57 protein-coding genes and 2 pseudogenes (1 of these 59 cut by a window edge) are annotated in these 55,186 nt (G+C 70.7%); 36 read left to right on the top strand and 23 right to left on the bottom strand.

Annotated elements, in window-relative coordinates; translation table 11 throughout:
- From ACFC09_RS17815 to ACFC09_RS17725, 19 genes are all read left to right on the top strand, one after another.
- Positions 1-553, top strand: partial view of an NDP-sugar synthase gene (locus ACFC09_RS17815; protein ID WP_376528926.1) — the 3' portion only. Its footprint begins 182 nt before the window's first position; the window shows 553 of its 735 coding nt (coding positions 183-735); the start codon falls outside the window, past its left edge; its stop codon occupies positions 551-553.
- Positions 550-1,605, top strand: a complete 1,056-nt coding sequence (locus ACFC09_RS17810) for a hypothetical protein (RefSeq protein WP_376528923.1) — start codon at positions 550-552, stop codon at positions 1,603-1,605. The genes ACFC09_RS17815 and ACFC09_RS17810 overlap by 4 nt, the downstream gene beginning before the upstream one ends.
- Entirely contained in the window at positions 1,590-2,594 is a 1,005-nt protein-coding gene (locus ACFC09_RS17805; protein WP_376528920.1) for a Gfo/Idh/MocA family protein, read from the top strand. The genes ACFC09_RS17810 and ACFC09_RS17805 overlap by 16 nt, the downstream gene beginning before the upstream one ends.
- The gene (locus ACFC09_RS17800; protein ID WP_376528917.1) at positions 2,591-3,196 is read left to right on the top strand and encodes an SIS domain-containing protein; all 606 of its coding nucleotides are present in this window, start codon (positions 2,591-2,593) and stop codon (positions 3,194-3,196) included. The genes ACFC09_RS17805 and ACFC09_RS17800 overlap by 4 nt, the downstream gene beginning before the upstream one ends.
- Before the next feature lie 53 nt (positions 3,197-3,249).
- Positions 3,250-4,209, top strand: a complete 960-nt coding sequence (locus ACFC09_RS17795) for an NAD-dependent epimerase/dehydratase family protein (RefSeq protein WP_376528915.1) — start codon at positions 3,250-3,252, stop codon at positions 4,207-4,209.
- Positions 4,202-5,500, top strand: coding sequence for a UDP binding domain-containing protein (locus ACFC09_RS17790; RefSeq protein WP_376528912.1), 1,299 nt, complete (start codon positions 4,202-4,204; stop codon positions 5,498-5,500). Before ACFC09_RS17795 ends, ACFC09_RS17790 begins: the two co-directional genes overlap by 8 nt.
- Positions 5,488-6,099 (top strand): D-glycero-alpha-D-manno-heptose-1,7-bisphosphate 7-phosphatase, encoded by a 612-nt coding sequence (locus tag ACFC09_RS17785; RefSeq protein ID WP_376528910.1) that lies wholly within the window; start codon positions 5,488-5,490, stop codon positions 6,097-6,099. The genes ACFC09_RS17790 and ACFC09_RS17785 overlap by 13 nt, the downstream gene beginning before the upstream one ends.
- Positions 6,090-7,466, top strand: coding sequence for a glycosyltransferase (locus ACFC09_RS17780; RefSeq protein WP_376528907.1), 1,377 nt, complete (start codon positions 6,090-6,092; stop codon positions 7,464-7,466). The genes ACFC09_RS17785 and ACFC09_RS17780 overlap by 10 nt, the downstream gene beginning before the upstream one ends.
- A gap of 43 nt (positions 7,467-7,509) precedes the next feature.
- A complete protein-coding gene (locus ACFC09_RS17775; RefSeq protein ID WP_376528905.1) occupies positions 7,510-8,439 on the top strand; it encodes an ABC transporter ATP-binding protein in 930 nt (309 codons plus the stop codon).
- Positions 8,440-8,441: 2 nt separating this feature from the next.
- Positions 8,442-9,206: an ABC transporter permease gene (locus ACFC09_RS17770; protein WP_376528902.1), complete on the top strand. Its 765-nt coding sequence runs from the start codon at positions 8,442-8,444 to the stop codon at positions 9,204-9,206.
- 10 nt (positions 9,207-9,216) lie between these two features.
- On the top strand, positions 9,217-10,029 hold the full coding sequence (locus ACFC09_RS17765; protein WP_376528900.1) for an ABC transporter permease: 813 nt from the start codon (positions 9,217-9,219) through the stop codon (positions 10,027-10,029).
- Positions 10,030-10,105: 76 nt separating this feature from the next.
- Positions 10,106-10,582, top strand: a complete 477-nt coding sequence (locus ACFC09_RS17760) for a nucleotidyltransferase domain-containing protein (protein ID WP_376528897.1) — start codon at positions 10,106-10,108, stop codon at positions 10,580-10,582.
- Positions 10,583-10,761: 179 nt separating this feature from the next.
- Positions 10,762-11,274: a methylated-DNA--[protein]-cysteine S-methyltransferase gene (locus ACFC09_RS17755; protein WP_376528895.1), complete on the top strand. Its 513-nt coding sequence runs from the start codon at positions 10,762-10,764 to the stop codon at positions 11,272-11,274.
- Between the two features lie 461 nt (positions 11,275-11,735).
- On the top strand, positions 11,736-12,563 hold the full coding sequence (locus ACFC09_RS17750) for an isocitrate lyase/phosphoenolpyruvate mutase family protein (protein WP_376528893.1): 828 nt from the start codon (positions 11,736-11,738) through the stop codon (positions 12,561-12,563).
- 284 nt (positions 12,564-12,847) lie between these two features.
- Positions 12,848-13,360: a methylated-DNA--[protein]-cysteine S-methyltransferase gene (locus ACFC09_RS17745; RefSeq protein WP_376528890.1), complete on the top strand. Its 513-nt coding sequence runs from the start codon at positions 12,848-12,850 to the stop codon at positions 13,358-13,360.
- Between the two features lie 49 nt (positions 13,361-13,409).
- Complete coding sequence (locus ACFC09_RS17740) at positions 13,410-13,901, top strand: RNA polymerase sigma factor (protein ID WP_376528887.1); 492 nt, start codon at positions 13,410-13,412, stop codon at positions 13,899-13,901.
- The gene (locus ACFC09_RS17735) at positions 13,898-14,557 is read left to right on the top strand and encodes a methylated-DNA--[protein]-cysteine S-methyltransferase (protein ID WP_376528884.1); all 660 of its coding nucleotides are present in this window, start codon (positions 13,898-13,900) and stop codon (positions 14,555-14,557) included. The genes ACFC09_RS17740 and ACFC09_RS17735 overlap by 4 nt, the downstream gene beginning before the upstream one ends.
- Positions 14,554-15,294: a 2OG-Fe(II) oxygenase gene (locus ACFC09_RS17730; RefSeq protein WP_376528882.1), complete on the top strand. Its 741-nt coding sequence runs from the start codon at positions 14,554-14,556 to the stop codon at positions 15,292-15,294. The genes ACFC09_RS17735 and ACFC09_RS17730 overlap by 4 nt, the downstream gene beginning before the upstream one ends.
- Positions 15,291-15,566 (top strand): Ada metal-binding domain-containing protein, encoded by a 276-nt coding sequence (locus ACFC09_RS17725; RefSeq protein ID WP_376528879.1) that lies wholly within the window; start codon positions 15,291-15,293, stop codon positions 15,564-15,566. The genes ACFC09_RS17730 and ACFC09_RS17725 overlap by 4 nt, the downstream gene beginning before the upstream one ends.
- 203 nt (positions 15,567-15,769) lie before the next feature.
- On the opposite strand, the gene ACFC09_RS17720 is transcribed toward ACFC09_RS17725, so the two are convergent.
- A complete protein-coding gene (locus ACFC09_RS17720) occupies positions 15,770-16,555 on the bottom strand; it encodes a helix-turn-helix domain-containing protein (protein ID WP_376528876.1) in 786 nt (261 codons plus the stop codon).
- Between the two features lie 3 nt (positions 16,556-16,558).
- On the opposite strand from ACFC09_RS17720, the gene ACFC09_RS17715 reads away from it, so the two are divergent.
- A complete protein-coding gene (locus ACFC09_RS17715; protein ID WP_376528874.1) occupies positions 16,559-16,927 on the top strand; it encodes a hypothetical protein in 369 nt (122 codons plus the stop codon).
- Between the two features lie 296 nt (positions 16,928-17,223).
- On the opposite strand, the gene ACFC09_RS17710 is transcribed toward ACFC09_RS17715, so the two are convergent.
- Entirely contained in the window at positions 17,224-18,597 is a 1,374-nt protein-coding gene (locus ACFC09_RS17710; RefSeq protein WP_376528871.1) for an NAD(P)-binding domain-containing protein, read from the bottom strand.
- Positions 18,598-19,011: 414 nt separating this feature from the next.
- On the opposite strand from ACFC09_RS17710, the gene ACFC09_RS17705 reads away from it, so the two are divergent.
- Positions 19,012-19,386 carry an ArsR/SmtB family transcription factor gene (locus ACFC09_RS17705; protein ID WP_376528868.1) on the top strand — a complete coding sequence of 125 codons (375 nt, stop codon included), beginning with the start codon at positions 19,012-19,014 and terminating at the stop codon, positions 19,384-19,386.
- A gap of 77 nt (positions 19,387-19,463) precedes the next feature.
- Positions 19,464-19,634, top strand: a pseudogene (locus ACFC09_RS17700) (GNAT family N-acetyltransferase); the annotation flags it as partial.
- Positions 19,635-19,729: 95 nt separating this feature from the next.
- Here the strand turns inward: ACFC09_RS17700 and arsB are convergent.
- Both arsB and ACFC09_RS17690 read right to left on the bottom strand, forming a co-directional pair.
- Entirely contained in the window at positions 19,730-20,821 is a 1,092-nt protein-coding gene (arsB, locus tag ACFC09_RS17695) for an ACR3 family arsenite efflux transporter (RefSeq protein WP_376528866.1), read from the bottom strand.
- Complete coding sequence (locus ACFC09_RS17690; RefSeq protein WP_376528863.1) at positions 20,818-21,126, bottom strand: ArsR/SmtB family transcription factor; 309 nt, start codon at positions 21,124-21,126, stop codon at positions 20,818-20,820. The genes arsB and ACFC09_RS17690 overlap by 4 nt, the downstream gene beginning before the upstream one ends.
- A 73-nt stretch (positions 21,127-21,199) precedes the next feature.
- Between ACFC09_RS17690 and ACFC09_RS17685 the strand changes: the two genes are divergently transcribed.
- Positions 21,200-21,484: a hypothetical protein gene (locus ACFC09_RS17685; RefSeq protein ID WP_376528861.1), complete on the top strand. Its 285-nt coding sequence runs from the start codon at positions 21,200-21,202 to the stop codon at positions 21,482-21,484.
- Positions 21,485-21,529: 45 nt separating this feature from the next.
- The gene (locus tag ACFC09_RS17680) at positions 21,530-21,949 is read left to right on the top strand and encodes an arsenate reductase ArsC (RefSeq protein ID WP_376528859.1); all 420 of its coding nucleotides are present in this window, start codon (positions 21,530-21,532) and stop codon (positions 21,947-21,949) included.
- A gap of 302 nt (positions 21,950-22,251) precedes the next feature.
- On the opposite strand, the gene ACFC09_RS17675 is transcribed toward ACFC09_RS17680, so the two are convergent.
- Together ACFC09_RS17675 and ACFC09_RS17670 are read right to left on the bottom strand one after the other, a co-directional pair.
- Positions 22,252-23,223, bottom strand: a complete 972-nt coding sequence (locus tag ACFC09_RS17675) for a LacI family DNA-binding transcriptional regulator (protein ID WP_376528857.1) — start codon at positions 23,221-23,223, stop codon at positions 22,252-22,254.
- Positions 23,202-23,621: a hypothetical protein gene (locus ACFC09_RS17670; protein ID WP_376528855.1), complete on the bottom strand. Its 420-nt coding sequence runs from the start codon at positions 23,619-23,621 to the stop codon at positions 23,202-23,204. The genes ACFC09_RS17675 and ACFC09_RS17670 overlap by 22 nt, the downstream gene beginning before the upstream one ends.
- Here ACFC09_RS17670 and ACFC09_RS17665 point away from each other — a divergent pair.
- From ACFC09_RS17665 to ACFC09_RS17635, 7 genes are all read left to right on the top strand, one after another.
- Positions 23,620-23,829, top strand: coding sequence for a hypothetical protein (locus ACFC09_RS17665; RefSeq protein WP_376528852.1), 210 nt, complete (start codon positions 23,620-23,622; stop codon positions 23,827-23,829). The genes ACFC09_RS17670 and ACFC09_RS17665 overlap by 2 nt on opposite strands.
- Positions 23,830-23,936: 107 nt before the next feature.
- Positions 23,937-25,508 (top strand): purine-cytosine permease family protein, encoded by a 1,572-nt coding sequence (locus tag ACFC09_RS17660; protein WP_376528850.1) that lies wholly within the window; start codon positions 23,937-23,939, stop codon positions 25,506-25,508.
- Between the two features lie 58 nt (positions 25,509-25,566).
- Positions 25,567-28,377 carry a hypothetical protein gene (locus tag ACFC09_RS17655; protein ID WP_376528847.1) on the top strand — a complete coding sequence of 937 codons (2,811 nt, stop codon included), beginning with the start codon at positions 25,567-25,569 and terminating at the stop codon, positions 28,375-28,377.
- A 515-nt stretch (positions 28,378-28,892) separates the two neighbouring features.
- A complete protein-coding gene (locus tag ACFC09_RS17650) occupies positions 28,893-29,348 on the top strand; it encodes a MarR family winged helix-turn-helix transcriptional regulator (RefSeq protein WP_376528845.1) in 456 nt (151 codons plus the stop codon).
- Between the two features lie 52 nt (positions 29,349-29,400).
- Complete coding sequence (locus ACFC09_RS17645) at positions 29,401-30,417, top strand: ABC transporter ATP-binding protein (protein WP_376528843.1); 1,017 nt, start codon at positions 29,401-29,403, stop codon at positions 30,415-30,417.
- A complete protein-coding gene (locus tag ACFC09_RS17640) occupies positions 30,414-31,253 on the top strand; it encodes an ABC transporter permease (RefSeq protein ID WP_376528840.1) in 840 nt (279 codons plus the stop codon). The genes ACFC09_RS17645 and ACFC09_RS17640 overlap by 4 nt, the downstream gene beginning before the upstream one ends.
- Before the next feature lie 68 nt (positions 31,254-31,321).
- Complete coding sequence (locus ACFC09_RS17635; RefSeq protein WP_376528837.1) at positions 31,322-31,672, top strand: hypothetical protein; 351 nt, start codon at positions 31,322-31,324, stop codon at positions 31,670-31,672.
- A gap of 173 nt (positions 31,673-31,845) precedes the next feature.
- Here ACFC09_RS17635 and ACFC09_RS17630 read toward each other — a convergent pair whose 3' ends face one another.
- On the bottom strand, positions 31,846-32,862 hold the full coding sequence (locus tag ACFC09_RS17630; RefSeq protein ID WP_376528835.1) for an Lrp/AsnC family transcriptional regulator: 1,017 nt from the start codon (positions 32,860-32,862) through the stop codon (positions 31,846-31,848).
- A gap of 110 nt (positions 32,863-32,972) precedes the next feature.
- On the opposite strand from ACFC09_RS17630, the gene ACFC09_RS17625 reads away from it, so the two are divergent.
- Together ACFC09_RS17625 and ACFC09_RS17620 are read left to right on the top strand one after the other, a co-directional pair.
- Positions 32,973-33,248: a hypothetical protein gene (locus tag ACFC09_RS17625; RefSeq protein WP_376528833.1), complete on the top strand. Its 276-nt coding sequence runs from the start codon at positions 32,973-32,975 to the stop codon at positions 33,246-33,248.
- Positions 33,235-34,233 (top strand): LysR family transcriptional regulator, encoded by a 999-nt coding sequence (locus ACFC09_RS17620; RefSeq protein WP_376528830.1) that lies wholly within the window; start codon positions 33,235-33,237, stop codon positions 34,231-34,233. The genes ACFC09_RS17625 and ACFC09_RS17620 overlap by 14 nt, the downstream gene beginning before the upstream one ends.
- Positions 34,234-34,256: 23 nt before the next feature.
- Here the strand turns inward: ACFC09_RS17620 and ACFC09_RS17615 are convergent, their stop codons facing one another.
- The 12 genes from ACFC09_RS17615 to ACFC09_RS17560 form a co-directional block, all read right to left on the bottom strand.
- Entirely contained in the window at positions 34,257-35,519 is a 1,263-nt protein-coding gene (locus ACFC09_RS17615) for an MFS transporter (RefSeq protein WP_376528828.1), read from the bottom strand.
- 13 nt (positions 35,520-35,532) lie between these two features.
- Positions 35,533-36,879, bottom strand: a complete 1,347-nt coding sequence (locus tag ACFC09_RS17610) for a M20/M25/M40 family metallo-hydrolase (RefSeq protein ID WP_376528825.1) — start codon at positions 36,877-36,879, stop codon at positions 35,533-35,535.
- Positions 36,876-37,535 carry a VOC family protein gene (locus ACFC09_RS17605; protein WP_376528823.1) on the bottom strand — a complete coding sequence of 220 codons (660 nt, stop codon included), beginning with the start codon at positions 37,533-37,535 and terminating at the stop codon, positions 36,876-36,878. Before ACFC09_RS17605 ends, ACFC09_RS17610 begins: the two co-directional genes overlap by 4 nt.
- Positions 37,532-39,091 (bottom strand): class I adenylate-forming enzyme family protein, encoded by a 1,560-nt coding sequence (locus tag ACFC09_RS17600; RefSeq protein WP_376528821.1) that lies wholly within the window; start codon positions 39,089-39,091, stop codon positions 37,532-37,534. The genes ACFC09_RS17605 and ACFC09_RS17600 overlap by 4 nt, the downstream gene beginning before the upstream one ends.
- 23 nt (positions 39,092-39,114) lie before the next feature.
- Positions 39,115-39,564 (bottom strand): PaaI family thioesterase, encoded by a 450-nt coding sequence (locus tag ACFC09_RS17595; protein ID WP_376528818.1) that lies wholly within the window; start codon positions 39,562-39,564, stop codon positions 39,115-39,117.
- Positions 39,549-40,565: a zinc-binding dehydrogenase gene (locus ACFC09_RS17590; protein ID WP_376528815.1), complete on the bottom strand. Its 1,017-nt coding sequence runs from the start codon at positions 40,563-40,565 to the stop codon at positions 39,549-39,551. The genes ACFC09_RS17595 and ACFC09_RS17590 overlap by 16 nt, the downstream gene beginning before the upstream one ends.
- Before the next feature lie 491 nt (positions 40,566-41,056).
- Positions 41,057-42,181, bottom strand: coding sequence for an XdhC family protein (locus tag ACFC09_RS17585; protein WP_376528813.1), 1,125 nt, complete (start codon positions 42,179-42,181; stop codon positions 41,057-41,059).
- 184 nt (positions 42,182-42,365) lie between these two features.
- Positions 42,366-43,103, bottom strand: a complete 738-nt coding sequence (locus tag ACFC09_RS17580) for an SDR family NAD(P)-dependent oxidoreductase (RefSeq protein WP_376528810.1) — start codon at positions 43,101-43,103, stop codon at positions 42,366-42,368.
- Positions 43,100-45,403 carry a xanthine dehydrogenase family protein molybdopterin-binding subunit gene (locus tag ACFC09_RS17575; protein WP_376528807.1) on the bottom strand — a complete coding sequence of 768 codons (2,304 nt, stop codon included), beginning with the start codon at positions 45,401-45,403 and terminating at the stop codon, positions 43,100-43,102. Before ACFC09_RS17575 ends, ACFC09_RS17580 begins: the two co-directional genes overlap by 4 nt.
- Positions 45,396-45,899, bottom strand: coding sequence for a (2Fe-2S)-binding protein (locus tag ACFC09_RS17570; RefSeq protein ID WP_376528805.1), 504 nt, complete (start codon positions 45,897-45,899; stop codon positions 45,396-45,398). The genes ACFC09_RS17575 and ACFC09_RS17570 overlap by 8 nt, the downstream gene beginning before the upstream one ends.
- Entirely contained in the window at positions 45,896-46,858 is a 963-nt protein-coding gene (locus ACFC09_RS17565; protein WP_376528802.1) for an FAD binding domain-containing protein, read from the bottom strand. Before ACFC09_RS17565 ends, ACFC09_RS17570 begins: the two co-directional genes overlap by 4 nt.
- A gap of 195 nt (positions 46,859-47,053) precedes the next feature.
- The gene (locus ACFC09_RS17560; RefSeq protein WP_376528800.1) at positions 47,054-48,484 is read right to left on the bottom strand and encodes an MFS transporter; all 1,431 of its coding nucleotides are present in this window, start codon (positions 48,482-48,484) and stop codon (positions 47,054-47,056) included.
- A gap of 85 nt (positions 48,485-48,569) precedes the next feature.
- On the opposite strand from ACFC09_RS17560, the gene ACFC09_RS17555 reads away from it, so the two are divergent.
- Positions 48,570-49,460: a LysR family transcriptional regulator gene (locus ACFC09_RS17555; RefSeq protein ID WP_376528797.1), complete on the top strand. Its 891-nt coding sequence runs from the start codon at positions 48,570-48,572 to the stop codon at positions 49,458-49,460.
- Positions 49,461-49,502: 42 nt separating this feature from the next.
- Here ACFC09_RS17555 and ACFC09_RS17550 read toward each other — a convergent pair.
- Together ACFC09_RS17550 and ACFC09_RS17545 are read right to left on the bottom strand one after the other, a co-directional pair.
- Positions 49,503-49,798 (bottom strand): annotated as a pseudogene (locus ACFC09_RS17550) (YbhB/YbcL family Raf kinase inhibitor-like protein); the annotation flags it as partial.
- Positions 49,799-49,909: 111 nt separating this feature from the next.
- Positions 49,910-50,551 (bottom strand): class I SAM-dependent methyltransferase, encoded by a 642-nt coding sequence (locus tag ACFC09_RS17545; protein WP_376528795.1) that lies wholly within the window; start codon positions 50,549-50,551, stop codon positions 49,910-49,912.
- A gap of 641 nt (positions 50,552-51,192) precedes the next feature.
- On the opposite strand from ACFC09_RS17545, the gene ACFC09_RS17540 reads away from it, so the two are divergent.
- Positions 51,193-53,466, top strand: a complete 2,274-nt coding sequence (locus tag ACFC09_RS17540; protein ID WP_376528792.1) for a SpoIIE family protein phosphatase — start codon at positions 51,193-51,195, stop codon at positions 53,464-53,466.
- A gap of 130 nt (positions 53,467-53,596) precedes the next feature.
- On the opposite strand, the gene ACFC09_RS17535 is transcribed toward ACFC09_RS17540, so the two are convergent.
- Together ACFC09_RS17535 and ACFC09_RS17530 are read right to left on the bottom strand one after the other, a co-directional pair.
- On the bottom strand, positions 53,597-54,094 hold the full coding sequence (locus ACFC09_RS17535) for a hypothetical protein (protein WP_376528790.1): 498 nt from the start codon (positions 54,092-54,094) through the stop codon (positions 53,597-53,599).
- Positions 54,095-54,097: 3 nt separating this feature from the next.
- A complete protein-coding gene (locus ACFC09_RS17530) occupies positions 54,098-54,763 on the bottom strand; it encodes a hypothetical protein (RefSeq protein WP_376528788.1) in 666 nt (221 codons plus the stop codon).
- A gap of 229 nt (positions 54,764-54,992) precedes the next feature.
- On the opposite strand from ACFC09_RS17530, the gene ACFC09_RS17525 reads away from it, so the two are divergent.
- The coding region (locus tag ACFC09_RS17525) for an MqnA/MqnD/SBP family protein (protein WP_376528786.1) at positions 54,993-55,186 on the top strand (194 nt) is incomplete at its 3' end.

Here is a 55,186-nt window from a genome sequence, read left to right as displayed (position 1 = left end):
CGTCGAGGAGTTCGCCGAGCACTGGCACCGGGCCAACGGCCAGGTCTCCCGGGTCCGCGTCGTGGCGGAGCAGGTCGCCGCCGGACCGGTGGCCGCCCTGCGCGCTGCCGCGGACTCTCTCGCACCGCAGTTCCTGCTCCTGCTCGGAGACGTGCTGCCGCCGCCGGGCGAGGACCTGCGGGATCGACTGTCCGCCACCGCGCACGAGACGGGGGCGGACGCCGTGATGCTGACAGCACCGGTGTCGGCGGGGTACGACCCCGGCAACGTGCTGGCCGAAGGAGCACGCGTCACCCGCTACGGCGCGGCAGCGACGGGGGAGCTGATCGACCGGGGCGTCCGGTGGATGCGCGCGGACGTGGTCACCGACGTGGCCGGCGACGACGACGCCCGCTTCTTCGGCACACTCGCCCGGCAGGGCCGGCTGGCCCACCATCGGGTGGACGACAAGATCGTCGAAGTGGGAACCCCGCAACGGTGGTCGATCGCCGACGCCCTCCTCTCCGACCGCGGTGGACCGGCGAGCGGCGACCGGGCGGAGGGCTCCCGATGACGACAGCCGTCTCGACAGCCCCGTTGCGGCTGAGCCTGGCCGGCGGGGGAACCGACCTGCCCGAGTACTACCGCCACGGCCCCACGAACGTCACCGCCGTGGCTCTCGACCGGTTCGTGCACGTGGCCGTGGCCGACACCCCGGAGCAGGCCCTTCGCGCCGTGCCCGCCGCCGTGCACCGGGTCTCGCCCGCCGAGGCCGAACGGCACCCGTACGTCCGCGCGGCCCGCGCGATGCTGGGGCTCGACGGCCCGTCCCACGTGGCGGTCGCCTCCCAGGTGCTCCCCGGATCCGGTCTGGGAGGCTCCGGCGCCTTCACCGTTGCCCTGCTCGACGCGCTCGCCCGGTTCGCCGGCCGCGCCCCCGGCGCCCGGGAGAGCGCCGCACGCGCCTTCCGTCTCGAACGGGAACTCCTCGGACGGTCGGTGGGACAGCAGGACCAGTGGATCGCGGCGCTGGGCGGCGCGGCACGCCTGGATTTCTCCCCCGACGGCACCGTCGACGCCGCCTCGGACCCGGAACTGTTCGACACCGTCGCAGAACTGCTGGCCGGCGGCGGCCTGGTCCTGGCACGGACAGGCGAGGAACGGGACGCGGCCGATGTCCTCGGCAAGGCGCGGCCGATCACCCGCGAGGACCATCGGTCGGCAGTGGAAGCGGCCCGCACCATGGACCGCGCCTACCGGTCGGGGAACCCGCGGCTGATCGGCGCGGCGCTCCGCGCGCACTGGTCCGCGAAGATCCGCCGCAACCCGGCGGCCGACCATGCCGCCTGCCGGCGGGTTCAGGAGGCGACCGGCACGGCAGTACACGGCCTCAAGGTCGTCGGCGCGGGCGGCGGAGGCCACCTGCTGCTGGCCGTCGAGCCGACCGAACGGCGTCGGACACTCGACGTCCTGACCGGTCTCGGCCTCACCCCCCTCCCCGTACGCGCCTGGCCGAGAGGTCTCCAGCAAGGACTGCCCGCCCGTGCGCACACGGGCCGGGACCCGCTCGGGGGCGGGACGGCGGAACGGGAAAGAGGGGAGGCACCGGCATGCGGGTGGGGATGATCGGTTCCGGAGTCCAGGCCCGGCGCAGGGCGGCGGCTCTGCGGCCACAGGACCGACTGGTCGCGGTCGCGGGACCGGACACCGCCTCCGTGCAGGACCTGGCACGTCCGGCCGGCGCCGCGGTACGGCGCGACTGGACGGAGCTGCTGGAGCGGGACGCCGTCGACGCCGTCGTGGTGGCGACGCCTCCGCACGTGCACGAGGACTCGGCCGTGGCGGCACTCGGGCACGGCGTCCACGTGCTGTGCGAGAAGCCGCTCGCCCCGTCGGCCGCCGCGGCCGGCCGGATGATGCGGGCGGCCGCCGCGCACCGGCGGACACTGTGGTGCGGATTCAACCACCGCTTCCACCCCGCCGTGCGCGCGCTGGGAGAGGCGGTCGCCGCCGGCGGACACGGGCGGGCCCTGTCCGCCATCGCGGTGTACGGGCATGCCGTACGACCGGGCTACCACACGGAATGGCGGGCCGACCCGGCCGTCGTCTCCGGCGGCCAGCTGATGGAGCAAGGCATTCATCTGGTCGACCTGGTGAGCACGCTCCTGTGGCCGGTGCGGGACGTCTTCGCCCACCTCCAGTCCTCGTTCGGCCTCCCGGCCGGCCTGGAGGACGACGCACACGTACTGCTCAGATCCGAGCAGGGACAGGTCGCCTTCGTCCGCAGCAGCCTGAGCCAGTGGCGCAACCGCTTCCTGCTGGAGGTGACGCTGGAGGACGCCACCGTCCGCGTCTCGGGACTCGGGGGCTCCTACGGCGATCAGACCCTGACCGTCGAGCCACGGTCGAGCGGCCCCTTCACCGCCCGGGAGACCGTGTTCCGCGGCCCGGACCCGACCTGGCGCGAGGAGTGGGAGGCGTTCTGCCGGGCGACCCAGGAGCGGACCCTCCGGACTCCCGACGAGAGCGGCCCGCGCTCCCTGGCCATCGTGGAAGCCGCCTACCGATCCGCCCGCAGCGGCACGTGGGCCGATGTGACAACGGAGGAACAGTGAGCAGCACGATCCTGCGCGACCAGGCCCTGGACCTGGTGAACGGCCTCGACCTCGACGCCGTACGGGGCGCCTGCGCCCTGCTGGACGAAGTACGCAACAGGCACGGTGTCGTACTCACCGCGGGCAACGGCGGCTCCAGCTCCACCGCATCCCACTTCGCGGCTGATCTGGCCAAGTTCACCCGGCAGCCCCGACAACCCTCGTTCCGCGCCCTGTCACTCACCGACAACGTGGCCTGCCACACGGCGTGGACCAACGACGACGACCCCTCGCTCGCCCTCCGGCACCTGGCCGAACCCTGGCTGCCGAGCGGGCCCGACACCCGTGACGCGGTGGTGCTGTTCTCCGTGCACGGCGGCTCACTTGACGGAGACGTGTCGAACAACCTCGTCGAGCTGGCCCGTCACGCACGCGAACGCGGCGCCTTCGTCATCGGTGTCACCGGCTTCGACGGCGGGGCCCTGGCCGCACTGAGCGACGTGCACATCAACACACCTCTGTTCGAGGAGCCCTACGCCACCCCCGCGGTGGAGTCCGTGCACGTACTCCTCGCCCACGCCATCTGCCTCGAACTCTCCGGCAAGACGGTCCAGCAGCGCTGAGGAGCGCACGTACCGCGCGACGCACGAACGACCGGACAGACAAAGGAGTCGCTATGACGACCGAACAGACCGTCCTGGTGACAGGCGGGGCGGGCTTCATCGGCAGCCATGTCGTCGATCTGCTGGCGGCCAGGGACATCCCGGTGGTGGTCGTCGACGACCTCTCCAACAGCACACGCGAGCACATCCGCCCCCATCTCGACAGCGGCGCCGCCGTCTTCCACCGACTCGACATCCTGCGCACGGACGACCTGGCCGAGATCATGTCCGACGGCGTGGACCGGGTGATCCACCTGGCGGCGAGCGTGGACATGCGCGTCGGCTTGGCGAACAACTGGGTCGACGTCAACCAGTCCGTGCTCGGCACCCGTTCCGTGCTCGAAGCCATGCGCGTCAGCGGGGTCGCGAAACTCACCTTCTCCTCCTCGTCCACGGTCTACGGAGAGCCCTCCGTCCGCCCCACCGCCGAACACGACGGGCCGTTCCTGCCGATCTCCGTCTACGGCGCCGCCAAGCTCGGGGCGGAGGGGCTGATCTCCGCGTACAACCACCTCTACGGCATCGAGGCGGCGATCTTCCGCTTCGGCAACGTCGTGGGCGGGCGGATGAACCACGGTGTGATCTACGACTTCCTGGAGAAGCTGCGGCGTGATCCGCACCGGCTGGAAGTCCTCGGCAACGGACGGCAACGCAAGAACTACTTCCTCGCCGAGGACTGCGCGCGCGGCATCGCCGACCTGGCGCCGCACGCCGCGGGAGGCGTGCTGGTGGCCAACCTGGGCACGGTGGACACGGTCGCCGTGACCCGTATCGCGGCCATCGTGGCCGAGGAACTGGGGCTGAACCCCGAGATCGAGCTGGGGACCGGCGAACGCGGATGGCCGGGCGACGTGCCCGTGGTCGAGTTCGACCTCTCCCGGGCCCACGCACTCGGTTGGCGGGCCGAACGCGAGTCCGAAGCGGCCGTGCGCGAGGCCGTGAGGCGGCTGGTGAAGGAACGCGCCGATGCCTGACGTCCTCGTCGTCGGCGACTGGCACCTGGCCTCCGTCACCGTCGCGGGCCTGACGGAAGCGGGCTACACGGTGACCTTGCGCGCCGGATGCCCCTGGGAAGCAGACCCCGCGGCGGCCCAGGCGCTGCTGGCGGGCCGGCGAGCGGCGGGCGAGCCCCGGGTGGCCGAAGTGATGGCCGGCGCGGCAGCGGCGGCCGGTATACGGACGGCCGAGGGAGCCGACGAAACGCAGGCGGCCGCCGTGACCACCGACCTGATCGTGATCGCCTTCGACTCCCGCACCACGGCCGACGGCTCCATGGCGGACGACCGGCCCGCACGCAGCGCCGAACACCTGCTCTGCACCGTCGGCCGCACCGCTCCGGTGCTCCTGACCAGCCAGGTACGGGCCGGCACATGCGACAGGACGCTGGCAACCACCGGCGCGGCTCCCGAGAGCCTCGTCCACGCGCCGGAGAACCTGCGACTCGGACGCTCGATGGCGGACTTCCTGCGTCCGCACCGCCTGGTTCTCGGCTGCGCGGCCCTGGAACTACCACCCGCGGTGAAGGAACTGACCGCACGCCTGGAACCCGGCCGGGTACTGCACACCGGTCTCGTCGAGGCCGAACTCATCAAACACGGCACCAACGCCTACCTGGCGGCGTGCATCACCCTGGCCAACGACATCGGAGCCGTGACGGCATGGCTGGGCGGCGACCCGCAGACCGTACTGGAGGGCGTGCGCGCCGACGAACGGGTCGCCGCATCGGCCCCGTTGCGCCCCGGAGGCCCCTACTCGGGGGCGACCCTGCAACGCGATGTGCGGGCCCTGTGGGAGCAGGGCGAACCCGTGGGGCGCGACGGCCTGTTCCGGGCCATCTCGGCCGCCAACTCCGTCCACTCCCTGGCACCGTTGGCCGTACTGGACCGCCGGCTGGAGGGGCTGCGCGGACGCCGGATCTGCCTGCTCGGGTTGACCTACAAACCGGACGTGACCACGCTGCGGGACTCGCCGGCCCGGACCCTCGCCCACGAACTGTCGGCACAGGGGGCCCATGTCACGGCCTACGACCCCGTCGCGGACCAGGAGGAGATCGCGGGCCTGCACCGGCACGCCCGGCTGGCCGAGGCCGCCGACGGCGCCGACTGCCTGGTGGTCGTGGCCGAACATCGCGCCTTCACCCACCCCGGATTCCTGGATGCCGTCCGCCCACGCCGGCCACTGCTCCTGAGACTGGCGGGGACGCGGACGGACAGCAGCGTGGCGACCCCACCGGGCTGGCAGAGCATCGATCCATGGCAGAGATGACCGCACGCACTCCCCGCTGGTGTGTCTTCCTCGACCGCGACGGCACGCTCAACAGCCACGTGACGCGGGACGGCCGACGCGGCTCGCCCCGCACAGCCCAGGAGTGGCGCTGGGAGCCCGGCGCTCCGACCTGCCTGCGGGCGCTGCACCAGGCGGGCGCACACCTCGTCGTCGTCACCAACCAGCCGGACCTCGCCCGAGGGCTGCTGGACCACCGCGCGCTGAGCGCCCTGCACGCCCTCCTGCCGGACATGGCGGCCGTGTACGTCTGCCCGCACACGGCGGCGGACCGCTGCCGCTGCCGCAAACCGTCGAGCCACTGGCTCAGACAGGCCGCCGCGCGCCAAGGGATCCACCTGAAGGACAGCTTCCTGATCGGCGACCGGCCCACCGACGCACAGTGCGCGCTGAACGCCGGCGCGCGCGCCGTGCTCATCACGGGCAGGAACACGGACAGCACGGCCGACGGGCTCGACTACGCCACAGATCTCCCGGCGGCCGTCCGGACGGTGCTGCGGCACCGCGCCCACCAAGTGGCCACCGGCTACCGGGAGCGCCACCCCGGCGCGCCGCGGAGGGAGAGTCAGACATGGCAGTGAACGACACGTACGAGTCCGCGCTCCGGCCGCCGGGCGGGCCGGCCACGCCCGGGAGCGGACGCAGGCGCCACCAGGTGGCCGTACTGCTCCTCACCAACGAGGGCTTCCGGCAGACCGAGGGCGGCGTGGCCCGCTACGTGCACAACATCCTGGCCGCCAGGGACGGCGCGGCAACCTCCGCCGAAGCCCGCGGAGTAGAGCTGAGCTGGCACGTCGCCGAACGTGCGAGCTGCGGGGGAACCGACGACGCGGTGTTCGCCGCGGCGCTGCGGCGACACGCACCGCCCGGTGAAGTCCGCTACCACTCCCTCGCCGACCCCCGCGCCCACGCCTGGGAGGTCGACCACTTCGAACACTGCCTGGCACTGGGCGCCTCCGCCGCCCAGGTCGCCATCACCGTGGCCGAGGACACCGACTCCGTCCTGGTCGTCTCGGGCATGAGCATGTTCGCCATGACCGCGCGCTTCCTGATGCGCGCCGCGGACCAGCTCGGCATCGACGCCACATACGTCCACATGACACACAACCCCGTGCTGCGGCCCGGTGGTGACGCGGAGCTTCCCGAGACCTACGCCGACTCCGTGATGGGCCACCTCGCGCGCTCCGAACCCAGGGTGTGCGTGGGCTGGGAGTCCTTCTGGATGCGCGAGCAGTACCAACAGGTCTACGGGATACCCGACGACAAGTTCCTCTTCGCCCGCGCGGGAGTTCCCACCGGGGCCGACAAGTTCCGCCGCCTCCGACCGGATCCCGGCCTGCTGCGGTCCCTCGGCGTTCCCACCGACCGCGACCTCGTGGTCAGCTGGGGCAGGGGAGTGGCCGAGAAGGGCTTCGAGCTGCTGATCGACGCCGCACACCGGGCCGGCGACGCACTCCTGCCCGTCGTCCTCAACCCGTTTCCCAACCCCGCTCTGCGCGAGCACGCACGAGACGTCGGCTCGCCCGCGGTCCTGCTGGACGGACAGGACGACCAGGTGCTGTCCGCCCTGTGCCAGTGGCCCCGCACACGGTGCGCCGCCTTCCTGTCGGAACGCGAGGCCGCATCAGTGACACCGATCGAGGCGGCACTCATGAGCAACGGGGGAGGACTGGTGGTGGTGGGCGTTCCGGCCGGCGTGTACCCCGAGTTGATCGAGCACGGTGCCACCGGCCTGATCACCGAGAGCCGCGAGCCGGGCGCCGTCGCCGACACCCTGCTGGCCGTCCGCGCAATGGACGACGAGGCGCGCGCCGAGATGAGCCGCACCGCACACCGGCGTGCGGTGCGGGAGCACGACTTCCACACGAACTGGGCGCATTCCTTCGAGGAGTTGCTCGACCGGCACCTCGCGGTCATCGGCCTGCCCGGGTTCGCCCCGGCGCCCTGAACGGGCCGCGCCCCGGCCGCCGCACACCAGAAGGGAACACCGTATGTCCGGCCACACGCCCCTCGTCAGGGCAGACGCTCTGGTCAAGCAGTACGGAGAGTTCACCGCCGTGGGCGGGATCGACTTCAGCGTCCGACCGGGGGAGGTGTTCGGGCTGCTGGGCCCGAACGGAGCCGGCAAGTCGTCCACCATGCGCATGGTCTGCTGCACCTCCCGGCCGACCAGGGGCAGACTGACCCTCTTCGGGCTGGACGCGGTCACGGACGGCCCGGAGATTCGGCGGCGTCTGGGTGTCTGCCCCCAGCAGGACACCCTGGACCCGGAACTGAGTCTTGCGCAGAACCTCACCGTCTTCGCCCGCTATTTCGGCATCCCCAGGTCCGAGGCCCGCCGTCGCGCGGACGAACTGCTGGAATTCGTCCGCCTGGCCGACCGGAGCGGCACGCGGGTGGACACTCTGTCCGGGGGCATGAAAAGACGCCTCAGCATCGCACGGGCACTGATCAACAATCCCCGACTGGTCCTGCTCGACGAGCCCACCACGGGCCTCGACCCGCAGGCCCGCCATCTGCTCTGGGACCGGCTGGACCACCTCCGCAGGAACGGCGTCACCCTCATCCTCACGACGCACTACATGGACGAGGCGGAGCAGTTGTGCGACCGCCTGGTGGTGATGGACAAGGGACACATTGTCGCGGAGGGAGCCCCCACGGCACTCATCGCCGAGCATTGCAGCAAAGAAGTGGTCGAACTCCGCTTCGTCGACGAACCCGGCGCGCTGCGGGCGGCGCTGGACGGCCTCGGTCTGGAGATCGACGTCCTGCCCGACCGGGTGCTCGTCCACGCCGACGACGGGGACGCCGCCGCGGGGGCCGTGCACCGCAGCGGCGTCCGCGTCCGCAGCGCCACCGTCCGCAGATCCGGTCTTGAGGACGTCTTTCTCCGCCTGACCGGCCGGACGCTGGTGGACTGACCATGACCCTGCACTCGGTGTCCGCGGTGACCGCACATTTCGCCACCTCCTACCGCCGCACATGGAGCAACTCGGCGTTCAACTCGTTCGTCCTGCCCGTCTGCCTGCTGGTGGGCCTCGGCTGGTCCCTGGGCCGCTACGTGCACGACCCCGCAGTGGGCACCTCCTACCTGGACTACGTCGCACCCGGCCTCTACGCCGGCAGCGCGGTGCAGATCGCCGCGGTGGAATCGGCCTGGCCCGTCTTCGGAGGCTTCGAGTGGAGCCGTACCTACCACGCCATCCGCAACACCCCGGCGACGGTGACCGACATCATGACCGGCCACCTGCTGTGCGTACTGCTGAAGGTCATGCTCGCCGCCTGCGGGTTCCTCCTGGTGATGACAGCGTTCGGCATACCGAGATCATGGACCACCCTGCTCGTCCTGCCTGTGGCACTGCTCCTCGGATGGGCCGTGGCCGCACCGGTCTTCGCCCTCAGCGCGACCATCCGCCGACCGGGAGCGTACGACGTACTGTTCCGCCTCCTCGTCGTGCCGATGACCATGCTGTGCGGGGTCTACTTCCCGCTGAACGATCTGCCCCAGCCCTGGCAGGGGATCGCCTGGGCGCTCCCGCTGAGCCAGGGCGCCGAACTGTCGAGAATGTGCGTGCTCGGCGGATGGGACACGCAGCGGGCCGTTCTCGATGTGCTGGTACTGGCCTGCTGGGCCGGGGCGGGAACGGCCCTGGCGGTGCGGGCGTTCAACCGCCGGCTGTCGGACTGAGGAGCCCTGCGTGAACTTCGCCGATACCGCCCCCGACACCGGCAGCACGACTGCCCGCCTCAAACGTGTCTACGCCGTGTTCGCGCGCAACGTGGACGCGGCCAGGCATCCCTCCTACCTCTGGGTGATGCTGTCAGGTGTGTTCGAACCCGCCTTCTACTTGGCGTCCATCGGGTTCGGCGTCGGAGCACTCCTGGACAGTGTGTCCTTCCACGGCAGCACAGTGGACTACGTCCCCTACGTCGCCGCCTCCATGCTCGCCGCGTCGGTGATGAACGGCGCCCTCGCCGAAGCCACCTTCAACTTCTTCACCAAGCTGCGCATGGTACGGCTGCACGACGCGACGGCACTCACCCCGGTCTCCGCCTGGGAGGTCGCAGCCGGGGAGGTGATGTGGTCGGTGGCCGGCGGTGCCGTGCACTCCGTCCCCTTCCTGGCACTGATGGGGGCGCTGGGACTCACCGACCCTTCGCGGTTGCCCGTGCTGTTCGCCGCCTGTCTCTTGAGCAGCATCGCTTTCAGCGCGCTGGGCGTCGCCGCGGCCACGTTCCTGCGCGGCACCGAGGACTTCGACCGCGTCAACCTGATCGCGTTCGCCATGTTCCTCTTCAGCGGAACGTTCGTCTCGCCCGACACCTACCCCCTTCACCTGGACGTCCTCGTCATGGCGACTCCCCTGTGGCACGCGGTTTCCCTCACCCGGGACCTGGCCTTCGGGCACACCGGCTGGAGCGACCTCGGCCACGTGGGCTACCTCGTCGCGCTGGCCGTGCTCTCCTGCGCGCTCGCGAGCCGCCGCCTGGACAGGCTGCTGCACGCCTAGCCGTCGACCCCTGGCAGTCCACCGGCCGGTGACGCCCCGCCGAAGGGCGCCGGGCATCTGGCACGATGATCGCGTGATGGGCGAACAGGACGTGATCGCGGTACTCGACGAACTCACGGACGCGGACGTGACGGCGTGGGTGGACGGTGGCTGGGGCGTCGAAGCTCTGCTGGGCACGGTGTCGCGGCCGCACTCGGATCTTGATCTGGTGGTGCTGCGCACAGAGTTGGACACGATCCGTGCGGCTCTGGCAGCCGCCGGATTCACCCGGGTGCTGCGAGACGTACTGCCGACCGCGCTGGCCCTCGCGGACCAGGCCGGACGGGAGGTGGATCTGCACCCGGTCGACGCGACGGAGGACGGCGGCGGAGACCAGGTGCTGCCCGACGGAGGCACGTTCCACTACCCGGCTCCGGTACCCGGCAGGATCGGCGGGCACACGGTCCTCTGCGTCGACACTGACACCCAGTTGCGGGCCCACCAGGGCTACCCGCTCACGGACAAGGACCGAGGCGACATCGCCCGGCTGACGGCCCACACGGCAGTCCGTTGAGGCAGCCGTATTCCTCCCCCGGCGCCCGCCGACGGCGACGTGGGCGAGGCGGGCGTCGGTGCCGTTGACGGGTGCGGCCCGAAGCCACCGCTGCTCACCACCGTCAGGGCGCGTCTCACGTTCCACGCCGCCCGCGCGTCTTCACTACGGACAGACTGCTGTGCAGAGAGGTGATCAGAATGGACGTCCGGCACGCCTATGTGGACGGCCCGGTGGGGCGGCTTCTGCTCGTCGCCGGTGATGACGCGCTGATGGGGCTGTATTTTCCGCGCTATCGGTACACGCCCCCGCCCTCGTCATGGGGCCGCCGCGTCGAGACCTCCGCCGATCCGCTCCTGGCGCAGGCGGAAAGCGAACTCGGCGAGTACTTCGCGGGGGAGCGGCAGGTGTTCGACGTTCCGGCGGTGACGAACGGAGACGAGTTCCAGGAGCGGGTCTGGGCGCAGTTGCGGGAGATCCCGTACGGCGAACGGATCACCTACGGCGACATCGCGGTCGAACTGGGCAGCAAGGGGTTCGCGCAGATCGTGGGCCAGGCCGTGGGGCGCAACCCGGTGAGTATCGTCATCCCCTGCCATCGGGTGATCGGTGCGGGCGGCAAGCTCACCGGATTCGGCGGCGGGCTCGAACGCAAGCAGATCCTGCTGGACTTGGAGGAGCCGCCCGAGGCACGGGCCGAGCGGCTGTTCTAGCCCCGTCCCTACGCTCCGGCCAGAGGGCACACCCAGCCGCGCGAACGCATCGGCCTGACCCGCGCCCGCACCCGCACCGTGCAGACGGTCGCCGAACTGTTCGCCGACATCGGCGACGCCGGCAACCTGCCCTCGCGCACCACCCTCGGCGCGGCCTACGGGGCGGGCCGTGGACGGTGGGCCACCTGGCCATCCGCGCCGGCACCGACCGGGACGCCTTCCCCGCCGGCGGCCCGGTCCTGCGGCGCGTCCTGGCCGCCCGCGGCGTCGGCGACCCCGCTGCGGCGGTCGAGAGCCGGCGGCCGTGGCGCAGCTACGCCGCGTCCCGGCTGTGGTCCGCGGCCCGGAAAAAGGTCTTGGACGTTTTCCGTCTCCGGCATCTCTCTCCGGCATCTCACGTTCGCAGGTGGGGGCACGTCTCCCAGGCGAGACCGAGATTCGGTCCGGAAGGAGAACGGCACATGTCCGACATCCGCACCCAGCAGGACCTTGCCGAGCTGTTCCGCGGCTTGCACGACGGCTTCCTCGTGCTGCCCAACGCCTGGGACGCGGCCAGCGCTCACCTGATCACCACGATCGGTGCCAAGGCCATCGCGACTTCGTCGGGCGCACAGTCGTGGTCGCAGGGCGTCCCTGACGGCCGCTCGCTGGCCAAGGCGGACGTGCTGGCGAATCTGGAGCGCATCGTGGCGGCGACCGAGCTGCCGGTCAGCGCCGACATCGAGAACGCTTACGCCGACAGCGCCGACGGCCTGCGCGCGATGGTCACGCAGTTCCTGGCCACGGGCATCGTCGGCGTCAACCTGGAGGACTCCGGCGCGTCCGACGGGCCGCTTCATGACACCGTGGCCGCCGCCGAGCGGATCGCGGCTGCCCGCGCGGCGGCCAAGGACACGGGCGTCGACCTGTTCATCAACGCCCGCACCGACGTGTTCCTCCTCGGGGTCGGCGAGGAGGACGGCCGGCTGGCCGACGTCATCGCCCGCGGGAACGCCTACCGGGAAGCCGGCGCCGACGGCCTGTTCATCCCCGGCCTGCTCGACCTCGACGCGCTGGGCACCGTCGCGCGCGAGACCGGGCTGAAGATCAACGCCATGTGGCTGCCCGGCGCGCCCTCGCCCGAGCAACTCCGCGAGGCCGGCGTCTCCCGGTACTCCGCCGGCACTGCCATCGCCCAGGTCGCCTACACCAGCGCCGTCGACGCGGCCCGCGCGTTCCTCGCCGGCCGGGACAAGGCCATGGCCGAGTCCATCGACTACTTCGCGTTCAACGACAAGTTCGCGAAGTAGCCCAGCCCGGGGCGGGCGGCCGGCGCCCGAGCCGTCCGCCCTTCCGGCCGGAGTGGGCTGCCGTCCAGGTCTGCGCGGGCGCTGACTTCCCTCATGTGCCTTCTGTGCCATCGGCTGCCACCACGGGCGATCCTCTCTTCCCGTCCGCTCCCTGTGCACGGCATCGAGAGCCTCACGGGCAGCTGCCCGAACCTGGCCGGCTTCCTTCGTCACGAACGGCACCGACTGGGATCTCACGTCTTGCGGGCGCCGTGCGTCTACCGGTCAGGAGAAGGGAGACGTGGATGAGCACGCGACACCTCGTGATCGAGACCCGCCTCGGACCGGTCACGCTCGTCGCCAAGGGCGAGACCATCACCGGCCTGTACTTCGGGCGCCACGCCCGCCGGCCCCCGCAGGAGACGCTCGGCCCCGAGGTGACCGGCTCGGCGGACTCGCTGCTGGACGAGGCGGCGCGGCAGCTGGGCGACTACCTGGCGGGGCGGCGCAGGTGGTTCGAGCTCCCGCTCGCCGCCGAGGGCGACTCGTTCCAGCGCGCCGTCTGGGACATCGTGAAGAGCGTCCAGTGCGGTGACACGACCCCTTACGGCGATATCGCCGAGCGGGCCGGGGACCGCCGCCTCGCGCAACCGGTCGGACAGGCCGCGGGCGCGAACCCGCTGTGCGTCCTCGTGCCGTGCCACCGGGCCGTCGGCGCCGACGGTTCCCGCACCGGATACGCGGGCGGGCTGATGCACCAGAGGGCGCTGCCGGAGCGCGAAAAGCCCTCCGCGGTCAGCGCCGGACGGTTGCTTTGATGGGAAAACACGCGTTTGTCACCACAGGCACGTCTTCAATGGGATGGACATGAAACAGCCGTTCGAGAACGTGGTCGCGCAACACGGTGCCACCGTGCTGCGCGTCTGCCGGGTCGTCCTCGGCCCGCACGACGCGGACGACGCGTGGTCGGAGACCTTTCTCTCCGCCATGCGCGCCTATCCCGACCTGCCGGAGACGGCGAACGTGGAGGCGTGGCTCGTGACGATCGCACACCGCAAGGCGATCGACGTGCTGCGCGCGGCGAAGAGGAGCCCACTGCCGGTCGAGGAGGTACCGGAGACACCGACGGGCCAGGGCATCCCGGACACCGGGGATTCCGATCTGTGGACCGCGGTGAAGGGGCTCCCGGTCAAACAGCGCCAGGCCGTCGCCTACCGCTATGTGGCGGGCCTGGCATACGCCGAGATCGCGGAGATCCTCGGCGGATCCGTCGAGGCGGCCCGCCGGGCCGCTGCGGACGGGGTCAAGAATCTCAGGAAGAAGTATCCGGGCGCGATCACGGAGGGAGCATCATCATGAACGTCATTCACGTCGACAGCATCATGCGCCATGATGGCGACGATCACGATAACTGCGACGACGGCATGACCGCCCTGCTGTCGACGCCCGTGGACGCCGGCACGCTCGGCCGGCTTCACCGCCGGCTGGAGCAGGCGGCCGAGGGCGCCGGACTCGTGGACGTCGCCTACACCACCGTCGACTCACCGGTCGGCAGGCTGCTGCTCGCCGCCACCCCGAAGGGCCTGGTCCGCGTGGCATACGCCGGCGAGGACCACGACCGGGTTCTGGAAGTCCTCGGCCAGAAACTCAGCCCGCGCATCCTGCGCGCACCCCGGCGGCTGGACGCAGCGGCGCGCGAGATCGACGAGTACTTCGCCCGGCGCCGGCAGGGCTTCGACCTGCCGCTGGACCTGTCCTTGTCGCGCGGATTCCGGCGCCTCGTGCAGACACATCTGCCCGAGATCGGGTACGGCCAGACCCGCAGCTACCGCGACATGGCCGAGCTCGTCGGCAACCCCAAGGCCGTCCGGGCGGTGGGCACCGCCTGTGCGACCAACCCGCTCCCGATCGTCGTCCCGTGCCACCGCGTACTGCGCACCGACGGCACGCTCGGCGGTTACGTCGGCGGACTCGAAGCCAAGACCACGCTGCTGAACCTGGAGGCCGCAGCATGAACACCGAGAAGGCGCCCAGGACGAAGACGGACCGGTGGTCCAGCCGCGTCGAGTCCGGCGACTGGGAGGCGATCACCACCGAGGTCGACGAGTACGGCGGCGCGCTGCTGCCGCAACTGCTGACCCCGGAGGAAACCGTCGAGATCAGGGAGCTGTACGGGCAGGACGGCCTGTTCCGCAGCACCGTCGACATGGGCCGGCACCGATTCGGCGAGGGCCGGTACCGGTACTTCAACGCGCCGTACCCGGAACCGGTCGAGGCGCTCAAGCAGGCGCTGTACCCGCGGCTGCTTCCCATCGCCCGCGACTGGTGGACCAAGCTCGGCCGGCCCGCACCGTGGCCGGACTCGCTCGACGAGTGGCTCCGGATGTGCCACGACGCCGGCCAGACGAAGTCCTCGGCGATCCTGCTCCACTACGGCGAGAAGGACTGGAACGCCCTGCATCGCGACCTGTACGGCGACCTCGTGTTCCCGTTGCAGGTCGTGATCAACCTCAACGAGCCCGGAGTGGACCACACGGGCGGTGAGTTCCTGCTGCTGGAACAGCGCCCGCGCGCCCAGTCCCGGGGCACCGCCACGCTGCTGCCGCACGGCCACGGATACGTCTTCACCACCCGCGACCGACCCGTCGCGTCCGCCCGTGGATGGTCCGCCGCGCCGGTCCGGCACGGCGTGTCCGCCATCCGGTCCGGCGAACGCCACACCCTCGCCCTCGTCTTCCACGACGCCGCATGAGCGCCGCGACGAGGACGTACACCCTGGTGGGGGCCGACGGCCGTTCCTACCGGTCCGCGGTCAAGGGGCGGTGGGGCGGCCACCGCGGCTCGAAGATCTACGGACGTCTCGACTGTCCCTCCGCGCTGCGCGTCATCGCCCGCGGCGGCTACGTGAAGCACCGGGTCTTCTTCGCCGACGAGGCCACCGCGGTCGCCGCCGGGTTCCGTCCCTGCGGAGCCTGCTGCAAGGATCGCTACCAGGATTGGAAGAACGCCCGGGAGAACAGCTGACGTTGGAATCCCTGACCAGCCCCCCGCTGGAGGCGCCGGCGCGTCGGGACGCGGACCTGGCGGCCACGGACGCCGAGGTCGCGACCGTCATCGGCATCGCCCGCGACCGCCCGCCGTGCCCGCACTCTCGTGATCGGCTCCGGCCGCACCCCGCACCCCGCACCCCGCACCCCGCACCCCGCACCCCGCACGCCCTTGCCACCTCACGTCTGATCGCGTCGGCCTGGGATCGCGCCGGAGGCCGGGGGGCCAGGCGTTCCCGGGCGGAGGATCTCCGACGGGGTGCGGCCGGCGAGGGTTCGCGCCGTGCGGGTGAGGTGTGCCTGGTCGGCGAAGCCCGCGAAAGCGGCCGCTGCGGCCGCGGACTCGGCCGGTAGTTCGGTCAGGGCGGTGCGCAGCCTGGCCCACAGGCGTAGCCGCGGGAGCGGGATCCCCACCCAGTCGCGGACGAGGGTGCGCAATCGCGGCTGGGAGAGCCCGACCTGGGCGGCGACCGCGCCGATCGTGGCGGTGGATCCGGGGCGGGTGATCTCCCGCACCGCGTGGGCGACCCTGGCATCGAGCGGGGCGCCCGCTTTGGCGAGGGCCGTGAGCTCGGCACGGGCCGCGTCCAGGTCGGCGCCGGGGCCGGGATGGTCGAGGGCCGCGAGTACGCGGTGGGTCGCGTGCTCGTCCAGGCCAGTCGGGTCGGTGCCGAGCGCCAGCTCCCATGGGTCCAGGAAGAGGGCGACGTAGGCCGACGACACGGCGCAGGTGTGTGCCAGCTGCGGCGGCACGATCACGCCGACCGCGGCGACGGTGCGGTTACCGCCGTAGCCGACCTCGACACCGCCGCCGAGCGCGAGCACGATCTTCCACGCCGGGTGCCGGTGGGGGCGTACCCGAAAAGCGCCGGACTCGGCGAACATCGTCGCCGCCGGGCCGGACGCGAAGTGGAGGCGACGATCGTTTCGTTCAAGCGTCCACGCCTGACTCGGCGGCACCGTCATGGCATGCATTCTATTGCGGCCGTCGCCCTGGCGGTCTTCCTGGTTGTCAACGGCGTCGCGCACTTCGTGCGCCCGGACCACGTCCGCCGGCTGGTCCCTTCCTGGCTGGGTCGCGCACGACTGCTCGTCGCCGTGGGCGGGGTTGCGCTGATCGCCGACAGTGTTCTCCTCCTCGCGCCGCGGAGCCGAGCGGCGGGCGGGTGGATCGCCGCGGCGATGATCTCGGTCTTCGTTGTCGCGCACCTCGACGGGCTGGCGCGGGCCGTGGCCGAGCGGCCGCGCCGTGCTCGCGGGCTGGCCGGCGCAACCGTCAAGGTGCTTCTCAACTTCGCCTACATCGGCTGGGCCGTCGCTGTTGCGACGACGGCTTGAGCCTGGTCGCCGAGGACGGTCCGCGTGATCACCGGCCTCAACAGTCGTCAGGCGGGTCAGGGCGGCGAACGCGGGCTGGTAGGGGGCCTAGGGGCCGGGCCGGCGCGAGGGTGGGCAGGGCGGCCGGGGGCCGCGGTCAATCCCGTGATCCGGTCGCGGCCCCGCTGTCACGGGTGGTGAGTTCGGTCACGAGCCGCAGCAGCCGCCCGAGACGGCCGGTTCCCTCGTGTCCACCTCGGCCGGGCCGACGCAGCAGGTGCTGTTCGGCTGCCTGGCCAGGGTGCCGACGACGCTGTTCAGCGGCCGCCGGAGGCAGTCGGGGCGCCGATGCCGATCCGGAGGGTGGCCGGGGCGGCGCAGCAGCCGCCGTCCGCGCTGCCCTGGACGGCGTCGGGGTCGTCGAACAGGCCCGCTCCTCCGCATACGCCGGTCTCGGGCAGGGTGAGTTCGACGCGGTCGGCGGCCTCGTTGTCGCCGGCGATCGCGGCGACCACGGAGCGGACCTGCTCGTGGCCGGTCATGGCCAAGAACGTCGGGGCGCGGCCGTAGGACTTCATGCCGACCACGTAGACGCCCCGTTCGGGGTGGGCCAGTTCACGGTGGCCGTGCGGGTAGACGGTGCCGCAGGAGTGCTGGTTGGGGTCGATCAGCGGGGCGAGCCCGACCGGGGCCTGGAGCCGCTCGTCCAGGTTCAGGCGAACCTCGGACAGGAAGGACAGGTCGGGGCGGAAGCCGGTCAGCACGATCACCTCGTCCACCGGCTGAAGCCGCCGTCCGTCCTCGCCCACCAGCACCGGGCGCCCGTCGCCGTCGCGTTCGATCGCCTCGGTGCGGAAGCCCGTGACCGCGTCGGCGTAGCCGCCGTCGACGGCTGCCTTCGCGGTGAGTCCGAGGACGCCACGGGCGGGCAACTGGTCGGCTTCGCCGCCGCCGAAGGTGGAGCCGGAGATGCCCCGGCGCAGGATCCAGACCGCCTTCGAGCCGGCGCCGTCCTGCGTCCCGGCGAGGTCGGCGAGGTGGGCGAGCGCGGTGAACGCGGAGGCGCCAGAACCGATCACGGCAGTGCGCTTGCCCGCGTACCGGGCGCGGACGGCCGGGTCCTTGAAGTCGGGGACGCGGTAGGTGATGCGGTCGGCGGCGGCCTTCTCGCCGAGCGCGGGCAGGCCGCTGCCGCCGGCCGGGGACGGGGTTCTCCAGGTGCCGGAGGCGTCGATGACCGCGCGGGCGAAGATGCGCTCCTCGCGGCCGTCGGCGTAGGCGACGTGCACGACGAAGGGCTGGGCTTCGCGGTCGGCATCCACGATCCGGTCGCGGCCGGCCCGGGAGACACCGGTGACCGTGGCGCCCAGGCGTACGCGGTCGCCGAGGACATCGGCGAGCGGTTGCAGGTACTGCTCCGCCCAGTCGCCGCCCGAGGGGTATGCCGCCGGGTCGGGGCGTGTCCAGTCGGTGGGGGCGAGGAGCTTTTCGGCGGCCGGGTCGACCACTTCGCCCCAGGTGGAGAACAGACGCACGTGCGACCAGGCGCGCACCGTGGCGCCGGCGGCCGTGCCGGCCTCCAGGACCAGCGGGGTGATGCCTCGGCCGGTCAGGTGGGCGGCGGCGGCCAGACCGATGGGGCCGGCTCCGATCACGACGACGGGCAGGTCGGTGGTGGCGGGTGCGGTCACGGCGACTCCTTGCTTGTTTCGACATCTGTCGATGGCTTGCGCGGCCAGCATGGCATCTGTTTCGATAAGCGTCAACATAGACATGTATCGAAACTAGAAGGGGTTCCCCGGTGCCGACCCGGGCTGCTGCCCGCCCCGCGACGAGGTCGTCGCCTACCTCACCGCCTACGCCGACCGACTGGCCGCCGGCATCCGCACCGGCCGGCACGTCGTGCGCCGGCCCGGCTCAGCCCGGTGAGTTCACGGCGCAGCGCACGCTCGGCCGTGACCTGCACTTCTGCTGGGGTGCAGCGGCCCGGACGTCGCGCCGCCGGGCGCGCTGGTGCGCACGTCTTCGACGCGGCCGGTCATCGATGACGGCCGCCATCGCGCCGTACTCGCCGCACCTGGTTCGACATGTGTCAACATAGATGCATGTCGAATGCCGAGGTGCTTCCGCTGCTTGAGTCCGCCGCAGGCCAGGGCGTGGTGCCGTGCTGCCCGCCGCTGACCGAGCGCCCGATGACCGCCGAGGAGGCCGAGAGGGCGGCGCGGATGTTCAAGGCGCTCGGCGACCCGGTCCGGCTCCGGCTGTTTTCCGCCGTCGCCTCCCACGAGGGCGGCGAGGCGTGCGTGTGCGACATCTCCGACGTCGGCGTCTCCCAGCCGACCGTCTCCCACCACCTGAAGAAGCTGAAGGAGGCGGGCCTGCTGACCTCCGAGCGGCGCGGCACCTGGGTGTACTACCGGGTCGAGCCGTCGGTGCTCGCCGCGATGGGCAAGCTGCTGGCCATGCCGGCTGCGGCCTGACGCCCGGACGGACGGGGGAATGCGGTGAGCGCGCGTCGAGAGCGCTGCTCGTGCCGCCGGCGGCGGAGCACGCCGAGCAGGCGGCCGGGATCCGGACCATCCTGGCCGGGATCCTCCCCGAGAACGCCGCCGGACTCACCCTGCGCCAACGCGACGGCTTCCGCATCATCGGTACCGGCGAGCGGATCGGCCGCCACCACGGCGTCCGGCGCGACGCCGTTCTCGTCGAACGCCGTCAGTCGCCGTAGCCGAGCGGAGGCGGGCGCGGCTCATTGGCCGCGCGGGTACCTCTACGCGCCTGAGCTGCTGCCGCCGCCGACCACCATCACATCCACGTGCCGCGTCATGAACCCAGCCGTGCGGCCGTGAACTTCGGCCGCCAGGCAAGGGAGACGTAGACCAGCGCGACGAGCACGGGCACCTCGATGAGCGGGCCGACGACGCCGGACAGGGCCTGGCCGGAGGTGACGCCGAAGGTGGCGATGGCGACCGCGATCGCCAGCTCGAAGTTGTTGCCCGCGGCGGTGAACGCGAGCGTCGCGGTGCGGTCGTAGGCGAGACCGATGACCTTGCCGAGGGCGAAGGTACCGAACCACATCACCGCGAAGTACACCAGCAGCGGCAGCGCAATCCGCGCAACGTCCAGTGGCCGGGACGTGATGGTCTTCCCCTGCAAGGCGAAGAGGATGACGATCGTGAACAGCAGCCCGTACAGCGCCCACGGGCCGATCTTCGGCAGGAAGCCCGTCTCGTACTTCTCGCGGCCGAGTTTCTTCTCGCCGATGCGGCGAGTCAGGAACCCGGCCAGCAGCGGGACGCCGAGGAAGACGACCACGTTCAGCGCGATCTTCCACATCGAGACGGCCAGGTGCTCGCCGTCGCCCAGGCCGAGCCAGCCCGGCAGCAGATGGAGGTAGAACCAGCCCAGCAGGCCGAAGGCGAGGACCTGGAAGACCGAGTTCAGTGCGACGAGGACGGCAGCCGCCTCGCGGTCGCCGCAGGCGAGGTCGTTCCAGATGATCACCATGGCGATGCAACGAGCCAGGCCGACGATGATCAGGCCGGTGCGGTACTCGGGCAGGTCCGGCAGGAAGATCCACGCCAGCGTGAACATCACCGCTGGGCCGACGAGCCAGTTGATCACCAGCGAGGAGAGCATCAGTTTCCGGTCGCCGGTGACCGCGTCGAGCTTGTCGTAGCGGACCTTCGCCAGAACCGGATACATCATGATCAGCAGGCCGATCGCGATCGGCAGGGAGATCCCGCCGATCTCCACCTTCGCCAGCGCGTCGTTCAGTCCGGGGACGGCCCGTCCGAGACCGAGGCCGACGGCCATGGCGAGGAGGATCCACACGGCGAGATACCGGTCGAGCGTGGAGAGCTTGGCGACGACGGATGCTTCCTGCGCCGTCGCGGGCGCTTCGGTGCGGGTCACGGGCAGGCTCTCTTGTTGTCGGCGGCTGTACGGGCCTGTTCGGCCAGGTCGGCGAAGTGCCCGGCGAGCGATGCGATGACGTCCACGCGGAGCTTGTAGTAGGTGAAGCGCCCGCACGGCTCGGTCTCGACGACCCCGGCCTCGCGCAGGACCTTCAGGTGGTTGGAGAGGTTCGTCTGCTTGGCGCCGGTCTCCTCCACCAGGTGGGTGGTGCACAGCGTCTCGCGGGCGAGCAGGGTCACGATCCGGAGCCTGAGCGGGTCGGCCAGCACCCGGATCAGATCAGTGTCGACTGACGTCATCATGGACTGATAGTGTCACATCACCCGGTGCTGATACCAGCCGGGGCTGACCTATGGCCCGCCGAAAGGGTCTTCCATGTCCGCCGCTCCCACCCCTGCGCCGCTCGACGAGCGCCTGGCCGCCGACGCAGCCCGGCTCGCCACCCGGCACGCCGACCACGTCCCGGCCGAGACCGTGGCGCGCCGCGGACATCGTCATCACGACGGGCTGCGGCGACGCCTGCCCCGTCGTGCCCGGCCGCCGCTGTCCGGACTGGCCCGTAGCCGATCCCGACGAGTCCCGATCGCAGTCGTCCGTCGGATCCGGGACGACATCGACAGCCGCATCACCGACCTGCCCGCCGGCCTGCCGAGCATCTGAACCGCCGGCGCACCACCCGCCACTCACCTTGTGAAGGAAGAACGCATGTCCTCCGCTCCGCTTGCCTCCGTGCTGTTCGTCTGCGTCCACAACGCCGGCCGCTCACAGATGGCCGCCGGATTCCTCGACCACCTCGCGGGCGACCGGATCGAGGTCCGCTCCGCCGGTTCCATCCCGGGCGACCAGGTCAACCCGGCCGCCGTCGAGGCCATGGCCGAGGTCGGCGTCGACATCTCCGACGCCATGCCGAAGATCCTCACCACCGAGGCCGTCCAGGCGTCCGACTACGTGATCACCATGGGCTGCGGCGACGCCTGCCCGATCTTCCCCGGCAAGAAGTACCTCGACTGGACCCTGGAAGACCCCGCGGGCAAGGGCGTCGAGGCCGTCCGCCCCATCCGCGACGAGATCAGGACCCGCATCGAGGCCCTCATCGCCGAGATCGACGCCACACAGGAGGCGTGATGGCCGTGACGCACCCCGACGACGCGCGCGAGTCATCGTCGTAGGCTTCGGGCCCGCCGGGTACACCGCAGTCCTCTACACCGCCCGCGCCGCATGCGCAGCAGGATCCCCGAGTCGAACGGGGCGCTCACCGGCCGCTCCCGCCGGCACCGCGCCTTCCTGACCCGTCTCCGCCTTGCCCCAGGCGGCAGCCGCTTCACCCCGGCGCGAACCCGAACGGGCCGCACGCCGCCGCGCTCACACCGAGCCGTGTCCCGGCTCGACGAACTCGGCTACCGCGTCACCCTCGACCGGCCGTCCCCTCAGCCGCTCGAACCGCGTACCACGAGTTCGGGTTCGAGTACGACATCGCCGTCGCCGCGGTCCAGGAGGGCGAGGGAGGCATCGACCATGCGCTCGGCGGTCGAGCCGAGGGTGGTGAGCCCCGGCGCGGCCGTTTCGGAGATGTACGTGCCGTCGAAGCTCGTGATCGCATAGTCTGCGGGCACGCGTTTACCGGCGTGCTGAAGCGCCGTCAGCAGGCCGAGCGCAACGATATCGGCGGTGCAGATGACCGCATCCGTGTCGCCGGGCTCCGCGAGCAGGAGCTTCGCCGCGTCGATGCCACTCGCCACCGTGAAGCTCGGCATTTCCAGAACCCGGTCGTCCGGCCCGGCGAGCGCGCGGAACGCCGCCGTGCGCTCGATGCTCGACGACGAGTCCTCCTGGGCGGCGACCATCAGGATGCTGCGGCGGCCCCGCGCCCGCAGGTGGTCCACGAGCAGGCGCACTCCCGCCGCATTGTCGAGCCGCACCGACGGCGCCTCGACGCCCCACGCGCGACGGTCCACCTGCACGACACGATGGGAACGCGCGAGCTCCGCGATGGCCGCGCCGCTCCGCTTGAACGCCGCAGGCGTCACCAGCACCGCATCCACCAGCGCGCGATCCATGGCGCCGAGCTGACGCTGCTCGATCTCGGGATTCTCGTCCGTGTCGATCGTCACCAGCCGCTTGCCCTGAAGATCGAGGTGCCGCGCATACGCCGACACCAGCTCTGCGAAGTATGCGTTCGCAATCGCCGGAACGACGAGCGCCAATGAATTCGTGGACTGAACCCGCAGGGCTCGCGCCGCCGCGTTCACCCTGTAGCCCAGTTCGTCGCAGGCTTTCCGTACCCGTAGCGCCAGCTCCGGATCGACATTGCGCTGAACACCGGACAGGACGCGGCTCGCCGTCGGCACCGACACCCCCGCGCGTAATGCCACGTCCTTCAGGCCGATGCGTACGCCCATCCTGATCCCCTCCGGTTCCGGCTGCCGGATGGTAGCAGTGTGGTCGCGGCGAGCTGTTGACCAGGAAGAGGCCGGCATGCTTGGGTTCGGAAATGCTTTTCCCATCGGCAGCGGTACCGCGTGACCGCCTGCGGCAGGACTCGTCGGGCGGTGGCAGATCGCTCGTCGTCGGCTCCGTACATCTCGACCTGGGCCACACCGTGCCGCACGGGCGATTCCAGGCGGGCGGAGGCAGGGGCGCGAACCGGGCGCCCGCCGCCCGTCGTCCCGGCGCCGACGTCACCGTGCTTGCCCCCGTGGGCCGCGACGCCGAGCACGCCCTCGCCGGCGCCGACGTCGACCTCGGTGCGGTGATCCGTCACGAAGGCGTTGCGATCGTAAATCACGGTGCCGGTCATGGGCCCCGACGACAACTGCACCGACGTCGACGTGGGAGCCGACGACCTGCCGGAGCCCGAGCACGTCCGCGTGCTCGCCGCGGACATCCCGCGGCGTGCTCGCCTCCTTCCTCGCCGGCGGGGCAGCGGCTGCGCCCCGTCACCGTACGCGCGCCTGGCGCGGCCCCGATCGCCGTCACCGCGCGCGGCGCACGCGGAGCCGAGCTGAACACGGACGCAGTCGACGCGATCTTTCAACGCGAAGCGGCCGGCTGACCCGGCTTCCCTGAACTTGTCCACCCCCAGCCCCGCCACACATTGAAAGGCAACACGTCCATGAGCAGTGCGGCTCAGCAAGGGCGCAGAGGCACCACCGTCGAGTCGAACGGCGTCAACCCCGTTCCCGGTGCCGAACGGCGCGGGAAGCCGGGCGGCCTGTTCGCCGTCTGGTTCGCCTGGAACATCTCGATCCTCGGCATCAGCTACGGCATCTTCGTCTTCGGCCTCGGCCTGAACGTCTGGCAGACGATCGTCGCTGGGACCATCGGCTACCTGGCCTCGTCCGCGCTCGTCGGCATCCTCGCCGTCGGCGGGCCCCGCACAGGACTGCCGACCCTCACCCAGACGCGTTTCGCCTTCGGCACCAAGGGCAACAGGATCCCCGCGTTCTTCGCGTACCTGTCCAACATGGGCTGGAAGGTGACCATCATCACCCTGGCCTCGACCACCGGCGCGAATCTGTTCGCGAAACTGTGGCCGTCGGTGTTCGCCAACGCGGACCGGTCGAGCGCGACGTTCACCATCGTGCTGTGGTTCGTGCTCGTGCTCGCCGTGACGATGGCGGTGTCCGTCCTCGGCCACGAGTTCATCATGAAGGTCGAGGTCTGGATCTCGTGGGTGACCGGCATCATGACGGTCGCGTTCCTCGGATTCGTGGTGTCTCAGATCCAGTGGGCTCACCTCGGTGACGCCCCCGCGGGCGGACCACTCGTGTTCGTCGGCGGCATCGTGATGGCGATGACCCTGGTCGGCCTCGGCTTCCTCAACTACGGCGGCGATTTCGCCCGCTACCTCCCGCGTGACACCCCGGCGCGCGGAGTGGTCGGATGGACGGTCGCCGGGCTCAGCCTGCCCGTCGTTGTCCTTCTCGTCGTCGGCGCGCTCCTCGTCGGCGGGGACCCGAAGCTCGGCGGCGCCACCGCGTCCGACCCGATCGGCGCGCTCACCGGGCTCCTACCGATGTGGTTCTTCGTTCCGTTCTCCATCGTGATCGTCATCTCGCTCGTCTCGGCCGCCATCACCGGCATGTACAGCTCCGGCCTGGCGCTCATGGCGGTCGGCGTGCCGCTGCGCCGCTCCGTGACGACCGCATTCAACGCGGTCATCATTGCGGCGGGCGCCTTCTACCTGCTGTTCGTCTCCACCTCGTTCCTTGCGACGTTCCAGTCGTTCCTGTCGCTCATCGCCGTGATGATGGGCACGATGGGTGGCGTCCAGCTCGTCGACTTCATTCGGCAGCGCCGCGCGGGCTGGAACACCGACATGGCAAATCCCCGCGGCCACGGTGGCCGCGACGGGCGCTGGACAGCGATTCTGAGCCTGCTCGTCGGAACCGTCGTCGGCCTCGGCCTCGTGACGAGCGCCGACCCGAACTTTGGGAAGATCACCGGATTCCTCCTCACCGAGGGCGGCCGAACCGGTGTGTTCGGGTCGAGCGGGCTCGGCATCGTCATCGCCATGGTGCTCGGCGCCGCGCTCTACGCGATCCTCACGTTCGGACTCCGGCTGGATCCGGAGCCTGACTACTCGCTCGTGACCGCGGCAGACACCACGCGCGGGGAGGGCAGGCTTGAGAGGCCGACACCCGACGTCGCGGACCTGCCGGCGGCCGACTCCACCGAACGCTGACCGTACTGGTGGCGGCGCGACCGCGCAGGTATCGCCGCCACTTGAGGAGCTGACACCCTTGTCCGCACATGAGACCGCGCTGGAGCGATTCCGGAACCCGGACCCGTGGCATGCGCCTGCCGCCTACTGGTTCTGGCATCGGCTGCCCGACAAGGACACGATCCGCGCCCAGGTGCGGCAGATGCACGACGCCGGGATCCGGAGCTTCCAGGTGCAGGCGCGGCTGTCCTACCCGATCGAGGGCTACCTGAACGACGACTACCTCGCCGCGTGCCGGGTCGCCGTCGAGACGGCCGCCGGGCTCGGAATGATCGTCGGCATCTACGACGACTACAACTGGCAGACCGGTCACGCCGCAGGCCGCGCCGTGACCGGTCACGACGAACTGCGCGAACGCCACCTCTTCTGGGTGCGGATTCCCGCAGGCGCGAGCGACGGCGCGGTCAGCGGGATCCGCTCGGCGACGGAGAACCTCGGCCCGGCCGCGATGGACTGGCACTACGAAGGCGGCGTCGTCGCCTGGGCCGACTGGCGGGCCGAGTACGTGCTCGTCGTGGCACGGGGTCAGGACACGGCCGCACGGGGTCAGGACACGGCCGCCGAGCGGCCCGAGCTCGTCGACCGCGTGGACGGCGCGGCCGACAGATGCCGCATCCGCCTTGCCGAGCCGGTGCCCGACGGCGCGGAGGCGATCGTGTTCGTCTCCGCCCGCTGCGCGACTTCCCGGCTCGTGAATCCCGTCGATCCGGCCGCCGTCGATCGCTTCGTCGAGGCCGGCTACCAGCCCTTCGCCGACGTACTGGGCGACTTCTTCGGCAACACCGTCGCCTACATGTTCTTCGACCAGCCGCACGCGGTGTACTACGACTGGGCGGAGCGCACAGGCGACCTGCGTTCGGCGATGCCGTTCCACGAGAGCCTGGCAGTCTCGATCCGGGAGCGCTGGCGAGAACGGACTCCCCAGGTGCTCGCCGCCCTGCTCGACGGGGACGACCCGGAGAGGCTGGGCCTTCGCGCCCAGTTCTACGAGCACTTCAGCGGCTACGCGATGGAGACGTTCCTCGGCAGGCTGCGCACGTGGAGCCACGCCCACGGCCTGCGCCAGTCCGGCCATGAAGTCCTCGGGCACGTCGGCGGCTGGACTCTCGACAGCTCGTTCGCGAACTGGGACCTGCGCGTGAACTTCGGGCTCGACCATTTCGGCGTGGACGGCTACCGCGACCTCACCGCGGTGGATGCGCAGGACGCTCTGGTGCAGCTCAGTCCCGTGTTCGGCGACTCGGTCGCCCGCCACCACGGCCGCAGCGGGACGATGGTCGAGCAGTACTTCCTCACCCCGCCCGAAGGCGGGACACCGTGGTCCGGCCACTGGGGACTGGACCTTCAGGAACTGCGCACAACGGCGATCAACCACCATCTGCAGGGCATGCGGCAGATGATCTTCCACGGCTTCTACCAGACCCACGGCCACGGAGACGATCACGAGTCGCTGCGGAATCCGCGCTTCGACTTCCCCCCGGGCATCAATTTCGAACCGTGGTTCGCCGATCACCACCTGCGGTTCGCGCTGGAGAGCGCGCGGCTGAGCGAATTCCTTGAGCCGGTGTCACCGCAGAGCGACGTGGCGGTCCTGTACCCGTTGCGCACGGTGTGGACAGCGGGTCAGCTCGGCGAGCAGGCGTCGGCGATCGGCGCGTGGGCGCGCGCGCTCACCGAATCCCGGGTGGGCTTCCACCTCGTGGACGAGCGCGATCTTGAGGCCGCCACCGTGGAGGCGGGTGTGGCGTGCTTCGGGGACCGCCGGTACCGGGCGCTCGTGCTTCCCGCCGTGACCACGCTGCGCTCGGCCGCATCGCTGCGCCGACTGCGCCGCCTGGCCGAATCGGGAGTACGAGTGCTCGCGAGCGGCGCGACACCCGCTGTCTACCAGGAGGGCCCGCAGACCGCCGCCGAGGACTGGGCATGCCTGGCCCCGGCCGTGGAGGTGTTCGGCACGGTCCCCGAGCAGTCAGTCCTGCGCGGGCTCGTCGCGCAGCGCGGGCAGACCGAGCCGACACTGCGCGTGCCCGCGGGCTCGGCGGTGCGCTGGCGCGGCGGCCCGGACGAGGCCGACGGCTTCCGCTTCGTGTGCTTCGCCGAGGCCGAGGGGACCGCGGAGCTCCTGCTGCCCGACGGGCCCTGGCAGGTCGAGGAGTGGATGGCCGCCGACGGCACCGTGCGCACCCTCGCGACGGCCGAAGGCCCGGTCGTACTGCGGCTGGCACAGAACGAGTTGCGCCTGGTGCGTGTGCACAGGGGCGCAGAGCCCGCCTCCGGGTGGGCGGACGCCACGGAGGGTCCTGAGGTCGCGGCCGGTCACCGCACGCCGGAATGGTCGGTGCCGGAGGTACTTGAGTCCGGCTGGCAGCTTGAGATCGCCGAAGACGCGTACGAGGAGGCGGCCACCCGCCGAGACATCGCGGTGACGTGCGGGTGGGAGCGCCAGGGCCTTCCGACGTTCGCGGGCACCGCAGACTACGTGCGGCAGATCCGGTTCGACGCGCCGGTCCCTCTGGAGCTCGTGCTCCCGGCCGTCGCCGGAGCTGTGCTCGTGTCCGTGAACGGCGTGCGCGTGGGGGAGCGCGGCTGGGCGCCCTACCGCATCACGATCCCCGCCGACGCCCTACGGCCCGGCGGGAACGAGCTCCGCATCCAGGTCGCGCCGTCGGCGGCCAACCGCTACTACGCCGGGACCGGGCTTCGCGCCGAGGCCGAACCATGTGGTCTGATCGCGCCGCCGCTGCTGCGCCACGCGCTCGCGACGGACCTCGGTGCGGCCCCGGACGGTCCTGACTCCGGCCCCCACTCGTCCTCGATCACGGAAGGCTGACTTACCCGCGGCGCGGTGGTCGGTGGCGGTCATCAGGTGGCGGCGGGGTGCCCCGGGGATGATCGCCGACGTCGCCGCCGCGAGCCGGGCCTTCGCCTGTCTCCCGTGAGACTCGACCGCGCCGCCGGAACGGACCCCAGCAGTACGCGCGAAAAACAACGGAGCAGCCCCTGACCGGGCCTCTTGCTGTGGAATACGACATGTTCTAGGCGCGCCTGCGGATGCGGCGGCCGAGCACGACGATCAGCCACAGTAGAACCAAGCCGCCGACGGGCGAAGATCCATGGGTGGCTGCCGCTCCTGCCAGCCGCCTTCGCCGGCGCGGCGCCCGGGGAGCGCACCTCCGTCACCATGTGTAACGACTGGTGGCAGTCCGTGATCATATCCAGCGCATGAAGGGTGTGGCCCGTTCGCGGCGAGTGTTCCACAGGGCCGCGGCGATCAGGTCGGCCATCAACAAACAAATCCTTGACTGCTCAAGCTTCTGATATGCTTGAGCAGTCAAGGAGGTGGCAATGAGTGATGCGCTGGACGCGTCGCTGCGTCTCGTGAGGGCCCAGACGGCCCTGGTGAAGCGGTTCGACGCGAGTCTCGGAGGGCTGCACGGGGTGAGCCTGGCCGACTTCACGACGCTGCTGCGTCTGGGCCAGGCGCCCGGCGGTCGGATGCGCCGGGTGGACCTGGCCGAGGCGCTGGGTCTGACTGCCTCCGGGGTGACCCGGGGGCTGGCGCCACTGGAACGGATCGGGCTGGTGACGCGTGAGACGGACGCCCGTGACGGCCGGGTGGCCTACGCGGCACTGACCGACACCGGCCGTGCACGCCTGGCGGACATGCTCGCCACAGCCGAGCAGATCGCCGCCGAGATCTTCACCGCGCCCCCGTGGAGCAAGGAGGACATCGGCCAGATGTCCGCGCTGCTGACGCGCCTGGGCGGCACCGGCCTACCCGGCCACACCCTCACTCCATAACCCCCCGGCACGCCTCCCGACGGATGCCTCATCCGCACCTTGGAGCAACCACATGAATCCAACCCCGACTCCAGCCCCCGTACCGCCCCTCGCCGCGGCCGCCACCACGGCCCACGCCCCGACAGCCATCCGCACGGAGGGTCTGCGCAAGGTCTATCCACGCGCGCAGGGCGACCTCGTCGCCGTCGACGGCCTGGACCTGACGGTCCACCAGGGCGAGTTCTTCGGCCTGCTCGGCACCAACGGCGCCGGCAAATCCACCAGCATCGGCATGCTCACCACCCTGGTCGCGCCCAGCGCCGGACAGGCGTGGGTCGCCGGGCACGAGGTGAGTGCCGACCCCGTCGGTGTGAAGTCCCGCATCGGTGTGGTCTCCCAGGCCAACACCCTGGACCGCGCGCTCACCGTCGCGGACAACCTCGCCTTCCGCGGCCGCTACTTCGGCATGCCCGCCCCGGCAGCCCGCCGCCGCGCACTCGAACTGCTGGAGCAGTTCGGCCTCGCCGACAAGGCCGGCGCCAAAACCCACCAGCTCTCCGGCGGCCAGGCCCGCCGGGTCATGATCGGCCGGGCCCTGATGCACCTGCCGGAGGTGCTCTTCCTCGACGAACCCACCGCAGGCGTCGACCCGCAGGCGCGCGAGGACCTCTGGCGGATCATCGCAAGCCTGCATGAGACCGGCCAGACCGTGGTGCTGACCACCCATTACCTCGACGAGGCCGAGGCCCTGTGCCAGCGCTTGGCCGTCATCGACCACGGGACCCTGCTCGCCTGCGACACCCCCGGGGCGATCAAGGCGTCCAGTGGAGCGCAGACGGTCATCACCGTCCACTACGACGGCGATGCCACCCCGGCCACCGATGCCCTGCACAGCATCCCCGGCGGCCCCCACGACGTGGCCGTCGACGGCAAGACCGTACGGGTCCGCACCACGCGACCCGACGGCGTCCTGGGCCACCTGCTGCGAGCCGGCGGCGCGGCCGGCCTCGTCGTCCGCGACGCCACCACCGCACCTCCCAGCCTACAGACCGCCTTCCTCACTCTGACCGGACGTGACTACACGCCATGACCACCGCGAACCTTCTCGCCACCACCTCCCGCCCGCGCTCCTCCCGCCGGGCCGCCTGGCACGCCTACCGTGCGCTGACCAGCCGCGACCTCCACGTCCTGGGCCGCAACCTGCCCGCACTGCTCATCCAGGTCGGCCTCCAGCCGCTGCTGTTCACCTTCGCCTTCGCCTACGTCATGCCCAGCATCGGCAGCGGACTGGGCGGCGCGACCTCGTTCTCCACGATCCTTCTGCCCGGCCTGATCGCCAGCACCCTCACCCTGCAGAGCATCATGTCCGTCACCGGGCCCCTGGCCGCCGAACTCGGCCCCGGCCGCGAGATATCCGACCGAGCCCTGGCGCCCCTGCCCGTCTGGGCCCTGGGTCTGCAGAAGATCACCTCCTCCGCAGTCTTCGGCCTCGTCTCGACCCTCGTCGTCTTCCCGATCGTCCGGCTCGTCCACGCCCCCGGCAACGCGCCCCGAACTCACATCGACAACTGGCCCCTGCTGCTGACCACACTGGTACTCAGCGCGCTGCTCGCCTCCGCACTCGGGCTGCTGCTCGGCACCGCCATCGACGCCTCCGCCTTCGGGCCGCTGCTCGGCCTGCTCCTGGCCGCCGCCACCATGCTGGGCTGCGTCTACTACCCGTGGACCGCTCTGCACCCGATCCGCTGGGTCCAGGTCCTGACCCTGGCCAACCCCCTCGTCTACATGAGCGAGGGCCTGCGCGCCAACCTCACGCCCTCGACCGGCCACATGCCCACCTGGGCGTACCTCACCGCTCTCACCGTCGGCACCGCCGCTTTGGGCTACCTCGCCCTGCGCCGCTTCGCCCGGCGAGTGCAGACCTGACCACGCGCCTGCCGCAGCAGTTACCGGATCCACCGTGGCGGAGCCCCCTGCCGTGATCACCGCGACCTGTGACGAGGTCTTCCAGCCATCGCGAAGTCTTCCGCGCGGATCTACCGGATCTCGCTGACGGCGCGCGGATCTACCAGATCTCGCTGACGACATGGGGATGGACGCTCACCGGCGAACCGGCTCCGACCGGGGCCGCCCGCCGGGGCGCGAAGCCGCCCGTCTTCCCCGTCACCGCGCTCGACGACCCCGCGCTGCCGGAGGTGCGGGCCGAGCCGACGGCGCGGGCGGACGAGATGGACGCCGACACCGTCGACCGGGAGTTGTCCCTCGCGCGCAAGGCGATCGGCTGCACCAGCGGACCGCGCAGCGGCCATGGACATGGGTCACGCGCCTGGCGTCAGCGTAATTGATGTGGCCGCTCGGCGAGCGAGCCCGCCTCCATACCGCTGACGGGGCATCATGTGTCCTTCTCCGGGCGGGTGCCAGGACAGGGGCCGGACGACCACTCGCAGGGACGCCGCCTGATCGGCGTCCGATCGGCGGAGTCGGCCGCGCGGCGAAGGCCGTGTCCCGCCACCGGGGATCAGAGCAGCGGTACGTGCTGCCCGGTGGCGCGTCCCTGCTGGTCCAGGAGCCGGCCCATGCGCTTGGGCGTACGCAGGTTGATGCCGATGTCGCGGACGGTCATCCAGGGAAGCGCGGCGCCGATGCGGTGTTCCAGGCGGAGCAGGTCGGTGGGGGAGTGGGTCCAGACGGTGAAGGCGATGTTGGCGTCGCCGGTGGTGGAGGCGCAGAAACGCAGTTCGGGCAGGGTGGCGAGGGCGTCGACGGTGCGCTTCTGGTCGGCGGGGGCGACGCGGGCCAGCCAGGTACTGCTGATCGACCAGGTGGTGACCGTCTGGGACACTTCGCAGCGGAGCTGGACCAGCCCACTGGTCAGCAGGCGGGGGAGCTGCCGGCGCACGGTGGCGGGGTTGCGGCCGGTGACACGCGCGATGTCCGCGGCGGTGCGGCGGCCGTCCTCGGCGAGTGCCTCGATGAGCGGCCCGGCGTCCGGCGGCGGCATCGTCCCGGGAACGGTTCTGGTCGTCTGTGCCGCTGCCGCGAAGCCCTGGGTCTCCCGCTGGTCGAGGGCGTCGAGCCGCCAGTTGCTGACGTCGCGGTGTACGGCCGTGCACACCAGGGTGCGCTGCCGTTCCAGCCCCGGGACGGTGGGCATCTCGTCGAGGACGAGCCGGGTCAGTTCGGGGAGGTCCCCGGTGCGGACGGTGAGCATCAGGTCGCGCCCGCGGGCGGACTCCTCGATGGTGAGCACACGCCGGTCGGCGCACAGGGTTCGGATGACATCGGAGCGTGTCCCGGGGACGCAGTCGATCTCGACGAGTGCGAAGACCATGCCGAGGTAGGAGCCGCTGCGGTGCGCGGTCATCCAGGCCAGGCCGGCGGACCACAGCCGTTCGAAGCGTGCGGCCAGCGCGGGCGGCGTCGAGTCGAGGATGCGGGCTGCCTCGGCCCAACTCACCCTGGGGGCGATCTGCAGACCGTGCAGCAGTTTCAGATCATGTTCACTGACCATCGGATCCGTCCCGGTATCTGTCACGGATCATCTCCTTCGTAGCTGATTGATGCACGAATCCATGGATCTCACCAGACTGACAGCACACCGTCGGAAACTCCTCAGGCAGTCTCTCGGCGCAGGAGAGGAACGAGATGCCGATAGGTGGGGACACGTGGGCTCCCGGTGGTGACCTGGCCGAACAGCTCGTCATTCGTCCCGTCACGGCCGCCGACGTGGCGTCGGTCGGTGAGATCTACGCCTATTGCGTCGACCACACCACGGCGGTGACGCCGGCGGAGGTCGCGCCGTCCGACGAGGTCTGGCGGCGGCGGACTGCCCCTCTCACCTTGGCCGGCACCGGCTACCAGCGGGGCGGCTGGGTCGACCTGGTTCCGACGCAACGTGATCTGTGGCATGACCCGGCTTGAGCTGAAGCACTTCCGACTGCTGCTGGCGATCGCCGACGCCGGCTCGCTGTCGGCTGCCGCCAAGCAACTGGGCTACTCGCAGCCGGCCATCACGCAGCAGGTTCGCCAGTTGGAACGCAGCATCGTGAAGACGCCGCTGCTCGTCCGATCCCGCAGCGGGGTGCGGTTCACCATGGCGGGCGAGGTGCTGCTGCGCCGCGGTCGCGCGATTCTGGACGTGGCCGCGCTCGCCACGGCGGAGGTGGAGGCGATCGTGGGGTCGCAGGTGGGGCAAATCCGCGTCGCGAGCTTCCCCAGCGCGGTGTCCACCCTGCTGCCCGGAGCGCTGGCGGCCGTGCGAACCGTCCATCCCGGGATGTCGTTCTCCCTGGTCGAGGCCGAGACCGAGCGGGCGCTGGAGTTGCTGCGCCGGGGCGAGTGCGACCTCGCCGTGGTCTACGAGTGGGTGGTCGACGCCGACGGCCCGCGTCCGGGGCTTGAGCCGGCCGCCGGGGCGATGCGCCGCACCCTGATCGACGAGACCGTGTACGTGGCCCTGCCGGCCGGCCACGCCTGGGCGGAGCAGAGCCGGGTGCGCCTCGCGGACCTGGCCGGGGAGGTGTGGATCGCCGGCTGTCCGACCTGCCGGCGAAACCTGCTGGACCTGTGCGCGCGGGTCGGTATCAGCCCGGTGATCGGGTTCGAGACGGACGACTACGTAGCGGTGCAGCGGCTGGTCGAGTCGGGCCTCGGGGTCGCGCTGCTCACCGATCTCATGGTCAGCGCGGCCCCCGGACGCGACCGGCTCGTGCTGCGGCCGGTGCTGCCGCTGACCAGGCGGGTGGTCAGTGTGGTGGCGTCGAAGGACGCACTGCGGACACCGGGAATCCGGCATCTGATCGCGTGTCTGCGGGACACGGCCGATTCCCGGGCGTTCGGCCCGGAGACCGGCCGTGCGTACCGCTCGGCCAGGAGCTACCGCTCGGCGGTCATCGGCACGTGCTGACGCAGGTGCCGCCGGTGCCCGGGTCACGACAGCGAGCTGGTGCTCACCGCCGGCGCGGTGGGCCCGAGACGGTCGACGGCCGACGGCGGTTGCCGGAAGAAGAAGCTGATCAGGATGGCGAAGGCCGGGCCGGCGGCGAGCGTGGCGAAGGCGAGCGGGAACGAACCGGTGCTCGCGTAGACCCCGCCGACGACCACGGGGACGATCACACTGCCCAGCTGCCAGACCGCGTTGATCGTGCCGGCCGCCGTGCCGATGAAGTCGAGCGTGGCGAAGACCTGGGTCAACGCAGCGAGCACCGGACTGTAGGCGTTGGAGCCGATACCGAGGAGGAGGGCGAGGACCAGTGCCTGCGAGTAACTGCCGGTGAATCCGAAGCCGAGCAGTCCCACCGCGAAGAGGGCCAGGGTGATGACGGCGAGCCGTGGCAGGTTGGCGTCGGGGCGGCGGATGAGCAGGCCGATGACCGGCTTCACCACGAGCGACGTCGCGGAGAAGATGATCACAACGACCCCGGCTTGCTCGCCGCTGATCTGCAGCCCCTCGATCAGCAGGTTGTTCGCCCAGGTGAGGAATCCATAGGTACCCCACAACGCTCCGAAACCAGCGGCGCAGACCAGCAGCAGATCACGGTTGGTGAGCACGAGACGGAAGCTTGCGACGACCGTCGGGCGGCCGGCCCGGTCCGCGGCGACCGTGGTGGGTCCGGGCCGGACCCACGCGTAGGCGAGGAGTGCCATGACCATCGTGATCGACCCGAAGAGGTAGTACGACGACCGCCAGCCCCAGCCGTCGATCAGGCCGGGGACGACGGCATTGGCGATGACGGTGCCCAGGGACAGGGCGCCGAGGAACACACCCACGACGAACCCCCCCTCCCTCCTGTCGAACCACTCGGCGATGCTCCGCATCCCTGCCGCGTAGTCGACACCGGCGAAGAGTCCCGTGATTCCTTGCAGGGCCACACCGAGGGCGAACGAGTCGGTCAGGCCGAAGCAGATCATCGCGGCGCCCGCTCCGAGACCGCTGAAAGCCAGGACCCGGCGCGACCCGAACCGGTCGATGAGGAATCCGCCGCCGGCGTTCGAGAGGACGTAGCCGATGTAGTAGCCGGTGGCGAAGACGCCGAGAGCTCCGAGTGGGACCGCGAGTGACTTGCCGACGGCAGGTGACGCGGGTCCCCAGGCCGATCGGTCGACCGAGGTCATGGTGTACACCAGGCAACACATGGTCAGTACCACCCAGCGATACCGGGCGCTCGGCTGGGTCATCCCTCTGTCTTGCATGGAAACTCCAGAGTCAGCATTGATCGAGGAAATGGATGAGCACCCGGGTCCCGAAGCGGAGGGACGCGACCGGGACACGTTCGTCGATTCCGTGGAAGAGCGAGGAGAACGACAGGTCGGCCGGTAGCCGCATCGGCGCGAATCCGTAACCCTGGATGCCGAGCCGGCTCAGGGCCTTGTTGTCGGTCGCGCTGGAACTGCAGAACGGCAGGAAGCGGGCATCGGGGTCCTCGGCGCGGACCGCGGAGCGCATGGCGTGGACGAGCGGGACGTCGAGCGGGGATTCGAGCGCCGGCGTCTGTTTCTCGATGGTGACCTCGACCCGGTCGCCGGCCAGTTCGCGGATCGTGCCGACCACCTCGTCCTCGTGGCCGGGCAGGATCCGGCAGTCGAGAACGGCCTCCGCGAGTCCGGGCACCACATTGGTCTTGTAACCGGCGTTCAGCCGGGTGATGTTCACACTGTCGCTCCGGGCGCCGGCCACCCTGCCGTAGGACTGGCCGAGAACCTCCCTCAGCCGCGCCTCCTGCTCCTCGGCGGACAAGGTGTGCAGCGGGTGGCCGGTGAGCGATCCGATGCCGTCGATCATCGCCTGAACGGAGGCGAGGTGACGGACGGGCCAGTGGTGTCCGGCGATCCGGGTCAGTGCCGCGAGGAGCCGGACGACGGCGCTGTCCGGGTGGGGGAAGGACCCGTGTCCGGGCTTCCCGGTGGCGCGCAGCCTGATCCAGCACATCCCCTTCTCCGCTGACCTGAGCACGTAGGCCCGTTGGTGGCGGTCCGGGCCGGTGGCGAGGTCGATGCTGAACCCGCCGCCTTCGGTGACGGCCTGGTCGCAGCCGTCGAACAGCTCGGGATGGTGGGAGACCAGCCACTGCGCGCCGAAGGTGCCGCCGTCCTCCTCGTCCGCGAAGAACGCGACCACCAGATCCCGCGGTGGCGTACGGCCCTCCCGGACGAGATGGCGTACGGCGGCGAGGACGGCACCGTCGGTGCCCTTCATGTCGATCGAGCCACGGCCCCAGAGGACGCCGTCGATGATGTCGCCGCAGAACGGGTCCACGCTCCACTCGTCCGGGTCGGCCGGGACGACGTCGAGATGTCCGTGCACGACCAGGCCCCCTCGGGTGCGGTCGGCGCCGGGGATCCGGACGACGACGTTGGCGTGGCCCGGTCGGCTCTCCAGGACGGTGGGGGTGAGGCCGACCTCCCGCAGACGTTCGGCGACGTACTCGGCGGCCTCCGGTTCCCCGCGGGAGTGGCCGTCGCCGAGGTTGGTGGTGTCGATCCTGACGAGGTCCTGGGTGAAGGCCACCGCTTCGTCCTGCGCCCGGCTGATCGCGTCGGTCACGGTGGTCACGCGCTGGTCACCTCGAACCGTCCGGTCGGGCCGGTGAAGACGGCCCGCAGCCCGAAGGCGGACGACGGGACGACCGGTACCGCCGCGCCCAGCCGGGCCAGGGCGGCGCCGGTGCCGGCCGCGTCGGGGCTGCGCACCTCGAACTCCTCCAGGGTGAGGACGGGTTCGAGCCGGGTGGACGGGTGTGTGCTGGTGCCCCAGTCGATGAGGAACGGCTGGCATCCGGCGAGGGGCAGCGGCTCCCGCCGGGTGAGGCGCCAGGCGAGTACGTCTCCGGACGGGGTGGTGCGGGCGGCGTCGTGCACGGTGCCGATGTCGATCCCGTCGGCCGCCGCCCGTGCCACCTGGGCGTCGAAGTCGGCGGGGCGGACCGCCCAGGTGTGCAGCCGGAAGGACGTGACCGTGTGCACGTCGAGCCCGAGCCGGTCCATGGCCGACGTGTCCTGCTGCGGGTCGGGGCCGATGATCTCGATGTAGGTCTGGCTCCCGGGGGCATCGGCGTTGGTCATGCCGACCAGGTGGTTGGCGGTGCCCCGGTTCGGGTGGCTGCCGCCGGGCACCGGTTGGACGCCGCAGAGCCCGGCGAACCGGCGCACGCCGTCGGCGAGGTCGGGGCAGGCGATGACGAGGTGGTCCAGTGTGGCGGGGAGGGTCATCGCTCTGCTCCAGGTCGCGAAGGGGGGTGCGGCAGTGGGTTCGGGAGCGGTCGCCCGTCCCGCGGGGGAATGCCGTCCGCAGCCGTGCCGAGCCGGTCGAGCGCATCGGCGGTCAGCCTCGCCCGGTCCGGCTTGTTGGTCGGCGAGAGCGGGATGTCGGTGACGATCCAGACCCGGCGGGGATGGGCGAAGGGCTCCAGGTGCGCGAGGACATGCCGCTTGAGGTCGTCCTCGGTCGCGTCCGCGGCACCGGACAGGGTCACGAAGGCCACCGGCTTGCTTCCTCTGGCCTCGTCGGGCACGCCGACCACGACGGCCTGCGCCACGGCCGGATGCGCTTCGAGTACGGATTCGACGGCGCGCGGGTAGACGTTCTCACCGCCGGTGCTGAACACGTCGTCCTCCCGGCCCTCGAAGAAGTAGAACCCGTCGTCGTCCACCCGGAAGATGTCGTTGGTGTGGTGGAAGCCGTCGGCGGTCACCGGTGGGACGATGTCCGGCCGCTTTCGGTAGCCCTTCATCAGTGCGGGCGTGCGCACCTCCAGCACGCCGCGCCCGGTGACCGGCCTGCCGTCCGCACCGACCAGCCGGACATCCACGGCCGGATGGGCGGTGCCGACCGAGCCCCTCGGCGTCGGGCGGCCGTCGGGGTGTCCGCGGAAGACGATCGGGCCGGATTCCGTGGTGCCGTAGCCGAACGTGATCTCGGCCCCGGGGAACCAGGCGCCGAGCTGCCGGAACAGGGCCGGGGCGGCGGGTGCCGAAGCCATCGCGATCCGCCGGACGGAGGTCAGATCCAGTCGGCTGCGGAGACCGCTGTGGCGGGCCAGCATCGCGAACATGGGCGGCACGCCGCTGAGGTTGCTGACCCGGTACCGTTCGACCGCGGTCAGGAAGGCGCCGGGTTCGAAACGGGGCAGCAGCACGATCGTGCCGCCCGAGGCGAGCAGTCGCTGCGTGTTGGTCAGCGCGTTCATGTGGTACAGCGGTGCCGACACCAGCGTCCGGGAGTGGGCGCCGGGATTGTCCACGATGGACTGGTCGATGACCCACAGGTGGCCGGCCTGGGTGAGCTCGACCCCTTTGGGCTGCCCCGTGGAGCCCGAGGTGTAGAGGATCATCGCCAGCTCGTCCCCCCTCGGCCGGTGGGACGGGAACGGCCGCGGCGTCAGCTCGTGCAGGAGTTCCAGCGGAATCGTCTCGACCCCCTGCCGCTCCAGCAGTTCGCGATGCGCGACGTCGGCGAAAGCGAACGCCAGATCGGCATCGTCGGCCACGAAGGACATCCCCTGGGCGGGCAGCCGGTGGCTGATCGGCACGGGCACCCCACCGGCCCGCTGCACCGCGTAGAACGCGATGATCCAGGCGGCGCTGTTCTCCCCGAGGATGCCGACCGACCGGCCGGGCTCGATCCGCTCCCGGACCAGCGCGGCGGCCGACTCCATGGCGGTGTCCACCTGCCGGTACGTCAGGCTGCGTCCGTCCGCGGCCTGGATGATCGCCGGCTGGTCCGGGCTGTCGTGGCAGATCCGCTCGCCCTGGTTCCGTCCGTCCACGCCCTGTCTTCCCTCCTGGCCGGTCATCCGGCGGTCCTGGTGAACGACGCGTAGGTGCCGCGGCCGACCGCGAGGGTCCTGCCGTCCGCGTCCAGGACCTCGGCCTCGGCGAAGGTCACCGAGCGGCCCTGCTTCAGCACCCGGCCGACCACGGTCAGATGGCCCGGCTGTGCGGCACGCAGGTACTGCACGGAGAAGTCCAGCGTCGGGGCGGTCTGCCCGCCGGCGCACGCGATCGCCCAGTCCGCCGCCAGATCGAGCAGGGCGGCGACGATGCCGCCGTGCGTGGTGCGCAGGCTGTTGCCGTTGGACCATTCCTCGCGCCAGGAGGCCCGCAACCGCAGTTGCGACGCATCCGCCGTCAGCACCCGCAGACCGAGCCAGGTGTGAAACGGCGAGCGACGAATCCTGGCCTCCAACTCGGCGGTGTCGACGCCGGACGGTGCCGTTCCCGGGTTCACGAGGCCGCCCACGGGTCGATCACGATCTTGCCGACGACCTGGCGGTCCTCCACCCGGTGCAGGCCCTCCACCGCGCGGTCGAGCGGCAGCACGTCGTCGATGAGCGGCACCATCTCACCGCACGCCACCATGTCCAGCAGCGCGACGAAATCCTCGGTGGCGAAACCGTTCGAGCCGATGATCTGCAACTCGAAGGACCAGACGTAGCGCAGGTCCTCGACCGGGTCGAAACCGGCGGTCGCGCCGCAGGTGAGGATCCGGCCGCCGCGTTTCGCGCTGCGCAGGCTCGGCCGCCAGGTGTCCCCGCCGGTGAAGTTGACCACCACGTCGACGCCGCCGTCGTAAGTGCGGCGGCTCGGTTTTCCGAATCGCTCCCAGACCCATCGGTCGAATTCTTGCGCACGGTAATTGACGTATTCGTCGGCGCCGATGTCGAGCATCCGCCTGCCTTTTTCCTCGGTGCCCACCGCGGCGATGACATGCGCGCCGAGCTGCCTGGCCAGCAGTACCGACGCCGTACCGACGCCGCCGGAGGCGCCCAGGATCAGGACCTTGTCGCCGGGACGGACGGCTCCCTTGCCGATGATCATCCGGTGCGCGGTGCCGTAGGCGATCGGCAGTGCCGCGGCCTGGGCGTCGGTCACCGCGTCCGGTACCGGGATCAGCAGGTCGGCGTCGACGGTGGCGTACTGTGCCATGCCGCCGTCGTACATCTCGCCGATGAGCCCCCGCACCGGGTCCGACGGGTGCACCATCATGCGCTCACCGGGCCGCGGGCCCGTGACGTCCGCGCCGAGTTCCTCGACCACCCCGACCACGTCCAGACCGACGATGACGGGAAAGGGAATCCTGATGCCCGGCATTCCCCGGACCGTGAAAATGTCGTGGTAATTGAAAGAGCTGGCCGTCACACGCAGCAGAACCTGTCCGGCTGACGGCTGTGGACGGGCGTGGTCATCGACCAGCTGCAATGAGTCGATGGTGCCGTGCTCGCGGAGGGTCAACGCGCGCATGGTTGCCGTCATGGCCGACTACCCCAATTCTGTTCACTGGTGACATGTGCTGCGTAAATAAGATCTTGAGTGTCCCCAGCGAATCAAGTCACAATATTTGATGGTGCTCATAACGCGGTCTTATGGTCGTATCGATAATGGAGTGGCTCTTATGCAGGGGCGGTCTTCGACTCGAAAGAGGCACTGTGTGTCCGGTTCGCGGGAGGTATCAGACGGCGGCGAAACGCCGGCTGCCGTCCGCGGCGATGATGCGGCCGAAGCGCATGCCGGGAAAGTGGGCGGCGACCAGCAGGTCGTCGGCAGCAGCTCAGCGGGGCCAGGCGCAGTGCAGGCGGCAGGCGGCAGGCGGCAGGCGGCAGGCGCGGAGTCGGCCTCGGCATTCACCGAACCGTTCGGGCGTGGCACCGCACGCGTACCCACCGGCCATGCGGGCTTCGGCCTCGGCCCGGCCGTCGTCAAGGCCATCACCCAGGCACACGACGCCGTGTCGGTCAGCCTGGCACGCTGTCGTGGTGGATCGCACCGGGTATGCCCGTCAGTGGCCTGCCACTGCCGCCGCGACGCAGCGCCACGATCTCGGCGGCGACGGAGACGGCGGTCTCCTCCGGTGTGCGTGCGCCCAGGTCCAGGCCGATGGGCGCACGCAGTGGGGCGATCTCCGCTTCGGTGAGCCCGGCCTCACGCAGCCGACGGCACCGCTCGTCGTGGGTGTGCCGGGAGCCCAGCGCACCGAGGTAGCCCAAGGGCCGGCGCGATGCCTCGACCAACAGCGGCACATCGAACTTCGGGTCATGGGTGAGCACGCACACGACCGTACGGCGGTCCGTCCCGGTTGCGGCGAGGTAGCGGTGCGGCCACTCGACGACGACCTCGTCGGCCTGGGGGAACCGTTCCGGCGTGGCCATCACCGCCCGCGCGTCGCAGACCGTGACCCGGTACCCGAGAAACCTGCCGATGCCGACCAGTGCCGCGGCGTAGTCGCTCGCGCCGAAGACCAGCATGCGCGGCGGCTCGGTCCATGACTCGACGAAGATCTCCACATATACGTCCGGGCCCGCGGCCACCGACCCGCACCCGGTGTCGAACCGGCGGCGTCCGGTCTGGCCTCGGTCGAGCATCGCGCGTGCCTCGGCGCAGACGACGGAGTCGAGCGCGGCATCACCAGTGCTGCCCACGGACCGTTCCCCGAACACCGCCACCGCATGTCCCAACCGGGACTCGGGTCCGTCGATCACTCTGACCAGCGCGACCGGCTCACCCGAGTCGGCCGCCTCCAGTGCGGCCACCACCGCCGGCTGCTCGCTCGGGACGATGGGCTGGACGAAGACCTCCACTTCGCCGCCGCAGGTCAGGGCGGCGGCGAACGGGTCGTCGTCAACGGAGTCGAAGCGTTCGCGGAGCGGGCGGCCCTCGGCCAGCGCCTGTTGCGCCAACTCGTAGACCGCTCCTTCCACACAGCCCCCGGAGACGCTTCCCAGGGCGCGCCCGTCGGCGTGCACCGCCAGGGCGGCTCCTGGCTCGCGGGGCGCGCTGCCCCGGACCCCGGTCACCGTGGCGACCGCGAAAGGTTCGCCCGCCGCAACCCATGGGGCCAACTGTTTCGCGATGTCGTACACGGGTCGTCCTCCGATCCACCGGTGCGGGGTGCCCGGTGCACAGCATGTGTCAGAAAGCATCCGCCGTCCCCGGCGTCTGCCGCGGCGTCGTCGCGGGGCCGCGGCGGCTCGATGCGGGGCCGCGGCGGTTCGTTGCGGGGCCGAACGCTTCAGATGAGACCTGATCAGGTCTCATCGGGTCGGATCAGATCGCGGTACGGCCGCCGTCGACGGCGAGGACGGCACCGGTGATGTAGGAGGCTTTCGGCGAGGCGAGGAACGCGATGACATCGGCGATCTCTCCGGCTTCGGCGGCTCGGGCCAGGAGCGTCTCCTCGCCGAACGCCGCGATGCGCTCGCGGGACGTACCGGTGTATGCCGGGCCGGCCGCAACGGCGTTGACGCGTACGCCCCGAGGACTGAACTCGACGGCCCAGGAACGCGTCATCGCGGCGAGCGCCGCCTTGGTCGCGCTGTAGGCCGCTCCGCCGGCCACCCCGATCCGGCCGACCATGCTGCCGAGGTTGACGATGCTGCCCGAGCCGCGCTTCGCCATCTGCGGTGCTACGGCGGCGACCAGGTAATAGGCGGACTTGACGTTGGCGGAGAAAATCTGGTCGAAGACGTCGGGCTCAAGGTCCTCGGTCGGGCCGAACCAGGAGTACCCGGCGTCGTTGACCAGGACCTCGACGCCCGCTTCGGCAGCCGCGGCGGCCAGCGTGCGGATCTGCGCGAGGTCCGTGAAATCAGCGGCGATGAAGCGGGCCTGCCCGCCCTGTGCGGCTATCGCGTCGACGACGGCGTTGCCGCGCTCCTCGTTGCGTCCGTGGACGATGACCGAGAACCCGTCGGCCGCGAGCCTCAGTGCCACTTCGCGTCCGATACCGCTGGTCGCGCCGGTGACGAGGGCGACGGGGCGGGAAAGTTCGACTGCACCGTTCATGCCTGCTCCTGGTGGTTTTCCGTGGATGGCTTCTCGGCGGTGCTGAGCGCGGCGAATACGCGCTGGGGGGACAGCGGAAGCTCGGTGATACGGACCCCGACGGCGTCCTGCACCGCGTTCGCGATGGCGGCGGCGAGCGGGATGATGGCTCCTTCGCCCGCGCCCTTGGCGCCGAGCCGGCCGGGGCCGTGGCCCTGTTCCTGTGTGAGGGAGACGAAGCGCTCGGGCAGGTCCTCGGCGAGCGGCACCCGGTAGTCGAGGGCCTCCCCGTTCAGGAGGACCCCCTCGGGGGAGAAACGCATCTCCTCGAACAGCGCCTGCGCGTACCCCATGATCGCGCAACCCTCGTCCTGCCCGCGGCAGGTGAGGGCGTTGATGGCCTTGCCGACGTCGCTGGACACCACGAGCTGAAGCACGGTGACCTTGCCGGTGTCGGGGTCGACCTCGACTTCGGCGCCGGCCCAGCTGTTCTCCCAGAAGACGCTCTCCGCCACCAGCGGTGCGTCCGGGGTGACCACGGCCTTGCAATAACCCTCGCCGGAGAACTCGAACCCGGTGTTCCCGAAGGCGGCCGTGATCATGGGCGCCAGCGGTGTCACCTCGTCGCCGAGCCGCACGGCCCACCCTTCCAGGGTCAGGTCGTCGGGCTTGCAGTCCAGTTGTCCGGCGGCGAACGCGAGGACCTTGTCGCGAGCGTCCTCCGCCGCGAACTGCACGGCCTGCCCCATGACCGCCACACCGGACGACGCGTTCGTGCCGTGGTCGAAAGGTGTGGCGTCGGTGTTGACGGGTGCGTACCCGACCTTGTCCCGTGGGCAGCCGAGCACGTCGACGACGACCTGGGTGAGCGCCGTGTGCGCGCCCTGACCGATCTCGATCGTGCCGCAACTCAGGTAGACGTCGCCCGAGGAGGCGATCTTCACCCGGGCCGTCGCCGGTTTGTTCATGCCGCCGCCGTCCTTGAGACTGGCGGCCAGGCCCATGCCGCGGTTCGGGAGGCGTTCGCGTGTGTGGTAGCCGAGTTCGTCGGCCACCACGTCGAGACCCCGGGCCATGTCGCTGTCGACGCTGCTCTCACCTGGGAGGTAGGGCTCACCGAGGGCTTTGAAGTTCTTGATCCGCAGCTCGTAGGGGTCGATGCCGAGCCGGCGGGCGATCATGTCGACCTGGCTCTCACTCGCCCAGGCCACCTGGGGCGCACCGTACCCACGGAACGGTCCGGCCGGTGTCGTCGTCGTCATGACGCACTCGCAGGACGTCCTGATGTGCTTCCACCGGTAGGCCCCGGGCATCCGGTAGCCGGACTTCTGGGCCACCAGGGGGCTGGCGTCGGAGTAGGCGCCGGAGTCGAGCAGGATCTTGCTCTCCCGCGCCACGAAGGTCCCGTCCGCCCGCACCCCCGTCGTCACCGTCACGACCGCCGCGTGCTGGCTCATGGTGAGAAAGCCCTCTTCAGTGGTGAGGCAGAACCGCACCGGACGGCCCGACAGCCGAGACAGCAGGATCGCGATCGGCTCGGTGCGGCAGTTGTTCTTCGAGCCGAATCCGCCGCCCACGTAAGGGACGTTGACCCGGATCTTCGACTCGGTCGTGCCGAGGACCCGTGCGAGTTCCTTCCGTAGCGGGAACGGATTCTGGGTCGAGCTCCAGATCTCGATCCGGTCGCCGCGCACATCCGCGACGGTGACGAACGGCTCCAGATGGAAGTGGTTGCTCCGGGAATAGCGGAAGGTGTCGGTGAAGATGTGGTCGCATTCGTCCCAGGCGCTGTCGGGGCCGGTTTCGTACTGGAACTCGTAGCACACGTTCCGCCGGGGCCGCAGCGTGGCGGTCACGCCCGGCCCGAAGGGCGGGACGACGCCGGGTGGCGCTTGTTCGAACAACTCGGACGCGTCGGGGGACAGGGCGGTGCCGATGTCCGGAAGGCTCGGGAGCACCTCGTACTCGACCGTGATCCGGGCGAGGGCGGCGAGCGCCGTTGCCTCGTCCTCCGCCGCGACAGCGGCCACCACGTCCCCGACGTACCGGACCTTGTCGATCGCGACCACGGGCTGGTCCTTGACGAAGTAGCCGTATGCGGACACGCCGTCCAGATCGTCCCTGGTGAGGACCGCGTGCACACCGGGCACCGCGCGGGCGCGCGAGGCGTCGACCGAGATCAGGCGGGCGTGTGCGTGCGGGCTGCGCAGTACTTTGGCGTGGAGCATGCCGGGCAGCCGGATGTCCGCGGTGTACTGCGCGGCGCCGGTCACCTTCGGGGGCCCGTCGACGCGCGCAGGTGTGGAGGCGGATTCAGTCATGTGCTTCCTCTTCGAGGAGTTCGGCCGCACGACGGACCGATTCGATGATCATCTGGTAGCCGGTGCACCGGCAGATGTTCGAGGAGATCCAGGACCGGATCTGCGACTCGTCGGGGTCGGGGTGTTCACGAAGCAGTGCGGTGGCCAGCATGATCATGCCGGGGGTGCAGTAACCGCACTGGAAGCCGGCCCGCTCGGCGAAGGCGCGCTGCACCGGTCCGAGCACGGTCTCGCCCTGCCCGTTCACCTGTGCCTGGCCGTGTACGGTCTCGACGTCGGAGCCGTCCACGGCGAACGCGAACAGGCTGCAGGATGCCGACGGGGTGCCGTCGACCAGGACGGTGCACGCACCGCAGACACCCCTCTCGCAGGACGCCTTCACACCGGTCAGCCCGTAGCGCTCGCGCAGGAGGTCCAGAAGCGCGGTGTTCGGCGCGGCGGCCACGGCCCTGTCCTGGCCGTCCAGTCGGAAACAGATCTCCACGTGGGCGCTCACCGAGCGTCCTCCTCTCGGGTCGGTTCGACGGGCCGCGCGGTCCGGGCCGCCCGGTCGGCGTGGGCGGACAGCAGTCGGCGAAGCAGCACACCGGCCGCGTGGCGGCGGTAGCCGGCATCCGCGACGGCGTCGCCGATCTCGTCGGGCAGCAGCGCGGCGATGTCCGACGGGTCGGTACCGAGCGGCGCTTCGACGGTGAAGTGACGCTGCATCTCCGAGCCGACGCTGACCCGTACGGAATCACCTCGCACAGAGTCACCTGGTACGGAATCACCTGGTACGGAATCACCTCGTACCGAATCGCCCCGCACCGAATCCCCCCTTGTCGAACCGTCCCGTACCGATTCCGTCCGCACTGTGGCTGCCACGGTCAGCAAGGGGCGCAGCGACCGCTCGTACCCGAACCAGGTCCGGGGAACATCGGGGACGGTGACGGCGCGGAGCAGCGCGCCGGGCGGTACCCGACGGTCCCAGACATCGGCGACGGACAGCAGGCAGAGTCCGTCCCGGCTGACGAATTCGAGCTCGGCGCCGAGTGATTCGAGGATCAGCGACATCTCGTACCGGGTGCGGCGCGCCATCACATTGCCCCCGATCGTGGCCCGCTGCCGGATGCGGTGGTTGGCGATCTGGCGCCAACCCGCCGCCAGGCCGGGCAGCGCCGCGACGACCGCGGGGTGGCGGGCGCCCGAGTGGTGCGCGACGGCGGCGCCGATCGTCAGTGTGGCGCCGTCGAAGTCGATCTCACGCAGCTCGGCGACCTTGTCGAGGCTCACCAGCGTCGCGCAGTCGAGCCCCTCGCGGAACTGGGCGAAGAGGTCCGTGCACCCCTGCGCGTAGACCGCGCCTTCGGCGGCCCCGGCGGCGACCGCCTCGGCAACCGTCCGAGGCTGTCGCAGCTCGAAATCGGGGATCGTGCGCTGCGTCGGCGCGAGAAGCCCCTGGGAAACACATCGCATACGTCCTCCAGTCCGCGATTCGGCGCGGGCCGCCTTTCGGGGCCGCTCAGCCATGCGTCGGCACGGCGAACGGCGGTTGCTCACGTGCTCGGTCGGTGCACTCGTACGTCGGTGGTCGATCAGTTGCCTGACAGGTCACGCAACTGCCTGACAGGTCACGCAACCTGCCTGACAGGTCATCAGGTGCCTGACGGGTCACGTCCGCTGTCTGCGGGCGGTCAGGGCGAAGGCGGTGTTGGCGACGAGCCCGACGAGCAGCACCACGACGCCGATGAGCGCGGCGATGCTGTAGCCCGAGTTCGCCGGGACGGTGTGCCCGGCGGGCATGGTGACGATGAGGGCGGTGGCGGACAGGGCACTGGCCATCGAGTAGCCGACGGTGCGGATGAGCTGGTAGAAGCTCATGGCACTGCCCGTCTCCCGCTGTGGCACGCCGGTCACGATCTGGACGGGGTTCACCGCGAACACACAGCCCACCCCGAAGCCCAGCAGGGCCATCGACACGATGATCTCCCAGTACGTGGTGCGGGCGAGCAGGAAATTCAGCACGGCGGCAACCAGGACCACACAGCTGACGACGATCACCCACTCCGGGGAGAAGCGCCTGGCCATCGGCCGAGCCACCTGGCCGGCGACCAGGCTGGCGAGCGAGTAGGGGATCAGCAGAAGCCCGGCGACCACCACCGGGGCGCCGAAACCGTAGCCCGCCGTCGCCGGGGTCTGCACGAAACGCACCACCAGTGACAGGAGCGGGTAGAAGCCGATCGAGACCAGCAGGACCGAGGTGTTGGCGGCCAGGACCGATCGGTGCCGCAGAAGCCGCAGGTCGACCAGCGGGTGTCGGCCGCGCAACTCGACGACGACCCACGCCGCCAACAGCAGGACCGAGACGGCCAGGACCGTCAGATCGACGGGTGAGGTCCATCCCCAGACAGGACCTTGGGCCAGCACGAGGAGCAAGCCGGCCACACCCAGGCCGAGGATCGCAGCACCGGGGATGTCGACGGGGGCACGTCGGTCCGGGCTTGCGGGCAGGGCCACGATCGCGGCCGCCAACGCCAGCGCGCCTACTCCGGCGCCGAACCAGAAGGCCCAGTACAGGCCCAGGTACTGGGCGATCAGGCCGACCAGCGGATAGCCGGCACCGATCCCGACAGCAGTGCTGATGCCGAGGATGCCGATGGTGCGGCGCGACTGCTCCGCGGGCAGGTTGTCCCGTGCGAAGGCGGTCGCCAGCGGCACGAGGCCGAGCCCCACGCCTTGCACGGCGCGGCCGACGAGCAGGACGGCGAGCCCGGCGGGTACGGCCGACAACACGCAGCCGACCATGACACAGGCCGCACCGGCGAGGGTGGCTGCCCTGCGGTGGTGTCCGTCACCGAGCCGGCCCATGATCGGTGCGGCGACCGCTCCGACGAGCAGGGTGACGGTGAGCGCCCACTGTGAAGCGGCCAACGACACCTGGTCCACCTGCACGATGGTGACCAGCAGGGGGGCGCCAAGGCTGGAGACGGCCGTGGACAGCCCGGCCAGAAACACCAGGACCGACACCAGCACCGTCGGGGAGACCCCGCGTGTTCGGCGGTGTGCGGTTCCCTCGGTCCGAATGAGGTCGGTAGGCGCCATGACACCGACGCTAAAGACCGCCTCCTTATGCTGTCCAAGACCAATTTTGCATATGCTGATAACTCAAGAGGAATGAGGAGCTCTGATGGACCTGCTACAGCTTCGCTATTTCCAGGCTGTGGCCCGACACGAGCACGTGAGCCGGGCTGCCTCCGAACTGCGGGTCGCCCAGCCGTCGTTGAGCCGTGCCCTGGCCCGTCTGGAGTCCGACCTCGGGGTGCCCCTGTTCGACCGTCGCGGGCGAAGACTGGTGCTCAACCGCTTCGGTGCCGCGTTCCTGGCCCGGGTGGACGCAGCGCTCGACGAATTGAGTCAGGGCCGCCGCGAACTCGATGACCTGACCGGGCTGGAGCACGGCGCCGTCGCGGTGGCCCTGGAAACGATGCTTCTGCTCCCCGATCTGCTGGCCTCGTTCCTGGCCGAGCATCCGGGCATCAGTTTCCAGCTGCGCCAGTCGCCGACCCCCGCCATGGCGGACCTGCTCCACGCCGGCCAGGTCGACTTCTGCCTGGCCTCACAGCCCGTTGACGACGAATTACTGGAGGTCATGGAACTCGCGAGTGCCGAAGTGCTGCTGGCCGTGCCGCTGACCCATCGCCTGGCCGGTCGCGAGGTGGCCCGCGTGGCGGACCTTGCCGATGAGGTTTTCGTCGGGACCCGCCGTGGGTACTGGCAGCGCGCGCTGATCGACCAGCTTTTCGCCCAGTCGGGCCGGCAGCCCGTCATCAGCTGCGAGAGCGACGAACCCGGCTCCATCCTTCCGCTTGTCGCCGCAGGTCTCGGGGTGGGGCTGGTGCCTGCCATGTCCCGGCAGAGCACCTCACGCCAAGGCGTGGCGTGGGTCCACCTCGACGCCCCCGATTGCCGGCACGGCCTGCGCCTGGTCTGGCGGCGTGGTGTCTACCTGTCGGCCGCGGCGCAGGCTTTCCGGGACGCGGCCATAGCCTGGTTTCGCGAGCCGACACGGCTGGCCTGAACGCGGCCGGTCGACGAAGCCCCGCGGGGTCGTGCGCCGCCCTCATGCCGTTCGCCAGGCGGGTATTTCACCCATGGCGGTCACCACCGTACGGCCGAGGGTGTGGTCGCGCATGAAGAAGCGCAGGAAGGCCGGGGTGCAGTCGGCCGGGACGCCCATGGACTCGACGTCGAGGGCGTACACCACGTGGACGAAGCGGTGCGGGCCGTGCCCGGCCGGCGGCGCGGAGCCGAAGCGGGCCGCGCGCGCGTCGTTGGGCAGCCGGACGGCGCTTTCGGGCAGGCCCGAGCCGGTGGCGTCGCCGGCTCCCTCAACTCGGTGACGGTGGCGGGGATGTCGACTCCCCGCGGTGAGCGTTCCTACCGATCTGCGGCGCTCGGAGGCTGCCACCGAACGCAACCTCGGGGCGGCGGTGCCGAGCAGGACGGTCAGGATGAGCGACGCCGAGGTTAACAGGTGGACGGTCGGGCAGTCCCGATGATCGACGGGGAAGCCGGGCCGGCCCGCCCGTTGATCCGGAAGACGAAGCGGCGGATCTCCTCGACGGTATAGCCCGCCTCTCGGATGGCCTGTTCGGTGTCCCGGGTGACGCTGCACCCGCCGCCGGCGAGCCCCCACAGCGGGTTGATGATCCGCTGCATGCGGAAGAAACGGGGGTTCTCGGAGCGGACGTGCTCGTAGAAGCGCAGTTCCCCGCCCGGCTTCAGGACCCGCCGGGCCTCGGCGAGTGCGGCGGGCACGTCGGGGACGGTGCACAGCACCAGGGAGAAGACCGCCGCGTCAAAAGTGCCGTGCGCCGGCAGTGCCTCGGCCCGGCCCGCCCGCACCTCCACCGGTACGACGGCCTTCGCGGCAGCCTGCTCGGCGAGCGCGCGCAGCCTCGGTTCCGGCTCGACGGCGACGATCTGCTCGACCTCCGGCGGGTAGTGGACGAAGTTCGAGCCCATCCCCGCACCGATCTCGACGACTCGGCCGTGGACGCCGGCCAGCATCTCTTGACGATGCTCGACCGAGCCGTGCGCCTCCGCGAAGGCGTTGATGTGTGGGTAGACGCGGGCGAAGAACGGATGGGAGACCGCTTGTCCTGCCATGACGTGCTCCTCGTCGGCAGCGGGGGTTGGCCGCCCCCACACTGTCAGCTAAGAAGGTTAGGAGTCCTGCCGGCGGGGTGTCCATCGCGGCGCACCGTCTTGCCGTGGGCGGTGGCCCGGTCGGGCCGGATCCGGGTGCCGATCTTCACTTCCACGACGGCCCGGAAGCTCTCGGTTGCCGCGTCGTCGTAGCGGGGTCCTGTCCGGCCGGTGCCCTTCCGAGGCCCCGACATGCCTGTCTCCCCGCGGAATCGGGACGAGGTGCCCGCTTCCTGCGGAACAACGGAAGTCGTGGATGCGGGCAGGCGGCCAAGACGACTTGTACGGCCGGCTGATACGCCCTACAGCGAGCCGTGGCCGCGCTGGTGCTCGGCGATCGGTGACGACCCGACCGGACCCCGAGTCGGTCCGTCCGCGCACAGCGGCAGGTCGGTGGGTCCGAAGAACGCATCGAAGGCGGGCGGACGCTTGGAGGGGGCCGTGCGGAGGTGGGACTGGTCAGTCGGTGTCCACTGATGAGCCTAAATGTCGCCGCGCTTGTCCGATTGTGACAATTTTACTCCGCAATGTAATTATTCTGAGTGGAATGGGTGTATCCCCTTGGAGTGCATAGTCCGTACCTGAGCCGAACAGTGGATCTCATGGACCGGGAACCCTTCACTCAGCCGCCGTCCGGCATCATCGAACCGTGTACGCGTGAGGGTGGCGCCATCGCGTCCGCACTGCTGGACGTCTACTACAGGCTGGGCGCGAGCACCTGTTCCGCCTACCTCCCGACCGAGAACCACCGTATGCTCGCCGCGTCCATGGTCGTGGACTCGCCCCTGAGCTTCGGCATCGCGGCCGGCTTCAACGTTGATGACCTGTGGTGGCCGACGACGTGGTCGTACCGTACGGGCAAGCTCATAGTGTTCGACGAGGCCGACATGTGGGAGGGCGCTCGCCGGTCGCCGCTGCCGATGCAGCTCACCATCCCGTTTCCCATGGCGGTGGCGTCCGTGCCGATCCGCACCGCGCGGAACCTGTTCGGCACGATCGGCCTGCGGTGGGTGCCACCGCGGCCGGTCCGGCACGAGGAGCGCGAGTATCTGCAGGCGGTCGCCGACCGGCTGGCCGCCGAGCTGGAGGAACTGGCCGGGGGAGCAGAAGCCGTCACGGCCCCCGTGGTCCCGGTGTTCATCCCGGCCGAACCGGAGCACGCCGCCGGTGACCCGGACCTGGGGCGGCGGCTGCGGGAAGCCGTCGCGATGGCGGCAGCCCGCAGCAGCTACCTGTACCAGTTGCAGCGGCTCGCCACGGAGCTGACCGGCGCGGCGCAGGTGTCCGACATCCTCGCGATAGTGCAGACCAGGGTCGTGCGGGCCTTCGGCGGCAGTGCCGCGGTGCTGTCCTTGGCCGAGAAGGCGCGGTTGCACGTGGTGGGGGCGGTCGGCTTGCCTCGCGAGGTGGTCCGCGACATCGAGGGGACGCCACTGTCGCGCCGCACTCCCGAGACCGACACGATCAGCACCGCCAGGGTCCGGATGTTCGCCTCGGGCGCGGAGTTGGCGCAGGCGTATCCGGACGTCAAGGTCGAGCTCGACCGGCGGGCGAGAGGTTACTTCCCCCTGCTGTACGGCGGATGTGTGATGGGCTGCTGCACCATCGAGTTCGCTGTGGCGCGGCGACCACTGTCGGCCGCGGAGACCGCGCTGCTGACCCTGATGCTGGAGCAGGTCGCGCAGTCCCTGGGGCGCGCCCGGTCTCACGAGGTCGAGCATGTTCTCACGCGCAGAATCCAGCGCACCTTGCTCCCCGGCGGCCTGCCGCACATTCCCGAGGCAGTCACCACTGCCCGTTACTATGCGGCGACCGAGGGTGTGGAGATGGGCGGCGACTGGTACGACGTACTGAACCTGCCCGAGGGGCGCATCGGCCTCGTGGTGGGCGACGTGGAGGGCCACAACCTGGAGGCCGCCGCACTGATGGGCCAACTGCGCAGCGCTGTGCGGGCCTACGCCGCCGAAGGGCACGCCCCGGCCATCGTGCTGGAGCGCAGCAATCGGCTGCTGTCGGGCCTGAACACCGACCTGTTCGCGACGTGCTGCTGCGTATGGGTCGACGTGGCGACCGGCGGTGCCGCGATCGCAAGCGCGGGCCACCCCGGGCCGCTCATCGGGCACCGCCACGACGTGCTGCGCCCGGAGCTGGTGGCCGGGCCGCCCCTGGGGGTCGATGCGTCGGCCACGTATCAGGAAGCGGCGGCCGAGCTGCGTCCGGGATCGGTGACCGCGCTCTTCACCGACGGCCTGCTGGATGTGCGGCGGCTCGGCTACGACGCCGCGGTGCAGCAGTTGGCCGGCTTGCTGACCGACAAAGGCGGCGAGGATCTGGAAAGGCTGGCCGACACCATGGTCGGCGGCGACCGCTCCCAGGAGGCCCGCGGCGACGACGCCGCCCTGGTGCTGATGCGGTACGAGGGCGGGCCTTCACGCGACCGGGCGCGGGTCGCGCGCATGTCGGTGCAGCGGCACGACCTGCACGGCGTTGCCCATGCCCGCCGCTTCCTCCGGGGCGTACTGCGAACCTGGGATCTGCTGCCGGCACTCGACGATATGGAGATCCTGGTCTCCGAGGTGGTGACGAACGCGCTGATCCATGCCCACAGTGAGGTGGACCTGCGGCTGCGCGCCTATCCGGACCGCATCAGGGTCGAGGTGCGCGACAGCGACCCGTACCCGCCGGTGCCGACCATGCTGCTCGACGACGAGGCGCGCAACGTGGAGGCCGAGTCGGGACGGGGACTACTGATCGTCGAGGCCCTCTCCGCGGCCTGGGGCAGCTCACCGGCGGGACGCGGGAAGACCACCTGGTTCGAGCTCGGAGTGCACGAGAACGAGCCGCAGGTGTGGGGGACCGCGCAGAGAGGGATCTGATCGGCCCGCGCGGTCGGGAACCGCCGGAGCGCCTGCCCGCGCTGCCGGCGGCGGGCGGTTCGCCTCGGGGCATGCGCTCGCCCGGGACCGTCTGGTCCGGGCCGACCAGGGCTGCTTCCGGGCCGGGAACTCAGGCGGTAACCGATCCCGCCGGCGATCGAGGCCACCACGAGCACAGGCAGGAAGTGGCAAGCCGCCGCCAGAGCCAGCAGGGCCATCGCGGCCACCGAGGCCGTCCCCCCGAGACGATCGCCGTCCGCACCGCCAGTCCCTTCGCCGGCAACGCCACCACGGCGATGACCGTGGCGAACACGGCGATGATCGACCCGTTCACCAGAGCGTTGTGGGAATGGATCAGGTCCTTGGCGATGTCGGCGCCCAGCGACATCATCACCGCTCCGGCCGCGTACGCCGCCGTCACCGCGAGCGCAGACGTGGAGAACAGCTTCCGCATCCCCGGAGCGATGACCGGCAGCCGTGGACGCCAGGCTTCCGGGGCGTCGGCCGCAGTGAGCAGCGGTGCCATGAAGGCGAAGCCGACGCAGGCGCGGCGCAGCTTGGAGCGCCGGGCGCCGCGGCCGGGTGGCACCGGTGGCGCCTTGGGGCGGTCGACTTGCAGGACGGCCATGGTTCACGCCCCCTCGGGGGCGGGCGCGGTCGGCAGCTTGCCGGACTTCAGTTCCTGCTGGAACAGCTTGTCCAGGCCCGCGCAGTAGTCCTTGGGGCTGAGGCTGCCGGTGAGGACCTTCTCCATCTGCTCGTAGATGTACGTGTCCGACTTCGCAGGCCAGAAGGTCCAGGTCGTGTATCCGATGTTCTTGGCCGTGCCCAGCTGCAAGTACTGGCGCTTGATCCGCGGGTCGATGTCCTTGGGAAAGTCCTTCTCGGCCATCTGAACGGGCGCCGGAGCCCCCTTCGCACCGGTCGCGGTCCTGTTGTAGCCGTCGATGAAGTGCTGCTGGAAGTACTTCTCGATGTCCTTGCTCGCGAACGCGTCCCAGAAGGTGATCCGGTTGCCGGAGGCGCCTGCCCCCGAGCCGCAGGCGGTCAGTGCGGTCGCGCCCAGGGCGGCGTTGTTGACGGTGTGCACCCAGGAGTAGTGGCCGTAGCGGGACCGGATGGTCGCGCACGCCGCCTCCCAGGTGTCCCCAGCCGTATGGCGGTCCAAGACGAACCGGACGGCCTCGGCCAGGCGGCTGCCGGGCGGGACACAGGTCAGGGACGTCTCGACGGCCTCGCGCGCGGTGCCGGTGAACGCGGCGGCCACCAGCGCGGCCGCCCACATCTCCCCGTACACGCCGTTGCCCGAGTGCGACAGTGCGGCGTCGGAGTCGATGTCGTCGTCGCGCGCGCTCTGCTGATCCGGCCGAGTGTGGTGTACGGCCAGAACTCACGCAGCTCGAAGCCTTCGGGCATCGGGTCAACGACAGGGACGTAGTCGCGCAGCGGGACTCCGACCAGCCCACCCCCTCGTGGACCGGGCCACCCAGTCCAGTCGCAGGCTACGGAATCTGTAGCCTGCGGGGGTGGATATTTCTCGCGAATCTCATGTCCCGCACACCTCGCGGAAGCGTCCCCGGGTCGGGCACATCCAGTTCCTCAACTGCCTGCCGATCTACTGGGGCCTGGCCCGTACGGGCAGCCTGCTCGATCTGGAGCTCACCAAGGACACCCCGGACCGGCTGAGCGACCTGCTGGCGGGCGGGGACCTGGACATCGG

It is taken from the genome of Streptomyces sp. NPDC056161 (genome assembly GCF_042268025.1).
Classification (GTDB): domain Bacteria; phylum Actinomycetota; class Actinomycetes; order Streptomycetales; family Streptomycetaceae; genus Streptomyces.
Note: the sequence above shows the minus strand (reverse complement) of the source record. Positions and strands in the feature narration are given on the sequence as shown.

What these genes read in the sequence shown, in the direction of transcription:
- ACFC09_RS17580 (WP_376528810.1), bottom strand. Translation starts at nt 43,103, where the DNA reads ATGAACGGTGCAGTCGAACTTTCCCGCCCCGTCGCCCTCGTCACCGGC.
- ACFC09_RS17735 (WP_376528884.1), top strand. Translation starts at nt 13,898, where the DNA reads ATGAACGTCATTCACGTCGACAGCATCATGCGCCATGATGGCGACGAT.
- ACFC09_RS17575 (WP_376528807.1), bottom strand. Translation starts at nt 45,403, where the DNA reads ATGACTGAATCCGCCTCCACACCTGCGCGCGTCGACGGGCCCCCGAAG.
- ACFC09_RS17640 (WP_376528840.1), top strand. Translation starts at nt 30,414, where the DNA reads ATGACCACCGCGAACCTTCTCGCCACCACCTCCCGCCCGCGCTCCTCC.
- ACFC09_RS17650 (WP_376528845.1), top strand. Translation starts at nt 28,893, where the DNA reads ATGAGTGATGCGCTGGACGCGTCGCTGCGTCTCGTGAGGGCCCAGACG.
- ACFC09_RS17795 (WP_376528915.1), top strand. Translation starts at nt 3,250, where the DNA reads ATGACGACCGAACAGACCGTCCTGGTGACAGGCGGGGCGGGCTTCATC.
- ACFC09_RS17740 (WP_376528887.1), top strand. Translation starts at nt 13,410, where the DNA reads ATGAAACAGCCGTTCGAGAACGTGGTCGCGCAACACGGTGCCACCGTG.
- ACFC09_RS17680 (WP_376528859.1), top strand. Translation starts at nt 21,530, where the DNA reads ATGTCCTCCGCTCCGCTTGCCTCCGTGCTGTTCGTCTGCGTCCACAAC.
- ACFC09_RS17645 (WP_376528843.1), top strand. Translation starts at nt 29,401, where the DNA reads ATGAATCCAACCCCGACTCCAGCCCCCGTACCGCCCCTCGCCGCGGCC.
- ACFC09_RS17790 (WP_376528912.1), top strand. Translation starts at nt 4,202, where the DNA reads ATGCCTGACGTCCTCGTCGTCGGCGACTGGCACCTGGCCTCCGTCACC.
- ACFC09_RS17725 (WP_376528879.1), top strand. Translation starts at nt 15,291, where the DNA reads ATGAGCGCCGCGACGAGGACGTACACCCTGGTGGGGGCCGACGGCCGT.
- ACFC09_RS17755 (WP_376528895.1), top strand. Translation starts at nt 10,762, where the DNA reads ATGGACGTCCGGCACGCCTATGTGGACGGCCCGGTGGGGCGGCTTCTG.
- ACFC09_RS17625 (WP_376528833.1), top strand. Translation starts at nt 32,973, where the DNA reads ATGCCGATAGGTGGGGACACGTGGGCTCCCGGTGGTGACCTGGCCGAA.
- ACFC09_RS17565 (WP_376528802.1), bottom strand. Translation starts at nt 46,858, where the DNA reads ATGCGATGTGTTTCCCAGGGGCTTCTCGCGCCGACGCAGCGCACGATC.
- ACFC09_RS17705 (WP_376528868.1), top strand. Translation starts at nt 19,012, where the DNA reads ATGTCGAATGCCGAGGTGCTTCCGCTGCTTGAGTCCGCCGCAGGCCAG.
- ACFC09_RS17670 (WP_376528855.1), bottom strand. Translation starts at nt 23,621, where the DNA reads ATGACCGGCACCGTGATTTACGATCGCAACGCCTTCGTGACGGATCAC.
- ACFC09_RS17750 (WP_376528893.1), top strand. Translation starts at nt 11,736, where the DNA reads ATGTCCGACATCCGCACCCAGCAGGACCTTGCCGAGCTGTTCCGCGGC.
- ACFC09_RS17785 (WP_376528910.1), top strand. Translation starts at nt 5,488, where the DNA reads ATGGCAGAGATGACCGCACGCACTCCCCGCTGGTGTGTCTTCCTCGAC.
- ACFC09_RS17690 (WP_376528863.1), bottom strand. Translation starts at nt 21,126, where the DNA reads ATGATGACGTCAGTCGACACTGATCTGATCCGGGTGCTGGCCGACCCG.
- ACFC09_RS17675 (WP_376528857.1), bottom strand. Translation starts at nt 23,223, where the DNA reads ATGGGCGTACGCATCGGCCTGAAGGACGTGGCATTACGCGCGGGGGTG.
- ACFC09_RS17760 (WP_376528897.1), top strand. Translation starts at nt 10,106, where the DNA reads ATGGGCGAACAGGACGTGATCGCGGTACTCGACGAACTCACGGACGCG.
- ACFC09_RS17620 (WP_376528830.1), top strand. Translation starts at nt 33,235, where the DNA reads ATGACCCGGCTTGAGCTGAAGCACTTCCGACTGCTGCTGGCGATCGCC.
- ACFC09_RS17555 (WP_376528797.1), top strand. Translation starts at nt 48,570, where the DNA reads ATGGACCTGCTACAGCTTCGCTATTTCCAGGCTGTGGCCCGACACGAG.
- ACFC09_RS17730 (WP_376528882.1), top strand. Translation starts at nt 14,554, where the DNA reads ATGAACACCGAGAAGGCGCCCAGGACGAAGACGGACCGGTGGTCCAGC.
- ACFC09_RS17545 (WP_376528795.1), bottom strand. Translation starts at nt 50,551, where the DNA reads ATGGCAGGACAAGCGGTCTCCCATCCGTTCTTCGCCCGCGTCTACCCA.
- ACFC09_RS17685 (WP_376528861.1), top strand. Translation starts at nt 21,200, where the DNA reads ATGTCCGCCGCTCCCACCCCTGCGCCGCTCGACGAGCGCCTGGCCGCC.
- ACFC09_RS17615 (WP_376528828.1), bottom strand. Translation starts at nt 35,519, where the DNA reads ATGCAAGACAGAGGGATGACCCAGCCGAGCGCCCGGTATCGCTGGGTG.
- ACFC09_RS17535 (WP_376528790.1), bottom strand. Translation starts at nt 54,094, where the DNA reads ATGGCCGTCCTGCAAGTCGACCGCCCCAAGGCGCCACCGGTGCCACCC.
- ACFC09_RS17805 (WP_376528920.1), top strand. Translation starts at nt 1,590, where the DNA reads ATGCGGGTGGGGATGATCGGTTCCGGAGTCCAGGCCCGGCGCAGGGCG.
- ACFC09_RS17720 (WP_376528876.1), bottom strand. Translation starts at nt 16,555, where the DNA reads ATGACGGTGCCGCCGAGTCAGGCGTGGACGCTTGAACGAAACGATCGT.
- ACFC09_RS17660 (WP_376528850.1), top strand. Translation starts at nt 23,937, where the DNA reads ATGAGCAGTGCGGCTCAGCAAGGGCGCAGAGGCACCACCGTCGAGTCG.
- ACFC09_RS17780 (WP_376528907.1), top strand. Translation starts at nt 6,090, where the DNA reads ATGGCAGTGAACGACACGTACGAGTCCGCGCTCCGGCCGCCGGGCGGG.
- ACFC09_RS17745 (WP_376528890.1), top strand. Translation starts at nt 12,848, where the DNA reads ATGAGCACGCGACACCTCGTGATCGAGACCCGCCTCGGACCGGTCACG.
- ACFC09_RS17540 (WP_376528792.1), top strand. Translation starts at nt 51,193, where the DNA reads ATGGACCGGGAACCCTTCACTCAGCCGCCGTCCGGCATCATCGAACCG.
- ACFC09_RS17775 (WP_376528905.1), top strand. Translation starts at nt 7,510, where the DNA reads ATGTCCGGCCACACGCCCCTCGTCAGGGCAGACGCTCTGGTCAAGCAG.
- ACFC09_RS17560 (WP_376528800.1), bottom strand. Translation starts at nt 48,484, where the DNA reads ATGGCGCCTACCGACCTCATTCGGACCGAGGGAACCGCACACCGCCGA.
- ACFC09_RS17665 (WP_376528852.1), top strand. Translation starts at nt 23,620, where the DNA reads ATGGGCCCCGACGACAACTGCACCGACGTCGACGTGGGAGCCGACGAC.
- ACFC09_RS17715 (WP_376528874.1), top strand. Translation starts at nt 16,559, where the DNA reads ATGCATTCTATTGCGGCCGTCGCCCTGGCGGTCTTCCTGGTTGTCAAC.
- ACFC09_RS17605 (WP_376528823.1), bottom strand. Translation starts at nt 37,535, where the DNA reads ATGACCCTCCCCGCCACACTGGACCACCTCGTCATCGCCTGCCCCGAC.
- ACFC09_RS17590 (WP_376528815.1), bottom strand. Translation starts at nt 40,565, where the DNA reads ATGCGCGCGTTGACCCTCCGCGAGCACGGCACCATCGACTCATTGCAG.
- ACFC09_RS17810 (WP_376528923.1), top strand. Translation starts at nt 550, where the DNA reads ATGACGACAGCCGTCTCGACAGCCCCGTTGCGGCTGAGCCTGGCCGGC.
- ACFC09_RS17770 (WP_376528902.1), top strand. Translation starts at nt 8,442, where the DNA reads ATGACCCTGCACTCGGTGTCCGCGGTGACCGCACATTTCGCCACCTCC.